48 protein-coding genes (1 of these 48 running past the window's edge) are annotated in these 57,671 nt (G+C 55.3%); 27 read left to right on the top strand and 21 right to left on the bottom strand.

Features of this window, described 5'->3' with window-relative positions; translation table 11 throughout:
* From LAO76_23560 to LAO76_23545, 4 genes are all read right to left on the bottom strand, one after another.
* A protein-coding gene (locus tag LAO76_23560; GenBank protein ID MBZ5493909.1) for a D-glycerate dehydrogenase crosses the window boundary here: on the bottom strand, nucleotides 1–1,054 show its 5' portion. Its footprint begins 77 nt before the window's first position; only the first 1,054 of its 1,131 coding nucleotides appear in the window; its start codon is at nucleotides 1,052–1,054; the stop codon falls past the left edge of the window.
* A gap of 207 nt (nucleotides 1,055–1,261) precedes the next feature.
* Nucleotides 1,262–2,455 carry a pyridoxal phosphate-dependent aminotransferase gene (locus LAO76_23555; protein ID MBZ5493908.1) on the bottom strand — a complete coding sequence of 398 codons (1,194 nt, stop codon included), beginning with the start codon at nucleotides 2,453–2,455 and terminating at the stop codon, nucleotides 1,262–1,264.
* 29 nt (nucleotides 2,456–2,484) lie between these two features.
* Nucleotides 2,485–3,462 carry a glycosyltransferase family 2 protein gene (locus LAO76_23550; protein ID MBZ5493907.1) on the bottom strand — a complete coding sequence of 326 codons (978 nt, stop codon included), beginning with the start codon at nucleotides 3,460–3,462 and terminating at the stop codon, nucleotides 2,485–2,487.
* 91 nt (nucleotides 3,463–3,553) lie between these two features.
* Nucleotides 3,554–6,202 (bottom strand): ERAP1-like C-terminal domain-containing protein, encoded by a 2,649-nt coding sequence (locus LAO76_23545; GenBank protein MBZ5493906.1) that lies wholly within the window; start codon nucleotides 6,200–6,202, stop codon nucleotides 3,554–3,556.
* Nucleotides 6,203–6,297: 95 nt separating this feature from the next.
* Between LAO76_23545 and LAO76_23540 the strand changes: the two genes are divergently transcribed.
* The 6 genes from LAO76_23540 to LAO76_23515 all read left to right on the top strand — a co-directional run bounded on the left by LAO76_23540 (nucleotide 6,298) and on the right by LAO76_23515 (nucleotide 10,365).
* Nucleotides 6,298–6,927 carry an acyloxyacyl hydrolase gene (locus tag LAO76_23540; protein ID MBZ5493905.1) on the top strand — a complete coding sequence of 210 codons (630 nt, stop codon included), beginning with the start codon at nucleotides 6,298–6,300 and terminating at the stop codon, nucleotides 6,925–6,927.
* Between the two features lie 216 nt (nucleotides 6,928–7,143).
* Nucleotides 7,144–7,821, top strand: a complete 678-nt coding sequence (locus LAO76_23535; GenBank protein ID MBZ5493904.1) for a phosphoribosyltransferase — start codon at nucleotides 7,144–7,146, stop codon at nucleotides 7,819–7,821.
* Nucleotides 7,818–8,528 (top strand): dienelactone hydrolase family protein, encoded by a 711-nt coding sequence (locus LAO76_23530; protein ID MBZ5493903.1) that lies wholly within the window; start codon nucleotides 7,818–7,820, stop codon nucleotides 8,526–8,528. The genes LAO76_23535 and LAO76_23530 overlap by 4 nt, the downstream gene beginning before the upstream one ends.
* A gap of 89 nt (nucleotides 8,529–8,617) precedes the next feature.
* Nucleotides 8,618–9,082 (top strand): universal stress protein, encoded by a 465-nt coding sequence (locus LAO76_23525; GenBank protein ID MBZ5493902.1) that lies wholly within the window; start codon nucleotides 8,618–8,620, stop codon nucleotides 9,080–9,082.
* 104 nt (nucleotides 9,083–9,186) lie between these two features.
* Nucleotides 9,187–10,059 (top strand): hypothetical protein, encoded by an 873-nt coding sequence (locus LAO76_23520; protein MBZ5493901.1) that lies wholly within the window; start codon nucleotides 9,187–9,189, stop codon nucleotides 10,057–10,059.
* Nucleotides 10,060–10,167: 108 nt separating this feature from the next.
* On the top strand, nucleotides 10,168–10,365 hold the full coding sequence (locus LAO76_23515; protein MBZ5493900.1) for a hypothetical protein: 198 nt from the start codon (nucleotides 10,168–10,170) through the stop codon (nucleotides 10,363–10,365).
* Nucleotides 10,366–10,376: 11 nt separating this feature from the next.
* On the opposite strand, the gene LAO76_23510 is transcribed toward LAO76_23515, so the two are convergent.
* The gene (locus tag LAO76_23510; GenBank protein ID MBZ5493899.1) at nucleotides 10,377–11,333 is read right to left on the bottom strand and encodes a hypothetical protein; all 957 of its coding nucleotides are present in this window, start codon (nucleotides 11,331–11,333) and stop codon (nucleotides 10,377–10,379) included.
* Between the two features lie 154 nt (nucleotides 11,334–11,487).
* Here LAO76_23510 and LAO76_23505 point away from each other — a divergent pair, with 154 nt between their 5' ends.
* Both LAO76_23505 and LAO76_23500 read left to right on the top strand, forming a co-directional pair.
* Nucleotides 11,488–12,741 carry a saccharopine dehydrogenase NADP-binding domain-containing protein gene (locus LAO76_23505; protein MBZ5493898.1) on the top strand — a complete coding sequence of 418 codons (1,254 nt, stop codon included), beginning with the start codon at nucleotides 11,488–11,490 and terminating at the stop codon, nucleotides 12,739–12,741.
* A gap of 28 nt (nucleotides 12,742–12,769) precedes the next feature.
* A complete protein-coding gene (locus tag LAO76_23500) occupies nucleotides 12,770–14,242 on the top strand; it encodes a CoA-acylating methylmalonate-semialdehyde dehydrogenase (GenBank protein ID MBZ5493897.1) in 1,473 nt (490 codons plus the stop codon).
* 37 nt (nucleotides 14,243–14,279) lie between these two features.
* Here the strand turns inward: LAO76_23500 and LAO76_23495 are convergent, their stop codons facing one another.
* The gene (locus tag LAO76_23495; GenBank protein ID MBZ5493896.1) at nucleotides 14,280–15,473 is read right to left on the bottom strand and encodes a hypothetical protein; all 1,194 of its coding nucleotides are present in this window, start codon (nucleotides 15,471–15,473) and stop codon (nucleotides 14,280–14,282) included.
* A gap of 254 nt (nucleotides 15,474–15,727) precedes the next feature.
* Between LAO76_23495 and LAO76_23490 the strand changes: the two genes are divergently transcribed.
* The 3 genes from LAO76_23490 (at nucleotide 15,728) to bshA (ending at nucleotide 18,835) form a co-directional block, all read left to right on the top strand.
* The gene (locus LAO76_23490; protein ID MBZ5493895.1) at nucleotides 15,728–16,738 is read left to right on the top strand and encodes a fumarylacetoacetate hydrolase family protein; all 1,011 of its coding nucleotides are present in this window, start codon (nucleotides 15,728–15,730) and stop codon (nucleotides 16,736–16,738) included.
* Between the two features lie 11 nt (nucleotides 16,739–16,749).
* The gene (locus LAO76_23485; GenBank protein MBZ5493894.1) at nucleotides 16,750–17,541 is read left to right on the top strand and encodes an alpha/beta hydrolase; all 792 of its coding nucleotides are present in this window, start codon (nucleotides 16,750–16,752) and stop codon (nucleotides 17,539–17,541) included.
* A gap of 145 nt (nucleotides 17,542–17,686) precedes the next feature.
* On the top strand, nucleotides 17,687–18,835 hold the full coding sequence (gene bshA / locus LAO76_23480; GenBank protein ID MBZ5493893.1) for an N-acetyl-alpha-D-glucosaminyl L-malate synthase BshA: 1,149 nt from the start codon (nucleotides 17,687–17,689) through the stop codon (nucleotides 18,833–18,835).
* On the opposite strand, the gene LAO76_23475 is transcribed toward bshA, so the two are convergent.
* The 3 genes from LAO76_23475 to LAO76_23465 are packed head-to-tail and all read right to left on the bottom strand — an operon-like array spanning nucleotide 18,805 to nucleotide 21,986.
* Nucleotides 18,805–20,163, bottom strand: a complete 1,359-nt coding sequence (locus LAO76_23475) for a histidine kinase (GenBank protein ID MBZ5493892.1) — start codon at nucleotides 20,161–20,163, stop codon at nucleotides 18,805–18,807. The genes bshA and LAO76_23475 overlap by 31 nt on opposite strands.
* Before the next feature lie 56 nt (nucleotides 20,164–20,219).
* Nucleotides 20,220–21,260 (bottom strand): glycine oxidase ThiO, encoded by a 1,041-nt coding sequence (gene thiO, locus LAO76_23470; GenBank protein ID MBZ5493891.1) that lies wholly within the window; start codon nucleotides 21,258–21,260, stop codon nucleotides 20,220–20,222.
* A gap of 24 nt (nucleotides 21,261–21,284) precedes the next feature.
* Nucleotides 21,285–21,986, bottom strand: a complete 702-nt coding sequence (locus LAO76_23465) for a class D sortase (GenBank protein MBZ5493890.1) — start codon at nucleotides 21,984–21,986, stop codon at nucleotides 21,285–21,287.
* A gap of 171 nt (nucleotides 21,987–22,157) precedes the next feature.
* Between LAO76_23465 and LAO76_23460 the strand changes: the two genes are divergently transcribed.
* The gene (locus LAO76_23460) at nucleotides 22,158–22,991 is read left to right on the top strand and encodes a hypothetical protein (GenBank protein ID MBZ5493889.1); all 834 of its coding nucleotides are present in this window, start codon (nucleotides 22,158–22,160) and stop codon (nucleotides 22,989–22,991) included.
* A gap of 187 nt (nucleotides 22,992–23,178) precedes the next feature.
* Here LAO76_23460 and LAO76_23455 read toward each other — a convergent pair whose 3' ends face one another.
* The gene (locus LAO76_23455) at nucleotides 23,179–23,517 is read right to left on the bottom strand and encodes a hypothetical protein (protein ID MBZ5493888.1); all 339 of its coding nucleotides are present in this window, start codon (nucleotides 23,515–23,517) and stop codon (nucleotides 23,179–23,181) included.
* Nucleotides 23,518–23,868: 351 nt separating this feature from the next.
* Between LAO76_23455 and LAO76_23450 the strand changes: the two genes are divergently transcribed.
* The 4 genes from LAO76_23450 to LAO76_23435 all read left to right on the top strand — a co-directional run bounded on the left by LAO76_23450 (nucleotide 23,869) and on the right by LAO76_23435 (nucleotide 26,985).
* Nucleotides 23,869–24,810, top strand: coding sequence for an EamA family transporter (locus tag LAO76_23450; protein ID MBZ5493887.1), 942 nt, complete (start codon nucleotides 23,869–23,871; stop codon nucleotides 24,808–24,810).
* A complete protein-coding gene (locus LAO76_23445; GenBank protein ID MBZ5493886.1) occupies nucleotides 24,807–25,595 on the top strand; it encodes a sulfite exporter TauE/SafE family protein in 789 nt (262 codons plus the stop codon). Before LAO76_23450 ends, LAO76_23445 begins: the two co-directional genes overlap by 4 nt.
* Nucleotides 25,592–25,879, top strand: coding sequence for a DUF1634 domain-containing protein (locus LAO76_23440; protein MBZ5493885.1), 288 nt, complete (start codon nucleotides 25,592–25,594; stop codon nucleotides 25,877–25,879). Before LAO76_23445 ends, LAO76_23440 begins: the two co-directional genes overlap by 4 nt.
* A 110-nt stretch (nucleotides 25,880–25,989) precedes the next feature.
* Complete coding sequence (locus LAO76_23435; GenBank protein ID MBZ5493884.1) at nucleotides 25,990–26,985, top strand: DUF1028 domain-containing protein; 996 nt, start codon at nucleotides 25,990–25,992, stop codon at nucleotides 26,983–26,985.
* Between the two features lie 29 nt (nucleotides 26,986–27,014).
* On the opposite strand, the gene LAO76_23430 is transcribed toward LAO76_23435, so the two are convergent.
* Nucleotides 27,015–28,523, bottom strand: a complete 1,509-nt coding sequence (locus tag LAO76_23430; protein MBZ5493883.1) for a hypothetical protein — start codon at nucleotides 28,521–28,523, stop codon at nucleotides 27,015–27,017.
* Nucleotides 28,524–28,781: 258 nt separating this feature from the next.
* Here LAO76_23430 and LAO76_23425 point away from each other — a divergent pair, with 258 nt between their 5' ends.
* From LAO76_23425 to LAO76_23410, 4 genes are all read left to right on the top strand, one after another.
* Nucleotides 28,782–29,336 carry a DinB family protein gene (locus LAO76_23425; protein MBZ5493882.1) on the top strand — a complete coding sequence of 185 codons (555 nt, stop codon included), beginning with the start codon at nucleotides 28,782–28,784 and terminating at the stop codon, nucleotides 29,334–29,336.
* A gap of 211 nt (nucleotides 29,337–29,547) precedes the next feature.
* Nucleotides 29,548–31,932: a phosphoketolase family protein gene (locus tag LAO76_23420; protein MBZ5493881.1), complete on the top strand. Its 2,385-nt coding sequence runs from the start codon at nucleotides 29,548–29,550 to the stop codon at nucleotides 31,930–31,932.
* Between the two features lie 29 nt (nucleotides 31,933–31,961).
* Complete coding sequence (locus tag LAO76_23415) at nucleotides 31,962–33,125, top strand: acetate/propionate family kinase (protein MBZ5493880.1); 1,164 nt, start codon at nucleotides 31,962–31,964, stop codon at nucleotides 33,123–33,125.
* Between the two features lie 297 nt (nucleotides 33,126–33,422).
* Nucleotides 33,423–34,118 (top strand): response regulator transcription factor, encoded by a 696-nt coding sequence (locus LAO76_23410; protein MBZ5493879.1) that lies wholly within the window; start codon nucleotides 33,423–33,425, stop codon nucleotides 34,116–34,118.
* Between the two features lie 130 nt (nucleotides 34,119–34,248).
* On the opposite strand, the gene LAO76_23405 is transcribed toward LAO76_23410, so the two are convergent.
* Both LAO76_23405 and LAO76_23400 read right to left on the bottom strand, forming a co-directional pair.
* The gene (locus LAO76_23405) at nucleotides 34,249–35,280 is read right to left on the bottom strand and encodes a rhomboid family intramembrane serine protease (GenBank protein MBZ5493878.1); all 1,032 of its coding nucleotides are present in this window, start codon (nucleotides 35,278–35,280) and stop codon (nucleotides 34,249–34,251) included.
* A 56-nt stretch (nucleotides 35,281–35,336) separates the two neighbouring features.
* Nucleotides 35,337–36,566: a rhomboid family intramembrane serine protease gene (locus LAO76_23400; GenBank protein MBZ5493877.1), complete on the bottom strand. Its 1,230-nt coding sequence runs from the start codon at nucleotides 36,564–36,566 to the stop codon at nucleotides 35,337–35,339.
* Between the two features lie 248 nt (nucleotides 36,567–36,814).
* Here LAO76_23400 and LAO76_23395 point away from each other — a divergent pair, with 248 nt between their 5' ends.
* Both LAO76_23395 and LAO76_23390 read left to right on the top strand, forming a co-directional pair.
* Nucleotides 36,815–38,848 (top strand): 3-isopropylmalate dehydratase, encoded by a 2,034-nt coding sequence (locus tag LAO76_23395; GenBank protein ID MBZ5493876.1) that lies wholly within the window; start codon nucleotides 36,815–36,817, stop codon nucleotides 38,846–38,848.
* An 80-nt stretch (nucleotides 38,849–38,928) separates the two neighbouring features.
* On the top strand, nucleotides 38,929–39,642 hold the full coding sequence (locus tag LAO76_23390; protein MBZ5493875.1) for an SOS response-associated peptidase: 714 nt from the start codon (nucleotides 38,929–38,931) through the stop codon (nucleotides 39,640–39,642).
* 130 nt (nucleotides 39,643–39,772) lie between these two features.
* On the opposite strand, the gene LAO76_23385 is transcribed toward LAO76_23390, so the two are convergent.
* Nucleotides 39,773–40,690: a TraB/GumN family protein gene (locus LAO76_23385; protein ID MBZ5493874.1), complete on the bottom strand. Its 918-nt coding sequence runs from the start codon at nucleotides 40,688–40,690 to the stop codon at nucleotides 39,773–39,775.
* A 159-nt stretch (nucleotides 40,691–40,849) separates the two neighbouring features.
* Here LAO76_23385 and LAO76_23380 point away from each other — a divergent pair, with 159 nt between their 5' ends.
* Nucleotides 40,850–42,241: a hypothetical protein gene (locus LAO76_23380; GenBank protein ID MBZ5493873.1), complete on the top strand. Its 1,392-nt coding sequence runs from the start codon at nucleotides 40,850–40,852 to the stop codon at nucleotides 42,239–42,241.
* Nucleotides 42,242–42,250: 9 nt separating this feature from the next.
* Here LAO76_23380 and LAO76_23375 read toward each other — a convergent pair whose 3' ends face one another.
* The 5 genes from LAO76_23375 to LAO76_23355 form a co-directional block, all read right to left on the bottom strand.
* Nucleotides 42,251–43,177, bottom strand: a complete 927-nt coding sequence (locus LAO76_23375) for an ABC transporter substrate-binding protein (GenBank protein ID MBZ5493872.1) — start codon at nucleotides 43,175–43,177, stop codon at nucleotides 42,251–42,253.
* Nucleotides 43,167–43,694, bottom strand: a complete 528-nt coding sequence (locus LAO76_23370) for a hypothetical protein (GenBank protein MBZ5493871.1) — start codon at nucleotides 43,692–43,694, stop codon at nucleotides 43,167–43,169. Before LAO76_23370 ends, LAO76_23375 begins: the two co-directional genes overlap by 11 nt.
* A 189-nt stretch (nucleotides 43,695–43,883) precedes the next feature.
* Entirely contained in the window at nucleotides 43,884–45,659 is a 1,776-nt protein-coding gene (locus tag LAO76_23365) for a copper oxidase (GenBank protein ID MBZ5493870.1), read from the bottom strand.
* A gap of 552 nt (nucleotides 45,660–46,211) precedes the next feature.
* Nucleotides 46,212–46,376, bottom strand: a complete 165-nt coding sequence (locus tag LAO76_23360) for a hypothetical protein (protein ID MBZ5493869.1) — start codon at nucleotides 46,374–46,376, stop codon at nucleotides 46,212–46,214.
* A gap of 7 nt (nucleotides 46,377–46,383) precedes the next feature.
* Nucleotides 46,384–46,890 carry a hypothetical protein gene (locus LAO76_23355; GenBank protein MBZ5493868.1) on the bottom strand — a complete coding sequence of 169 codons (507 nt, stop codon included), beginning with the start codon at nucleotides 46,888–46,890 and terminating at the stop codon, nucleotides 46,384–46,386.
* A 523-nt stretch (nucleotides 46,891–47,413) separates the two neighbouring features.
* Between LAO76_23355 and LAO76_23350 the strand changes: the two genes are divergently transcribed.
* Both LAO76_23350 and LAO76_23345 read left to right on the top strand, forming a co-directional pair.
* Nucleotides 47,414–48,727 (top strand): hypothetical protein, encoded by a 1,314-nt coding sequence (locus LAO76_23350; protein MBZ5493867.1) that lies wholly within the window; start codon nucleotides 47,414–47,416, stop codon nucleotides 48,725–48,727.
* Between the two features lie 18 nt (nucleotides 48,728–48,745).
* Nucleotides 48,746–48,886 (top strand): hypothetical protein, encoded by a 141-nt coding sequence (locus tag LAO76_23345; GenBank protein ID MBZ5493866.1) that lies wholly within the window; start codon nucleotides 48,746–48,748, stop codon nucleotides 48,884–48,886.
* Nucleotides 48,887–48,946: 60 nt separating this feature from the next.
* Here LAO76_23345 and LAO76_23340 read toward each other — a convergent pair whose 3' ends face one another.
* On the bottom strand, nucleotides 48,947–49,372 hold the full coding sequence (locus LAO76_23340; protein MBZ5493865.1) for a fibronectin type III domain-containing protein: 426 nt from the start codon (nucleotides 49,370–49,372) through the stop codon (nucleotides 48,947–48,949).
* A 423-nt stretch (nucleotides 49,373–49,795) separates the two neighbouring features.
* Between LAO76_23340 and rpsO the strand changes: the two genes are divergently transcribed.
* Together rpsO and pnp are read left to right on the top strand one after the other, a co-directional pair.
* Entirely contained in the window at nucleotides 49,796–50,062 is a 267-nt protein-coding gene (gene rpsO, locus LAO76_23335; GenBank protein ID MBZ5493864.1) for a 30S ribosomal protein S15, read from the top strand.
* A gap of 127 nt (nucleotides 50,063–50,189) precedes the next feature.
* Nucleotides 50,190–52,679 carry a polyribonucleotide nucleotidyltransferase gene (pnp, locus tag LAO76_23330; protein ID MBZ5493863.1) on the top strand — a complete coding sequence of 830 codons (2,490 nt, stop codon included), beginning with the start codon at nucleotides 50,190–50,192 and terminating at the stop codon, nucleotides 52,677–52,679.
* Between the two features lie 411 nt (nucleotides 52,680–53,090).
* Here the strand turns inward: pnp and secA are convergent, their stop codons facing one another.
* Nucleotides 53,091–56,102: a preprotein translocase subunit SecA gene (gene secA / locus LAO76_23325; protein ID MBZ5493862.1), complete on the bottom strand. Its 3,012-nt coding sequence runs from the start codon at nucleotides 56,100–56,102 to the stop codon at nucleotides 53,091–53,093.
* Nucleotides 56,103–57,671: the final 1,569 nt, after the last annotated feature.

Here is a 57,671-nt window from a genome sequence, read left to right as displayed (position 1 = left end):
CGCCGTAATTTCCTTCCAGCACGTCGAGCAGCCCTTGAATGCAGCGTCCAGCCATACCTTTTCCCGGATCGGTGGAGAGCCGCGTAATCCGACCGGCGCTGGCAAAGTGGTGAAACAGCCGGCAGCGATCTTCAATCTGGGGATCGAGCAGCGGCGAGTCTGCCGGCAGCGGCTCTTTTCCGAATACGTCCAGAGCAGCTCCGGCGATCCAGCGTTCTTTAAGCGCTTTGGCCAATGCTTTTTCGTCAACCACCGGGCCGCGCGCGGCATTGATCAGGTAGGCATCCTTGCGCATGAGCTTCAGCGTGCGCTCATTGATCAGGTGGTAGGTGGGTGACTTTCCGTCACGCACAAGAGGCACGTGCAGGCTCACATAATCAGCTTCTGACAGCGCTTCTTCCAGGTTTACGTATTTGATCCAATTCTTTTCCTTTACCATCCCGAGCTTTGCCCGCAGGTCCATCACCTGCTGCACGTGTGCAGCGAAAAGATGATTTTGATAAACCGGATCGTAGCAAAGCACGTTCATATCAAAGCCAATGCATTTTTTGATCAGCGCCAGGCCAATGCGTCCGGTGCCGATCACGGCAATCGTCTTGCCGGAAATTTCGTCTCCCAGGAAGGGAAGAAACGGGTGCCACGCGCCCCACTTCTGGTCGCGCACCATCTTCTCGCTGTCCCACATGCGGCGTGACAGTGTTCCCATCATTAAGAAGGTGAATTCAGCTGTCGCGTCATTGAGGACTTCCGCCGTATTGGTGAACGGGACCTTGTAGCGGTTGGCTTCAGCGCGATTGATATTGTCAAAGCCGACCGCGACCTGCGAAACCACTTTCAGCGTGCCTTTACCAGCTTCAAACACTTCTGCATCGATGGGATCGCGCAACGTGGTGATCAGCCCGTCGATGCCAGAGCCGACTTTTTCCAGGATCACGTTTTTGGGCGGTGCTTCCGGGCCGGGAAAAATCTCAAGGTCATAGCCACGCTCGCGTAGCAGGTTTTCCGCTGCGCCTCCGATATGACAGGTAGCATAGATGCGAAATGTTTTGGACATGAGAAAAGTATTCGCCGCTGATAACCGCTGATCAACTCTGGATGCTCAAAAGCAGTGATGCGAGTCTAGCGACCTTATAGATCACAACTTGTGGCTACAGAAACAAGTGCGGCAACCGTTGAAGTTGCCGCATTGAAAATGAATTTCAAGTTTAACTGTGATTCTGATCTGCGTTGCTCAGCGTAAATCTGCGGCGATAGGGTTTAGCTACAGGTTCTTCTTAGCCCAGCCATCAATACGCTTGAGCGCTTCGTCCAGGTTTTCCATGGAATTGGCGATGCTGAAGCGCAGATAGCCTTCGCCGAATTTGCCGAACGCCGTGCCGGCAAGACATGCCACGCCAGCTTCATTCAGCATTGCTTCCGCCAGCTTTTTAGATGTCCATCCTGTCTTCTGCACGTTGGGGAAAGCATAGAACGCGCCATGCGGCAATCGGCAGCTGAAGCCCTTGATGTTGTTGAGTCCGGTAATGAACTTATCGCGCCGCGCGTGAAACTGTTCACGCATGTTGTCCACGGACGCCTGGTCACCCTTGAGTGCTTCCATGCCTGCCATTTGAGTAAAGCTGGCGCTGCATGAGTTCACGTTGGTCATCAATCGGCCAAACTGCGCGGCCAGATCTTTGCGCATTACGCCATAGCCCAGGCGCCAACCGGTCATGGCATAGGTCTTGGACCAGCCATCCAGCATGATCACGCGATCTCTCCAGCCGGGAAGCGACATGAGCGAATGATGGCGGCCTTCAAAAATCAGGCGGCTGTAAATTTCATCGGAGAGCACCATGATGTCGCGATCGCCTATGGCCGCGGCAATGTCTTTCACATCCTGCTCTGTCACCACGCTGCCGGTGGGATTGTGCGGAGAGTTGAGCACAATCAGCTTGGTGCGGTCAGTGATCAGGTCAGCCAACTCGTTGGGGTCTAGCCGGAAATCCTTTTCTTCCCGCATCTGCAAGGGAACGGGCGTGGCGCCGGTGAAGTTGATCAGCGACTCATAAATAGGAAAGCCGGGGTTGGGATAAATGACCTCATCGCCTTCTTCCACCAGCGCGGTAAAAGTAAAGTAGATCGTCGGTTTGCCGCCCGGCACGATGACGACTTCGTCCGCGGCTACCGGCACGCCGTGTGTGCGCGTAACTTCCGCTGCCACGGTTTCACGCAGGGCCGGCATTCCGGCGGACGGCATGTAATGCGTGTATCCCTTGTGGATGGCGTCCACTCCGGCTTCAATTACATTTGCCGGTGTGTCAAAATCCGGCTCGCCGATCTCCAGATGGATAATGCTTCTGCCCTGCGCCTCAAGAGCGCGGGCCTTGGCAAGGGTTTCAAAAGCGGTTTCAGTTCCCAGGCGGGCCATACGTTTGGCCAGCCGCAATTCTGTTGGGGTAGTGACTGGGGTCATTATTTTTCTCTTTGTTTTAAAGAATCAGATTACTCGTTGACCGCTTGTTCCTGGCTCTGCGATCGCAATACGTGCGCCACGGTATAAGGCACGCGACGTTGAGGTTCCTGGAAATTCCTTACCTGTAAATCGCCCAGCAGTCCCAGCGCCAGCATCTGCCCGCCGAATACGATCAGGACTGCGGCGGAAATCAACAGCGGTCCGTGCTCTCCCATCACGCTTAGGTGCCAGATCAACTTGGAAAGCATCAGCCAGAAAGCGATGCCCATTCCACCCAGCAGTGAAAGCATGCCCACGGTGCCAAACAGGTGCAGCGGCCGGTACATATATTTCAGCAGAAAGCGGATTGTAATCAGGTCAAAGAAGACGCGGAACGTGCGGGAGATGCCGTAATGCGAATTGCCCTTAGGCCGCACAATGTTCTTGATGGGAATTTCGCAGATCGATGCGCCATACCACGAGGCCAGCGCGGGAATAAAACGATGCAGCTCGCCATACAAGGGAAGTTGCTGGATGATCTCGCGGCGGTAAGCCTTGTACGTGGTGCCGAAGTCGTGGATCTGCACGCCGCTCAACTTTGACATGGCCCAGTTGGCAATGCGCGATGGGATGCGGCGCATCACAAAGTTGTCCACACGCTCTTTGCGCCAGCCGCTCACCAGGTCATAGCCCTGTTCCAGCATTTCCAGGAATTTGGGGATATCTTCAGGATCGTGTTGCAGGTCGCCATCCATGGCGATTACAAATTCGCCCTGCGCGTGCGCAAATCCCGCCGCCAGTGCTGAAGTCTGCCCGAAGTTGCGGCGCAACTTGACCACCACAACGCGGCTGTCAATGGTCACGATCTCACGCAGCAGCTTGTACGTGCGATCTAGGCTGCCATCATCAACAAATACCAGTTCGAACGTGTCTCCCGTGGCTTCCATGACCGCTTTTAGCCGGTCATAAAGCGCGGTCACGCTTTCCTGCTCGTTATGGAATGGGACTACGATCGAAAACTTCGGCATATCTTTATTAAAATTATACATCCGTTGTTTGTGTGTTGAGTACCTGAAAATACTCGAAAAGATTATGGATTTCCCGGGTGATTACTTCCCATTATCTATATTTAGCCCTGATTTTTACGGTGCGGTCCAATTCATCCACAACCTCAAGTATTTTTAGCCTTAAATCCTTGTCCAGTTCAGCCTTGTCCAGAAGATCATGTACCTGCTTCTGGGCCGCCGCGGATTGCTGACCGCCGATGAAAGCATTGAGCCAGGCCAACATAAAAAAGATTTTTCGCTCCCGCTTTACCTGCGGCAGGGCATCCAGCGCCGGACCGAGGTAGGGAAGCGTTAGGTCAGATTGGTTCCACCAGTTGAAGCTGCCCAGGCTTATTTCAATCCAGTCTTCCGGACGCGACGTATCATGCAGGTATTCATCGAAATAATGTTTTTTGGTTTCCGCGTCTGGGCGCGCCGCAGCCGCCATGTAGGCATATTTCTTGCCGTCGCCTGAAGGATCGCGCTTTTCTTCTGCCGCCAGCACTGCTGGCGCGTCAGGATCATTCTGTGCGACTAAGGATTCCACAATGTTCCATCGGTCCAGCGTCCGCAACTCAACGCCCGGGACGGTAAGCTTGCCGTTCAGCATGTCTTTAAGCTGGGCGCGGGCTTTCTCAGTCTCCGCCACGCCGCGCAACGCGCGAAACCATGTAATCCGCATGTCCTGCGAAGGTGATTGGAGCATCTGGTCGGCGGCCAACGCTTCCATCTTCGGCGCCAACTGCTCGCGCGTCTCTGTCGAGACATAGCGATGTAGCGCGGTAATCGTGCGGCCGATAATGCTTTGTGCCAGAGACTCATCTTTCTCTGTTGGGAGATTGCGCAGTGCCAGATTGATGTAGTCTCGTGGATCCATCTCCGCTTCGCGGACGGAATCCCACAGCGACCCCCAGAACAGCGTGCGCTTGAAGACGTCATTCATGCTTCCCAGGTCAGCCATTACCGCTTTGCGGCTGACAGGATCGAGCAGGAATCGCCCGTAAGCTTCGTCCTGATAGTTGGCAAAGACATAACGCGGACACGCTCCGCCTTTTCCGGTAATAAATTCTGTCTTTGCCGTCTTCCATTCAATCCGCGTTTGCGTCTCGGTCTTCCCATAATTCACCAGGACCTTTGTTGCAATGGGCCACAAGCCGCCTTCGGCCAACACGTCTTTCTGCGACACGGTGACGCGCGTCGCAGTCAAATCGCCCTTTACTCCACATGCCCACTCCACATCTACCTGTGGCATGCCTCTGCGCCTGATCCACGCATCTGCCCACGGTCCCAGCGGTTTCTTTGAAGTTCGCTCAAGCGCCCGCACCAGATCGTTCCATTCCGCATTCGCATAGGCGTGTTCCTTCAGGTAGAGCCGAAGACCGTCGCGGAACTGGTCCTCGCCCACAACAAACGCCAGTTGCTTGATCACGCCGGGCGCTTTGGAATAGACGATTGCTCCATAGGCCGACTTGGCATCTTTCAGGTTAGGAATGTCCTGATAAATCGGCGTTGTGCCTTGAGTTGAATCAATGGCATAGGCCGCGGGCTTGATCGCCTGATAAAAACGCTTCCACACGTTTTCGTTCGGCTTGAGTGAATTCAATGCGTGATACGCCATGTACTGCGCGAAACCCTCTTTGAGCCAGAGATCGTCAAACCAGCGCATGGTCACCAGGTCGCCGAACCACTGGTGCGTAAGCTCGTGCAGCAGCAATATGTCGCGATTCAGGCGGTCGCTGTGCGTGGGAGCCGTGCGGAAGAGAATCGATTCTTCCCGCAGAAACGTTGCGCCGGCATGCTCCATGCCTCCGTAGGCAAAGCCGGGAATCATCACCATGTCGTACTTGGGGAAGGGAAACGGATGAGCAAAATAGTCAGAGAGATATTTGATTCCGTCCGCCGTGATCTGTTGAACAGCAGCGGCTTCAGCTTCAGCTTCAGCTTTCTGCAATTTCGATTTGCGCACGTAAAGCCCCGGCAGTCCCGGCGTGTCATGCACTTTCTGAAACGGCCCTGCGGCAAAGGCGAAGAGATAAGTGCTGATTGGCTGCGTCTCGGTGAACTCAGTGCGCGTAAAGCCGTGCCCTTGCGGCACACTCGGATCAGGTCCGACTGGTCCGTCCGTGACCTCCGTGACTGTCATCACTCCTGAGGTGTTCGAGATCACCACCCAGCCTGCCGGTGCGTCCACTTTTAGTTTGAACTTTGCCTTCAAGTCCGGCTGATCAAAGCACGGAAACGCCATCTCGGCGTCCATCGGGACAAAGAGCGTATAGATGTATTCGCTGCCGTCGTCCTTGTCTTCAAACCGTGTGATGGCCTTGCCCGCCGGCGCGACCGGCGCTTTGAAGTCGATTACGACAACGTTCTCATCCAGCTTGAGCAGCTTAGCCGGCAGCTCAACGTGACCATTTTGTATCTCAGTCGACGCCGGCTGGCCGTTTACGGTCAAGCTACTTACGGAGCCTTCGCGAAAATCCAGCCACTCCGGCAGAATGCCGCGGTCGTCCGCATTCTGTACAAACCGCAGTTCCTCATGCCCGCTCACAGAATCCGACTTCGGCGTAATGGTGAAGCTGAGCTGGTAGCGAACATCTTTGAGCTGTTGCGCCCGAAGCCTCGCCAGATCGCGGGGGATGCCCACGGGAGCCTGGGAAATAGCACCCGTAGTGAAAAGCAAAATGAACAGGACAATCCTTCGTAGTATGTGGCGGGTAGGCATTTGGACGGAGCTCCGGGATCTTGCTCGATTCGAGATGGCCATTTTACCCTCTACCTTCAACCTGATACTCTCTTTCCTGCTCCCAGGAGATTTCTATGCCTTCAACCGTCATCTGGCGATTGCTGTTCTCCGCGTCTCCGCGCCTCCGCGGTGCGATTTTGCTTTTTGGTTTTATTGCAACGTCGGTGATTGCTAGCGCACAAACCAAACCACTTGATGGCCAACCCTGGGACTTCGGCGTGTGGGCTGGCGGCGGCTTCAGCGTCCCGGGTGGAACAAAAGATACGCATGCCATCAACGCAGGCATCCGCCTAGGCAAGGTGTTGACTGATGATCATCTCGGCGGCTTCCTGCGCGGGAATTTTGAATGGTCCGCTGACCTTATTCCGCTTTACTACCTGTGGCAGCCAGCGCCAGCTCAAAATGTCTATGCTGCCGCGTTTAATCCGCTTAACTTAAAGTGGAACTTCACCAGTTCCGCGCGTACTGTCCCGTATCTTGAACTCGGCGGCGGAGTGCTTTTCAGCAATCACGCGGTACCGGTGAATACGTCGCATGTAAACTTTGTAACGCACGCGACTCTGGGCTTTCAGTTCTTCAATAATGATCGCCGCGCTTTCACTGCCGGTGTTCGCTATGAGCACATTTCCAACGCCGGTTTGACGGTCCCGAATCCGGGAATCAACACCGTTCAGTTTCAGTTGGGATTGAATTGGTTTAGATAACCAAATTCTGCTGTTCGCGATTCACAATAGATCGCGCATACAACGGGTGCTTGACATCCCAAAGTTGCATTCTCCTGCGACGAACAATATAAGGGGCACCCTGCAATACATTTGTCCGCTCTGAGAAATCAGCAATATTCTGCTTTGCCAAAGAATGTGACCTGCGTCATAGACAGCAAGACTGCTGAATGCCATGGTCTTAGAAGAGGCACATATATGTTTGTTAACAGAGTTGACGCAGGCCGGCAGTTGGCTACGAAGCTGGCTCGCTATGCAAATCGTGAAGACGTGCTGGTGTTGGGCATTCCAAGAGGTGGAGTACCGGTGGCATTCAAGGTCGCCGAGGCCATCCGTGCACCGCTGGACATTCTGCTCGTACGAAAGCTTGGCGTTCCGGGCGAACGAGAGCTCGCCATGGGAGCGATTGCCAGTGGCGGGGCCCGCATTCTCAATCGGCGCTTGATCTATCAACTGGGGGTTACTGAAGACCAGGTGGCAGAAACAATTGCGGATCAGGAAGCTGAGCTGCAACGGCGAGAGGAGCTGTACCGTGGCGTCAGGTCCGGTGTCCCTGTCCAGGGTAAGACCATCATTCTTGTTGACGACGGTATCGCCACGGGATCGAGCATGCTCGCGGGGATTGAAGCTTTGCGAACGCTGCGACCGAAAAAAATCGTGGTCGCAGTGCCGGTAGCGCCGACGCACGCTGATGCAGACTTCCGCGGTGTTGCCGATGAATTCATTTGCCTGGACCAGCCTGAGGAGTTCTACGGTATTGGCCAGTTCTACAAAGACTTCTCACAAGTAGACGACCTGGAAGTTCGAGCATTGCTTGAGACTTCAGCCAGAAATCCTTCAGGTGCAAGTAAGCCAAAAGAAAGAGGCGCCGCATGACAACCACGACTCGAGGACAACATGAGGCGGATACGCCAGTCTGTATCCCAATCGAAAACATGAATCTTCAGGGCGATCTTCACCTGCCATTGAATCCTCTGGGAGTAGTCATTTTTGTCCATGGCAGCGGCAGCAGCCGGTTCAGTCCGCGAAACCGTTTTGTGGCTGAGGAACTCAACAAACAAGGCTTTGCCACCTTGCTGCTGGACCTTTTAACAGAAGAAGAAAACAGAATCGATACCGAGACAATGGAGTTCCGGTTCAATATTCCGCTGCTGGCCAGCCGTTCAACTCTGGCAACTGCGTGGGTGCATGGCCAGCCCGGTCTGAGCCGCTTGCCGATCGGCTTGTTTGGGGCAAGTACCGGGGCTGCTGCAGCACTGATTACGGCTGCTGAGATGAAGCAGCAGGTAGCTGCCGTGGTATCTCGCGGCGGCCGCCCTGATCTGGCGGAAGATTTTTTGCCGCAAGTGGATGCTCCCACACTGCTGATCGTAGGCGGAGAGGACAATACTGTTCTTGCCCTGAATAAAAAGGCCATGGCGCAGATGCACTGCGTCGCAAAATTGCACGTCGTGCCTGGAGCGACGCACCTGTTTGAAGAGCCCGGAGCACTTGAGCAGGTTGTCACTGTGGTTTCTCAATGGTTCGCCCGCTACATGCGCGCCGGAGTTTCGAATAGAAGGCAACGCGCGGCAGGAGAATAGCCAGCTAAACCGCCCGGACCAATAGCTGTGACCCGCGTCACTGTGACGGCGCGGGCATCAGCGGAGACTTGTGAAAGCAGGAGGTTACTATGACGAATAAAGTTCTTGTTGCGATCGACGATACCGGGCTCTCTGAATTGGTGGTGGACTCGTTATCTACGAAGATGCAGCCTGACCAGACCAACGTGCTGGTCCTGCAGGTTGTAGAGCCTTTTATTTACACGGCCCCGCCGCAGATGGCTCCTGGATACCAGCCAGAGTTGGAGGCCCGACGGAAAGATCGCAAGGAACTGGCTAAACGCAGCGTTGATTCTGCAGTGGATGTCCTCCGCAAAGCGGGGTTCCAGGTGACCTCACAGGTGGTTGAGAGCGAAATCAAAGAGGGAATCCTCAATACGGCTTCAGAATGGGCGGCCGATCTGATCGTGGTGACCTCACACACTCGCAAGGGAGTGGCAAAGTTCTTTCATCGCAGCGTAGCTGAAGGAATCGTTCACAAAGCGCCCTGCTCTGTGCTGGTACTAAAAGAGTTATCCGGCAAGGCAGCAGCGTAAGCCGGCCAGCGGGTGAAAGTGCGAAGGCGGACGGCGAACCCTGTGCAACGCTGGAAGTAGGATTGAAAGACCGCGAGCATATACGAGCATGTATAAGAATGTAGATGTCCTCAACGCACAGCTTCTTGCTTCCGGTCCAACAGCCCTTTGACTGGGAATCCTTGCTCGCATTCTTGCGATTGCGCGCGACCCCCGGCGTGGAAGTTGTCACGGACTCTGCCTATACCAGGACAATCACCGACGGCGCTGCGGCGCAGACTTTTTCCGCGACGTACGACTCCAAAGCAGCGGCTTTGCAGGTTGCATATTCCGGCGAGGCCAGCGCGCAGATTCCGGTCGCTGACCGCGCAAAGCAGATATTCAAGCCGGATGTGGACGCCGTGCCGATCGAAAAATTCCTTAGTTGCGACGCGTGGCTCAGCGGCTTTGTAAAAAGGCAGGCCGGATTGCGAGTGCCCGGCGGATGGTCGGCTTTGGAAATTGCCATGCGCGCGATACTGGGCCAGCAGGTTTCAGTGCCTGCGGCAACCACGTTGATGGGGCGCTTGGTGCGCGCCGCCGGAACCCGTTTGGATGAATCGTCCTGGCTTTTTCCGACAGCGGAACAGATAGCGCAATCGAATCTTGGCGGTTTGGGAGTTCCCGGCAGCCGAATGGAAACGGTGAAAACGCTGGCTGCATTTTTTTCGGAATATGGCGAACAATGTCTTGAACACGCCGATATAAAAGATCGTTTGCTGGCGCTGAAAGGAATAGGGAAGTGGACAGCCGGTTATATTCTGATGCGAACCGCCAACGGTCATGACCATTGGCCTGAAGGCGACCTGATTTTGCGCAAAGCTTTAAGCAATGGCCAAGCCATGATCGCGCATGCGGCGCTGGAGCAGGCTTTTAGCCGCTGGAGTCCGTATCGCAGCTACGCAACCATCCACATCTGGAAAGGATATGCGCCTCGCGCGATGAGCGGCAAAGCATGAATCGCTCGGGCTTCGAATCAAAGCGCGTGGGGATCGATGCGCATGGGATAATGAAGGTAACAACCATAGTCAACTGGCAACGGCTCGTTCGTTAAGGAGGTACTTGCAATGGAACCTAAAAGCGATGCACCAAAGGGCGGCGACCAGCCTCTCTCAGAACCGATACAGCACATTACAGGCGCTCATCAACTGTTGACGTCGCTGAGTGAAAAGTTCGGCGCAATCCATCCGGAATTGAATGAGGCAATCACCAAACTGGAACTTGCGCTGAGTGCCCTGACGGTGAATACCGGCGGAATGTTTTAGCGGTCGGTGGGCTATTTACTTGAGCCCTTCCTTGCTGTGGTTTTCATCTTCAGCTTGTTGAAATCCACCATATAAACATTCAGCCCAAAAGACGGCGTGGTCTTGCTGTACCCGGCCACAAGCTGGTCCTTATAGCGGTCCAAGTAAAAGTCAAATGGGTCTTTGGGCGCAGGATCGATCAGCACAAGATCGGTATCTGACATCAGCAGCTTTCCAAATTGCAGCTTGTTGCCGCGATACGCCATATAGTTCTGCTGCGGGACCTTGATCCACGGATATTTTTTGGGCTCGCCAAAAATCTGGACGATGTTGTTGCCATCCAGATGAATGTCAGTGATCTTTCCGGAAATCTTTGGAGGAGGAAGAATCTCTCCGGGATCAAGAATCAGGTCGTCCTTTTCCACCTGCACGCCGCGCACCTTGCCGTTCTTGATCAAGTCGGCGATGTCAATTCCGAACAGATCCATCAATCCTTTCACCGGCAGATGCAGCGCTTTGATCTTTTCCGCGTGCAGACGGATCTTGCCGTCGGCGGTGGCGCTGAGCTGGCCTACCGTCTCAAAGCCGATATCGCCTTTCCTGTGTAGCTTGCCCTTCACCTTCAGGCGGCCATTTTCAACGGTGATAGCAATGTCTTTGAGCGGCGCGTCTTTGGCAGAGAAGACATGTGAGTTCAAGACATTCGCGAGTGATTGCGGGTCCATCGTCATTTCAGCGGCCGCAATCTGCAGTTCGAAAGAATTCTTGTCGTCGAAAACCGGTATGTGGCCGGCCGACGTGGGCACCAGCTTGCCGCCAACATTGATCAGGTGCACGGCTATCTGGTCAGTGAAGTGATACATCACGTTGTGCATCTGGACTTTTACGGCGCCGCCGTCCTGCGATTTATTCGGATTTTCCTGCCCATGGCCGATCCCGATGGAAACCGCACAGCCCAATATGAGTAGCACCCAAGCGACTTTCTTCATGATGAATAGGAGTCTGGAATTGGCTTTTGGGTTGGTAAGTAGCTGCTGAAGCCGGTGCATGAAGTGTGTCTGGCCGCAACCAGAATGGTGAACTCGCCGCCAGGATGATAGGCTGTTCCGCAAACCTTGCAGCTAACCATCAAGGACACTCACTATGCCTGAGCGGAAATACGACGTTGTGCTCTACGGGGCCAGCGGCTTTACCGGTCGCCAGACCGTGGAATACTTTGCCCGCAATGCCGGGTCTGATGTCCGCTGGGCCATCGCTGGACGCAACCGCCAGACGCTTGAGGCAGCGCGTACTCAGGCGGGCGAGAACGCCAAGTCGATCGACATCCTAGTGGCGGACGCGCAAGACCAGCAGGCCGTGGACGCCATTGTGTCGCAGACGCGCATCCTGCTAACCACCGCCGGGCCGTTCTCTCTTTATGGAAGCAAGATCGTGGATGCCTGCGTGCGCTTCAAGACGCACTATGTTGACATCACCGGAGAAACCTTCTGGGTACGCGACCTGATTGACCGCTATCACGCTCGCGCTGCTGCCGATGGAACGCGGATCATCCCGTGCTGCGGCTTCGATTCCATTCCTTCTGACATCGGGACATATCTGGTGGCGCGCCATATCAAAAGCAAGCTGCGTGTTGACTGCCGCGAAGTGAAGTCTTTTTACCAGATACGCGGCGGGCTCAATGGCGGAACGTTCGCTTCGGCCTCAAACGCGCAAGCTTCCGGACATTCAGCGCGGATGCAGGAGCCTTTTCTGCTCAATCCGCCGACAGCAAACGCCAAAGAAGCAAGCAAGCTTGATCAAGACCCGCGAGACGCCCGCTTCGACGCTGAGATGGGCGCATGGCACACGCCTTTCATCATGGGAGTGGCCAATACACGGGTTGTCCGCCGCAGCGCTGGGCTGTTTGAGCAATGGCGTGAACCCTACGGACGGGAATTTCATTATCAGGAATACCAGAAAATCACCGGCCCAATGCCGCGTCTCAAATCGTACGGCATGCTCATGGCTCTGGGCATGCTGCAAGCCACGCTGAAATCGTCTGTTGGGAGACGATTCTTAACGCGCCTGGCTCCCAAGCCCGGTCAGGGCCCATCGCAAAAAACAATGGACAACGGCTTCTTCCGTTGTGATCTAGTGGGAATCGCCGCTGATGGCCGAAAGGTTTTTGGAATCGTTTCCGATCAGGGCGACCCCGGCAATCGGGCGACCGTAAAATTTCTTTGTGAATCGGCGCTCTGCCTGGCGTTGAATGCAGACCAGCTTCCCGGCGGACAGCAACGCGGCGGAGTACTTACACCTGCCACGGGACTGGGCGATGTTCTGGTCGAACGCCTGCGCAAGGCGGGTATGCGGCTGGAAACATCGGAGCAAGGCCCGTTCAATGGCGCTGCGGTGTAAAATTTAGATACATCCAGTGAGGTTTCTAATGACGCCCAGCGCAACCGCCACCGAACTGAAATCCTGTCCGCTCTACATCAATGGAAAGGCCGTGATTTCTACCGGCCCAAAGGACATCCAGCACAATCCCGCAACGGGAGAAGCGGTGGCTGAGATTCCGCGCTGTACCCCGGAAGAAATCTCCGACGCCATTGACGCGGCGCACAAGGCGTTTCCCGCATGGAGCAAAACGCCGGTGGTGCAGCGCTGCAAGGTGCTGTTTAAGCTTCGCGAGCTGCTGGAGGCGAATGCGCAGGAACTGGTCGGATTGATCACGGAAGAAAATGGCAAGACGCGTGAAGAAGCGCAGGGATCGTTTGATCGCGGCATTGAATGCATTGAGTTTGCCTGCGGCGCGCCAACTCTCATGATGGGCGATACGGTGGATCGCGTTGGCACGTCCGTCGATAGCTGGTCAACTCGATATCCCATTGGCGTGTGCGTAGGCATTACGCCGTTTAACTTCCCCATCATGGTTCCGTTGTGGATGTTTCCGCTGGCCATTGCCTGCGGCAACACTTTTGTCCTGAAGCCCTCTGACAAAGTTCCGCGCACGGCCGCGCGCATGGTTGAACTGGCGCAGGAAGCCGGAATGCCGCCCGGCGTGCTGAATCTGGTGCACGGCGCAAAGAGCACGGTTGACCAGTTGCTGACTGATCCGCGCGTGCGGGCTGTGTCATTCGTCGGCTCCAGCGCGGTGGCTAAATACATTTATGAAACCGCGGCCAACAACGGCAAGCGCGTGCAGGCGCTGGGCGGAGCAAAAAACCATTCCGTCGTACTGCCGGATGCCGATATGAAATCAACCGTTGCGGCCGTGATGGGCTCAGGCTTTGGTTGCGCGGGCGAACGCTGCCTTGCGACGAGCGTTGTAGTTGCCGTAGGAGAAATCGGCGATCCACTGGTAAAAGAACTGGTTCGCGCCGCTGACAACCTGACCGTGGGCAACGGCTGCGACCTGAAGACCGGAATGGGGCCGGTGATCACCGACGAATCGAAGAAGCGCATTCTCAGTTATATCGAGCTGGGAGAAAAAGAAGGCGCGGTGCTGGCGCGCGATGGCCGCAAAGATCCCGTCGCCAATGGCAAAGGCTATTTCGTGGGACCGACCATTCTGGACAAAGTGAATCCCGAGTCGCGCCTGGCCAAAGAAGAAATTTTTGGTCCGGTGCTTTCAGTGATTCGTGCGAAGGACCTCAAAGAAGCGATCGATGTTGTGAGCCGGTCTGAGTACGGCAATGCCGCATCGGTCTTCACCCGCTCCGGCGGCGCAGCGCGGCATTTCACGCAGAACGTTACTGCCGGAATGGTGGGAATCAACGTGGGCGTGCCTGCGCCCGTGGCATTCTTTCCGTTCTCAGGATGGAAAGGCTCATTCTTCGGCGACCTGCATGCGCTGGGCAAAGACGGCGTGAATTTCTATACGGAAACCAAGGTCGTGACGTGCCGCTGGCCGGACTAAAACAGAGTGTGCCGGGCCTGCCCTGGGAACTCAGGGGTTATTTCTTGTCTTTGTGCTCGTCGGGTGCGACGGTAATCCATTCTGCATCGAGCTGCTTGGGACGCAAGCGGGTCTCATTGAAAAAGAAAGTACCGCCGACGAAGGAATAGTCACGTTCAAAAAATCTCGTTCGATAGGAATATCCAGGCAAATATATAGCGCGGGCAGGGTACAAAATCGCGCTGAGCGGGACCTTTCTTCCCCCAATTTCAATCGATTCAAATTGCACGCCGATTTGGATGGAATCGAAGGGGCCATTCCAGGATTTAACCGTCCGCAAGCGGCCATGCAGAAGGGCGCCTGCCGGCGCGATTATCTGTTTCTTCTCACGCATGGGACTTGTGAGTATTGCTTCGATCGGGTCGCCGGCCGCTGCTGTTTCAATTTCCAGGGGCGTCGTAACGTGGGCGTTGAAACGCAATCCTGCGGGAAGCGCCGTGGGAGCCTCCGGCGTCGGCGTGGTCGCGACCGAACCTGCAACAGTTGGTTCATTACCGAAAATCATCTTTATGGTACTGGCGTATTCGCGGCAATTTGCGTAGGTGGTCTGGCTCATTGACTCAGCACCGGTAGCGTTGATGGTAAAAAGCCGCGTTTCCTGCGGGACCAAGACCATGCGTTGGTGGATTGGGGTACGCTGGTAAGTGACCTCACTCGTCGCCTGGCAGGCGGAGCTCACTGAAGGTAACTCATCCGTGCGCACGACCAGCTGTACCAGATCATTGGCTTGAGGATCCAACAGAAGTGTGCCGCCATAACCGATGACCGCCCAGCCATCCGGAACCTTCACTCTGTAGCTGCTTTGGCCAATGGGCATTTCATATGAGTACTCAAACAGGAGACTGCCATTGACAACGCGCTCTCCCTGGAAAACCGGAACCGCATGGTTCAGGATCCCGTTTAGAAAAACGCCAAAGTCTCCGCTGCCCAGTGGTCCGGAGCCAGCCAGCTTGTCCAGCGTATCATCGGTAAACCGTGGCGCGCCGACCCATGAATAGACGCTGCTTCCCTCCACCAGAGCAACTTCCAGGCGCAAACGGTCCCAACCTTCTACTGGTAACTTCTTTTTACGCGCATTGTGCTCTGAAATCAGGGAGGAACAGGATGGCCGAACAAACTGGTGTTTCCCCTCATAGTAAGTCCGCGTAATAGTCTGCACACAGGTGTAGCGGGGCATCCGTTTAAGATCCATTAGCAACCGCTCCCTGGTACGCTGCAGAATTTCTACAGGATCAGGCTTTGACTGAGCTAAACCGCACAAGGTTACAGCTAACATTGCTGCAAGGACAAAACGTGAATGCCTCAAGAGGAATGGAACTCCTTACCAATCACCAATCGATTGCCATTATAGCGTCAGCCTGATGGCTCACGAACTTTCCTCACATGGTGGTCTCTGGGACGAACTGACATGTATTATTGTTTTCACCCCGAAGGGAGCGTTGAACTATGGAGCGCAGAAAAGTGTTGCAGGGAGCGGGTGCAATTGCGGCCGTGGCCGCCACAGGAGGCTTTACCATGGCGCATGCTGGCGTGAGCGCAGACGAAGGACACAGGCGCGGTATGGCGCAGAAGCTCACTGTATTAAACCTTCGTCGTAATGGCGCGTATGAGCTGGCGGTCAAGACCGATAAGGGCATTCTGGTCGTACCGGAAGCCGCGAAGCTGCTGAAGATGCATGCGCCTGCAACCGTTGATGATCTGCTCCAGCATGAAGATGGTCCCAGCCTGAATGCGCTGGTGGATGCTGCGCTGAAATCCAGTTCGGCGCATTCGGCGTTCGTCAAAGAGGATGGCATTGAGTATGGACCGGTGGTGGTGCATCCGGAAAAGATTGTTTGTGTGGGGCTGAATTACCGCAAGCATGCGCAGGAGATCGGGTCGCCGATTCCGAAAGCGCCTGTGCTGTTCAATAAGTTCAACGTCGCGCTGAATCATCACAAGGGCACGGTCAAGCTGCCGGTGGAGTACGCCAAAAAATTCGATTACGAGTGTGAGCTGGTGATGGTGATCGGCAAGGAAGCGAAAAACGTTAGCGAAGCCGACGCGCTTTCCTACGTAGCCGGATACTGCACCGGCAATGACTTTACGGCCCGCGACCTGCAACTTGAGACCGGCGGTCAATGGATGATCGGCAAGACGCCTGACCAGTTTGCGCCTATCGGGCCGTATATGGTCACGGCTGACCAGATCAATCCTGACAACTTGAAGCTGGAAACGCGGGTCAACGGTGAAACGCGGCAGTCGTCCAATACCAGCGACTTCATCTTTAACAGCAGACAGATGGTCAGCTATATCTCTCGCTATATCACGCTGCGCCCGGGCGACATTATTTTTACCGGAACACCGGAAGGCGTGATCCAGGGCAAGCCAAAAGACCAGCAGGTCTGGTTGAAGCCCGGAGATAAAATCGCATGCAGTCTGGAGAAGCTGGGCGAACTGACGTTTGATCTGATGTAACAGGAGACTTAATGGCGTTTCTTCAAAACCAGGGCGCGAAGATTTACTGGGACGAACAGGGAAGCGGCGATCCCATTTTGCTCATCATGGGGCTTGGCTATCCGTCCTACCTGTGGCATCGCACGCGGCCCACGCTGACGAAACGCTATCGGACGATCGCGCTCGACAATCGCGGTACCGGCCAGAGTGACGTGCCTCCGGGACCATACTCCATTGCGCTAATGGCTTCCGACGCTGCGGCCGCACTCGACGCGGCAGGAGTCGAGCGTGCACATGTCTTTGGCCTTTCGATGGGCGGGATGATTGCGCAGGAGTTCGTACTGCAGTATCCCGCGCGCGTTCGATCACTGATTCTGGGATGCACCGCGCCAGGTGGCCCTAACGCCGTACGGGCAGAGAAGCGCGTTAACGAGATTCTGATGGGCATCGGTCTGGGGCCAGAGGAACATGCCCGCGCCATGCGGCCTTATGTTTATGATTCTTCCACTCCGCTGGAGCGGATTGAAGAAGACCTGGCGATCCGCCGCCAATGGTTTCCCAAACCAGAGGCTTACAAGGCGCAGTTGCAGGGTATTTACGAATGGGAAGCATACAGCCGATTGCACAAAATCGTGGCGCCAACTCTGGTCATCCACGGTGAGACGGACCAACTGGTGCCGGTTGGCAATGCCGATCTGATTTCCGCGCGGATCAATGGATCGCAACTGGTGAAGCTGCCGCACGCCAGCCATATCTTTGTCACCGATCAGCCGGAAGCTTCGTTGAAGGCGATCATGGGATTTCTTGGCAGCCAATCTGCGTGAAACGCCCGGACAGCTTGAATAAGTGTCGTGGGACATTATTAATAGGCAGTGCGAGCCATCGTCTCAGCCTTGTTTCGTCCGTTCGATGAAACATTTGTGAATCCTGTTATCTTCAGCTGAATCAATTCATGGGCGATATAACTAAATGAAGATAGGAATAACTTGTTATCCCACCTACGGCGGCAGCGGAGTTGTGGGCACGGAACTCGGCATTGAGCTGGCGCAGCGTGGCCATGAAGTGCATTTCATCGCTTACCAGCAGCCCATCCGCCTGAATACCAAGCAGCCCCGCGTGTTCTTTCATGAAGTCACGGTGTCGCAGTATCCGCTGTTTGAATATCCGCCGTATGACTTGGCGCTGGCCACGCGGATGGCGGAAGTGGCGGAAATCTATAACCTCGATATTCTGCACGTGCACTATGCGATTCCGCATTCTGTCAGTGCATTGCTCGCGCGACAAATGCTGGCGGCCCAGACCAACGGCAAGGCGCGCAAGCTGCCGTTTGTGACCACCCTCCACGGCACCGATATCACGATTGTGGGCGCTGACCGTTCCTATCTTCCGGTGACGCGTTATTCGATTGAGCAGAGCGACGGCGTGACCGCCATCTCGCATTACCTGAAGCAGCGTACGGTGCAGGAATTCGAGATCAAGAATCCGATTGAAGTGATCTACAATTTTGTGAACTGTGACATCTATACGCGCGATCCCAAGGCGGCTGAGAATCGTGCTGAATTCGCGGGAAAAGACGAGCGCATTCTGGTGCACGTGTCGAATTTCAGGCCAGTCAAGCGGATTTGCGACGTGATTGAGATCTTTGATCGCGTGCACAAGAAAATTCCCTCGCGGCTGCTGCTGATGGGCGATGGACCGGAGCGCTCACGCGCGGAGTGGCTGGTAAACCAGAAAGGCCTGCGCAATCGCGTGGAGTTTCTGGGCAAGGTGGACCGCGTTTATGAAAAGCTCTCCATTGCCGACCTGATGCTGGTGCCCAGCGAGATGGAATCTTTTGGACTGGCTGCGCTGGAAGGCATGGCCTGCGAAGTTCCTGCTGTAGCGACCTCCGTTGGGGGCGTTGCGGAAGTGGTTGACCATGAGCGCAGCGGCTATCTGGCCGAGGTAGGCGATGTGGAAACGATGTCACGCTATGCGATTGATATTCTTTCTGACGAAAAACGCTTGCGCGAGATGGGAAAGATAGCGCGATGGGAAGCGCAGACAAGGTTCTGCTCCACCAAGATCATTCCGGAATATGAAAGGTTCTACGAGCGCGTGTTGGAGCGCGCGGCATAGATTGCGGCGGCAGCGCCCGGAGCGGACTGTTCCGTGTCGAGCACAGGCATTTCCAGCATCACGAGGGTTCCGTGGCCGTCGCGGCTTTGCACGGTGAGCTTGCCTTCATCGCCAAACAAAACATGCAATCGTTCCGCGACGTTGACCATGCCGATGCCGCGGCCTGAGCCCATTTGTTCTGCGGCCACCGCCGGCGGCGCGCTCATGCCCACACCGTCATCTTCCACCTGGATCATCAATTTGTTGTCCTGAATGCGGCTGCGGATGGTGATGCTTCCGCCATCGACCTTGGGAGCAAGGCCGTGCTTAATGCAGTTTTCCACCAGCGGCTGCAACAGGATTGCGGGGATCACAATGTCCAGCGTTTCAGGATCAAGATGCTTATAGACGCGAAGCTTGTCGCGGCCAAAGCGTACGACCTCAATATCAAGATAGTCGTCCACAAATTCAATCTCATCGCGGAGCTGCACAAATTCATCATGCTTGCCCAGCAGGCGGCGCAGTATTTTAGAAAGCTTCAAGATCAGTTCGCGCGCGCGGTCGGGATCAAAGCGCACCAGCGACGACACCGAGTTCAGCGTGTTGAAGAGAAAATGCGGATTGATCTGGCTTTGCAGCGCGTCAAGGCGTGCTTCAAGAAGCAGGCGCTCCTGCTCTTCCAGCTTCATCTCAATGCGCGTTAAATTCCAGATCTTGATCGGAATGGCGATGGTTGCCACCGTGGCGGCAACGACTGCCAGCAAAGCTACTGGACTATTAATGGAAAGAGCCCAAATCTCTTTGGGCAAGGCGTAATGCAACTCCAGGCGCGCAGCCTGAAGGGCGATGATCATCAGGAAAAATGCTGTCTGCCAGTCGATGCGCGGACGGCTCAGGTTGCGCTTTACCCATCGGTACACGCTTAGGTCGATGAATGGAGAGAACGTCCAAATCTCTTCTTCATTGCGGCAGAAGTGGCGCAACGATCCGGCCAGCATTCCTGCACCCGCATTTACGGGCAGCGTGAGCCATTCACCGTGAAAGAGCGCAGGGATTGCCATGATGGACCCGCCCAGAGTCCCGGCGACGCGACCGCCCAAAACGCCGACGAGAATCGCAGCTTCAAAGCCGAGATCGGCGCACTGGAAGTTTTTCACGCGAAAGCGAAAATAGACACCAAGCGCAAAGGGAATGCAGGTAAAGAGAACAAAGAGGATGTTGCGTTCGCGGGAGCGTCTGCGGGCAAACAGCAGCTTCTTGAACTCATGGGAGCGTCCCAGCGCGCTGGCCACAGCCGTGGCTACGCCCAGTTTGAGCAGAAGCTGTATAAGCAGATACTCAAGGTCCACAAAGCTATTCTTGCACAGATCAGGCGCGGTTAGAACGCGTGTTTGCAGCGTGGCCTTTACTTTTGTGTACTCCGAAAGCGGTGCGGCGAGAAGGCACGGATATCCAGAGGAGAGGGCCGGCCTTGAACCAGATCGGCCATGATTTTTGCGGTGATCGGCGCCAGGAGGATGCCGTTGCGAAAGTGGCCCGTGGCGGCAAAGACGCGCGGTATATCGGTCGGCCCGATGATGGGCAGATCGTCAGGCGTGCCCGGGCGCAAGCCTGCCCAGCTTTGGATGATTGGAGCGGAAGCCAGAGCCGGCAGATATTTTGCTGCGGCATTTAGCAGCTGTCGGATTGCGGAAGAATCTACAGACTTGTCAAAGCCCACATCCTCCACGGTTGCACCGATGAGGATTTTGCCAGAGCTGCGGGGGACAACGTATACCTCCGGCGCGCGTAACACATGTTGTAGCAACTTGCCTTCCGGCAGGACATAAAGCATCTGTCCCTTGCGTGGCCGCACGGGCGCTCCTGACCATGCGCCACGGCAATCGACGGCGGAGGCGGCGGAAAGAGTTTCTGTTCCAGTCAGGATTTCCACTGCGTCTCCGCCCGCGCGTATCTCTGTGACTGCCGTATGCCCGCGAACTTCAACGCCGTGCGTCTGAGCGGCTGCAAGAGCGGCCCGCGTGAGTAAATTGGGATCGACGCTATCTTCGCGCACGAAGTACGCAGAATGTTCAGAGCGGTGGATGGACGGTTCAAGGAGCTGAAGCTCCGCGGCTGAGAGGCCGCGATATTCTCGTGGCGCTGTGGGTTCGGACATAAGGGCAAGGGTCCCGACGCGGCGGAAATCCACCTGGATGCCCGCTGCGGACTCAACCCTTTGCACGAATGCAGCGAATATCCGCGCGCTTTCCATCGCCAGCTGGCGCAAAGCTTCAGGGGTTTCCGGGTCGGCTGGAGCCAACATGCCGGCGGCGGCGGAAGACGCTTCCGATCCGGGATCTGCGCGGTCGAGCACCAGCACACTAGCGCTCCGCTGGCGCAACTCCAGGGCCAGTGACACGCCGATGATGCCGGCGCCGGCGATGATGACGTCCCAGGACTTCACACTGACATTGTAATAAGGAGAGACTTACTGCACGTTGGAGTGGGCCTGTGCGGCTTGATTCGCGGGCTGGCCGTTACTATCGACCAGTTTGGAAAACACCACCAGCCGCTTGGGCGCGGGGCCAATGTAATACGTGGGATAACATGTGATGAGAGTAAGTTGCGGATCGTTGGTCGGCTTGATCACGCTGATATCTTCCGGCATCACGATTCTTTTTCCGGTGACTTGATAAGTAAAAACGCGGCCGCTGCGGCGGACCTGAATCTGGTCGCCCTTGTTGAGCTCATAGATGTGACGGAAAAAAGTATCGCGGTGGCCGGTGATCACTGCGTTTCCAGTTTCGCCGGGCTGGGCGGTCTGCTTCATATGTCCGGGACCTTCAGAAAGTTCGCGCCGGGAAGCGCCTTCCACCACAATTGCGTCCATCTGGATCTTGGGAATCTCCAGGCGCGTGAGCAGTTGGTCGGGCGAAACTGGCGCTTTTCCGGGAACGCTCACCGTGGCCGCCTGGCGTTGCCATTCAGCTTCAAGATTTTTCTGGCTGCGGTACATTCCCCAATATTGTCCCGCGACATAACCAAGCAGAACCACGCCGATGACCACGAGGGCCAGAGACATTACACGGCGATTGAGCAGAGGCCGAGCTTTATTAACAAATGGCTGCGCCTTGGCGTACAGAGCCCTGGAGTGCTGCATGATTTGGGGATATCGGTCGCGGATTGACATCAGTTTTATTAGATGCAGAATTCAGGAGCTCGCGCTGTAAGGCTTGCATTCACACGGATTTGCGCCAGTCCTGCCGAGTACAGTGGCCATTCGGAACGCCCTTTTTATTGACAGAGCAGCAGTTCTGCTCAACAATCGGCATAGCCCAAAACCCTTTCACTGGAGATAAATATGTCTGAAGTGCCGCACGATGGCGGAAGCCCGGTAGTGCGCAATATTTTGATGGCAGCTGGAGTGGTATATCTGATCGGCACGATGATCTTCATGGTCATGGCGCAGGGCCGCATGAACGATATGGAAAAAAAGCAGGCTGCGGCGCAGGCGGAACTGGCGAAGAAGATGACCGAATCCAACGCCCAGATGAAGGCCCAACTCAACGTGCTGGCGGACCGCGCGGGAATGAACCACAAAGAATTGAGCAAGAAGGCCCAGGAACTCCAGGCCAAGGAGCTTGAAACCGCGACGCGCCTGAAGGCCGACGAGGAAACCACCAAGCAGCAGATTGGCGCGGTGACGAGTGATGTGAATGGGGTCAAGGGTGAAGTGGTAAAGGTGAGCGCCGATGTGACCGATACCAAAAACGATCTGGCGGTGACGAAGGGAAAGCTGGACCATGCCATCGGCGATTTGAACAAGCACAGCGAATTGATGGCCACCTCGCATGACGAACTGGAGATGCTCAAGCATCGCGGCGACCGCGATTATTTTGAGTTCACGCTGCAAAAGGACAAGACGCCAACGCATCTCTCGATCGTGAGCCTGCAGCTCAAGAAGACTGATCCCAAGAAGAGCAAGTTCACGCTGTACGTGCTGGCGGAAGATAAGAAGATTGAGAAAAAGGACCGCACCATCAACGAGCCGCTGCAGTTTTATACCGGGCGCGACCGCGCATTGTTTGAAGTGGTGGTGAACAGCGTGGACAAGAACACTGTAACCGGCTATCTCTCAACGCCCAGGAATGTGGCCACCACGCAGATGCCGAGCCACGCGCCAAGCTCGCAGTAAAAGCAACGCTCACCACGGATAAAACGGATAACCACTGATTTACACGGATCAAAAAATTTCAAGCAGGACTGTTTTGAAGTTTATAAATCCGCGCGATCTGTGTTCATCCGTGGTGAGATTTTGCTTTTTGGGTAGTGGCCCAGTTTGAATTGAATCACTACTGCTTTTTGTGCAAAGCCCACGTGAATCAGCGCTTCTTGCGCTGTTTTGCAAGTTGCTTTTTGCGTTCTTCGGCTTGAATGAACACGTCATCTGGATCGCGGAGTTCCTTTTCCCATCGTTGCCTTACTTTTCCGTACCGGCCCCAATCGTCAAGCTCAAGCTGGTGCAGGTCTTCAAGAAATTCCTGGTTAAACTCTGCCTGGAGCTCCTGAGTGAAACTCGGAAAAAGTTTGGCTGTTTTGGATTTGAACAGCCCGGTTTGTTGGAGCGTTTGAAGGTGCTGGAGGATTCCAGCAAAGGCCATGTTGAGAGATGACAGAGTTTCATATATCTCTGCCTTTTGGGTACCATCAATTGCAGCCATAGGTTGCCTTTCACGGAAGGTGATTTGTGGTTAGGGCTGCGTTCGTGCTGATAACACGGGCGCGGCCTGTCTTTTCTTTATAGTCGCGCTGCGAAAGTGGATGCAACAAAAAAGCGAAGCGTTTTGAAGAAACGAATAAAGTTAAGCGGCGGATTTATTTTGTTAAGCGGAGAACGTGGTGAATTCTTGCAGGGTGGTTTTTCGCCTCAGGGGCTAAAGCCCAAGTTTTTCTAGCGGCATACCGCAGGCCTAAAAGGCCTGCTCCACCCCGTGAGGGATAGTGCAAGCGTATCGTCCTTGTTCCTGGCGATTCCAAAACAGGTCTAACGATCAGTTAGACTGATTCTTCTGATGACAGAACGCACGCAGCAGTCAAATTTCACACGCGCACAGTTAGCCGGTTACATTGCTCTTTGCCTGATCTGGGGAAGCACGTGGCTGGCGATCCGATGGGTGGTGCGCGATGTTCCGCCGCTTGAGGCGGCTGCGCTGCGCTTTCTTGCCGCAGGCGTGCTGTTGCTGGCAATGGCCGTGGCGGAGAGACGCCCGTGGCCCGCCGATGGAGCGCAGTGGAACGCCCTCATAGTTTTGAGCGTGTCCATTATGGCTGTGCCTTATGGGTTGCTGTTCTGGGCGGAACAGCATGTAACCTCTTCAATGAGCGCTGTCCTATACTCCGCAATGCCGCTGGCTGTTTCACTCTTCACGCCGATCATTACGCATCACAAGGTCCCGCGCCGGGCGATCTTTGCCATGGTGATCGCCTTTGGCGGATTGCTGGTGCTCTTCTATCAGGATTTAAGTAAGACCCGCCAGGCGCTGATGGGTGGCGTTGCAGTCCTCGTCGCAATGTTGCTGAGTTCATGGTCAGTGGTCTATGCGAAGCAGCGTCTGCACCACGTTGACGCAGTGGTCTCAACCGGACTGCAATTGTTCCTTGGATCAGTTGGATTGTTCTGGGGAACGTGGGCACTTGAAGCGCACCGGCATGCTGTATGGACCAGGACCGCGATATTTGCGCTGGCGTATCTTACGATCTTTGGGTCAGCGGCGGCGTTTGTTATTTACTATTGGTTATTGAAAAAGCTGCAACCGTACCAGCTTTCATCCATCAGCCTGATTATTCCGCTGGTGGCATTAATTGCGGGGTTGCTGGATGGCGAACCTGTGTCATGGGTGATGGTGGTGGCAATTATCGCGGTGCTGGGTTCGGTGCGCTCTGTGCTGATGGCGGAAAAAGAGAAGGAACCGGAAGGTGACGACATACTGATGCTGCGGAACAAGGCGCAATGACGCTGGAGGCAATGCTTCTGCTGGTCGCAATAGGTTTTTTCGCCGGCGGATTTGGCGCGCTGGCGGGAGTGGGCGGCGGCATTATTGTTACGCCGCTGCTGGCCATTTATTTTGGCTTGCCGATGCACCAGGCCATCGGCGTGACGCTGCTTTGTGTGATTGCCACTTCCACCGCAACGTCTTCTCTCTACGTTGAACGGCATGTCACTGACGTCCGCCTGGGCATGACGCTGGAACTGGCGACCACGGTGGGCGCCCTGATTGCCGCGCTGGTGGCGCACCACGTGAACCGGCGCACACTGGCATTGCTGTTCGTCTGCTTTCTGCTTTACAGTGCCGGCTCCATGATCAAGAAAGCCTGGGACTCACGCCACGCGAAGAGGCAAGAAGTTATTCCGGATTACACGCCGCAGAATTATCCAGTGGGGCTAGCGGCTTCACTGATTGCGGGCGGATTTTCCGGGCTATTGGGAATCGGCGGCGGGCCGATCAAAGTCCCGGTGATGCTGCTGTTCATGAAAGTCCCGTTGCGCGTGGCGGCGGCCACCAGCAACTTTATGATCGGTGTTACCGCCGGAACCAGCGCTTACATTTACTGGGGACGCGGAGACATACGCGTGGATATTGCCGCGCCGCTGGTGGCCGGAGTGTTTGCGGGATCGCTGCTGGGCGCGCGCATCTCCCCGAAGATACGCCCGGTTTATATCCTGATGCTGCTGGTCACGATTGCCGGATGGCTTGCGGCACAGATGATTTACAAGCTGTTGACAGGAGGGTTCCAATGAGCCGGCAGGATTTTGCCGTCGATCGGGTGCTGTCTCATACGCTGAAGTTTGGCGCGTACACGGCCTTTGTATTGGTCGTGGCGGGATTGCTGCTGCAACTCGTCGTACCGTGGGGGAACCGCGTGGCCGTTGCCGGACTGTTTGTATTGCTGGCCACTCCCGGGCTGCGTATTATTGCGGCCTGCGTGCAATTTCTGCACGAGCGCGATTTCAAGTATGCTCTTGTAGCTTTTGGAGTGCTGGCAATTGTGGTGCTTGCATATGTGCTGGGGGTGCAAACTTGAATTTCACCGCAAAGGTCGCAAAGGACGCAAAGGATCGAATGCCAAGCAGAGCAGAAGCAGGAGTTTGTCGAATTCTCAGGACTTATTGGAGTGGGTTGATGAAGAACTATTTGCTGCTTTTATTGATCATGGTTTTTGCTGTGAGCGGAGCTGCTGTTGCATCGCCGCTGCCGCCGGTCTCTACATTTTCCATCGTCGCCATTGATCCGCGAACGGGTGAGATGGGCGTGGCCGTGGCTTCAAGATATTTCTCTGTGGGATCGGTGGTGCCATGGGCCATGGCGGACGTGGGCGCAGTGGCCACGCAGGCGAATGTCAACGTCGGCTACGGGCAGCAGGCGCTGGATTTATTGCGTCAAGGACTGACGGCCCCGGAAGTCCTGAAGAAAATTCTGGCCGATGACAAGTTTCCAGGCAAGGACGGACGCCAGGTGGCGATCGTCGACGCGAAAGGAAATGTGGCGGCTTACACCGGACCGAACGCGCCCAAGTGGGCGGGCGATCGGCAAGGCAAGACGTGGTCGGCACAAGGAAATATCCTGGTGGGGCCGCAGGTGCCGGAAGCCATGGGCAAAGCTTTTGACGCTTCACAAGGTGAGCTGGCAGAAAAACTTTTTGCGGCGCTCAAGGCCGGTGATGCCGCCGGGGGCGATGCTCGTGGACGGCAGTCCGCGTCCATGCTGGTGGTGAGCAAGGGCCAGGGACGCAACATTAATAATGATCGCTACATTTATATCAATGTTGACGATAATCCTGATCCGTTTACGGAATTGCGGCGGCTGCTTGATTTGAATCTGGCGTACAACTATGGCGACCAGACGTTCAAAGCGCTGGACGCAGGCAACATTGAGAAGGCGCGCGCCGCGGCGCAACAGGCGCTGCGTTATGCGCCGAACAGCTTTGGCAGCCACATGCGGCTGGCGTTTCTGGACTACGTACTCGGCGACAAGACGGCATCGCTGGATGAATTTGCCAAGGCCAGGGCAATTGATTCCAAAAATTTCGACAAGCAATGGAAAGAAGACGTGGATTTTGATCGCTTCAAGCCCATGGCCTCTGACAAAGAATTTCTACAGAAGCTGTTTCCAAACGGCGTGCCGCAATAACTGCGGACACGCCGCATAGAAAAAACGCCTTACGGCTTTCCGGCTTTTCTCTCCCGCCGCAATACTCTGGGCGGATTGGCTGAAGTTGAAGGAGGCTGCGCATCGCCCAGCAGAAAACTAAAATCACTGAACAGCGTGGAACCTGTCGCGGCCACTTGTGCATTGCTGTGGCAGCCCATGCAGCTTCCCATGAAGGCCTGCTTATTTCCCGGCGTCTGCTGAAAATAGGTTTCGAGTGTAGTGTTGGCGAGCGTTGGAGGTACGGGCAATGGGCCTACGTCAATGCCGGGTCCGTTGCATTTGAAGTTGTAAGGATTGGCTGGGTTTTTGGGATCGTGAAAGCACTGTTGCGGGTTGGCAACGGTGCCGGGATGCTGCGACCATTGCGTATCCACCAGTTGGTAATACTGCCACACGGATTTTGGATACACGGCCCGCAGCAGCTTTTGAAAAACCGGATTGATGCCTGATGTTGGACTGTTCTTTGCAGCCGGAATCGGCGTGGCACGGATGACTTGTACAGGAGTGTTGGTCTTTGTGGGATCGCCATCCCAACCGCCTGACGGAGCTTTGGGTTCCAGGTTAGCGCAAGCCGGTGAGAATGTGCATTTGGGATTGTTGTAATAGCTGTAATGGCCGGCGAGAGGCGATGAGGGAGCATTATCGAGGTGCTCAAAAGTTGCCCAAAGCCATTGCGGCCCGCTGGCCGTCTTGTGGGCAATGTGCAGCCCGACCAATCCCATCAGGAGCGGTCCCGCACACTTGGTATTCAAGTGCGTCTTTGGATCTGGCGCATAAGTGATGTAGGCCCATGCGGTGTGGTATCGGCCCGCCTGGCTCGACGCGATCTGACGCCACGCGGCTTTTACTTCCACTGATCCGATCTGATTTGTGTTGTAAACACCGGCTGGGAAATTTATAGGAGCAACCTGGTTCGCGGGTATGTACCAGGGCTTGGCGGGCGCCGGCGGATTGGCTGAGCCTTGCAGAATCTTATTGAACTCAACTTCGTTGATCCGGACTTCATAGCGAGTATATTTCCCGGCGACATCAATCAGGGGCGAGAGCGTGAACGCCTCAGTAAATTCATCCTGTACGTCACCCTTGGCGATAAGGGGCAGCACCTTGGCGACTTTTCCTTGCAGCGCGGCGGGAGCGGCAGGACAGTAAGAAGGAATGGGCTGCGTTGTTCCCCACGGCGCAGGAGTGGCGGCGCCCGGTTGAAACACTTGCGAAGCGGCCATGTAGCTTTCCCATACGGTAGAGTTGTCACCGCTTGCGGATTTGCCAATAGTGCCTGGGCCGGGCTGACCTGGCTTGCCCGGAGGCCAGTTGAGCGCAACAAATTCCTGCCAGGCAAAGATATCGAACTTCCGTTGGATAACGGCAAAATTTCCTGTGGTGGATAAATTCGGTTTGGGAGGGGCATCCGCGGGCAGCGCAGAACTCAGCGTAGTTGGGTTGGGAGGCATTTGGGCAAGCCCGGACAAACTTATCAACAGAACCGCAGCAAACAAACCAGCGTTCCTTACTTTCATCAAAACTCGCTCCTTGCAGACCAATACAAGCCAGATTGGTCCCTGTTGTGAATCGTAAACAGATGAAATGGCGACCAAAGGGCGGATTCCCTCTGGTTGCACGGTTGAAATAACCAGCGGAAGTAACACTATATCGAGCGTTGCTGAAAATCCTACTGTTTGGTTTTTTCAAAAACGTTACAAGAGTAATGGTTGCGACTGAGGGTGCGCGCGCTCTGCTGATTGAGTCGAAAGCGCGGGGCATGCATCTATTTGCACATGCCGACCTCAAACAAATTCAGCATGGCGGAAGCGATTGCGCTTCTCACACGAACTCCAGCAACACTGAACGCGCTTTTGCGCGGACTGCCCGACATCTGGGCGCATAGCAACGAAGGGCAAGATACGTGGAGCGCCTTTGATATTGTGGGCCACCTGATTGTTGCGGACCGCACTGACTGGATGCCGCGCGTCAGGATGATCATGGAGCATGGAGAGGCAAGGCCATTCGAGCCATTTGACCGCTTTGCGCAGATGAGAGAGAGCGAAGGCAAATCCCTGGAGCAGCTTCTGGATGCTTTCACGCGGTTGAGAAGCGAGAACTTGGCCGCGCTGGAAGCGCTGGACCTGCAATCATCTGACCTGGCGCGGCGCGGTAAACATCCGGCGCTGGGACCGGTAACGCTATCTGAACTGCTGGCAACATGGGCAGTGCACGATCTTACGCATCTGCATCAGCTTTCGCGGGTGATGGCCTACCAGTATCGTGAAGCCGTGGGGCCGTGGAGCGCGTTTCTGGGCGTGCTGAAGTGTAGTGGGCATAGCGCGCCTTAGTCGGATCGAGCCGATTTTCACCGCGGAGCGGGGAGAAAGATCAAAACCTTTACCACGGATGAACACGGATTGAACGGATCTGAAAGCTGCGAAGGCTCATTTACCACAGAGGACACAGAGAGACGGAGGTTTGTGGCTGGGGTGTGAAACCAGTGCTGCGGCAAAAGACTACAATTTATAGATACTTTGTAATGACGGATGGAGCTGTGCAATGCCCAAGACCCTTACCCACGAAGATTTAATTACTAATGCCGGTCCCCTGAGCCAGGACGAGTTGCGCAAGATTGATCGTTACTGGCGGGCGGCGAATTATCTATCGGTTGGACAGATCTATCTTCGCGATAATGCGCTGCTGCGCGAGCCCCTGAAGCTCCAGCACACCAAGCCTCGGCTGCTGGGGCATTTTGGAACAACGCCGGGGCTGAATTTTATTTATGCGCACATGAATCGGGTGATCCGGAAGAATGACCTTAACGCGATTTATGTGACTGGGCCGGGGCATGGCGGGCCAGGCATTGTGGCCAATACTTATCTGGAAGGTTCGTATACGGAGCTGTATCCGAAGATCACGCAGGATGAGGCGGGCATGCAGAGGTTGTTCCAGCAATTCTCATGGCCCGGAGGGATTCCCAGCCATGCGTCGCCGGACACGCCAGGATCAATCAACGAAGGTGGAGAGCTGGGATATTCATTGCTGCATGCTTACGGAGCGGCGTTTGATAATCCTGACCTGCTGGTGTGCTGCGTGGTGGGCGATGGCGAAGCAGAGACCGGCGCGCTGGCTACAAGCTGGCACTCGAACAAGTTTTTAAATCCAGCACACGACGGTGCAGTGCTGCCGGTGCTGCACCTGAATGGATACAAAATCGCCGGGCCAACGGTGCTGGCGCGCATACCGAAAGAAGAATTGATTGATCTGTTTGTCGGCTACGGTTACAAGCCCTATTTTGTGGAAGGCGATGATCCGCCGCTGATGCATCAGTTGATGGCGTCAACACTGGATAAAGTGAGTGCCGAGATCAAAGACATTCAGAGTGAAGCACGCAGGAATGCGGATGCGCCGCGCCCGCAGTGGCCGATGATTATTTTGCGCAGTCCCAAAGGGTGGACCGGGCCGAAGACCGTCGATGGCGTACAGATTGAAGGAACGTTTCGCTCGCATCAGGTCCCGGTGACGGACCTGGACAAGCCGGGACATCTCAGGATCCTTGAGCAATGGATGCAGAGCTACAAGCCGGAAGAACTATTCGATAAAAATGGGAAGTTAATACCGGAACTGGCGGCGCTGGCGCCCAGCGGAAATCGGCGTATGGGAGCGAACCCGCACGCGAATGGCGGCCTGCTGCTGAAAGACCTGAAGATGCCTGACTTCCGGCAATATGCAGTGAAGGTAACGCAGCCGGGCAGTGAATTTGACGAGTCGACACGGATACTCGGAAAATTCCTGCGCGACGTGATGAAGCTGAATCTGGAAAGCGCGAATTTCCGCGTGATGGGGCCGGATGAAACGGATTCAAATCGGCTGTCGGCAATTTTTGAAGTCACGGACCGCGTTTCTATGGCCGAAATTCTTCCCAATGACGTGCATGTGGGCCGTGACGGGCGGGTGATGGAAGTGCTGAGCGAGCACATGTGCCAGGGGTGGCTGGAAGGTTATTTGCTCACGGGACGACATGGATTTTTCTCGTGCTATGAAGCGTTCATCCATATTGTGACGTCGATGTACAACCAGCACTCAAAGTGGCTGGAAGCGGTGCGTCATATTCCCTGGCGTAAGCCGATTGCGTCACTCAACTATTTGCTTACGTCCCATGTGTGGCGGCAGGACCATAACGGCTTTAGCCATCAGGACCCGGGATTTCTGGACAATGCGGTCAACAAGAAGCCGGAAGTTGTGCGCGCGTACTTTCCGCCGGACGCGAACACGCTGCTCTCTGTGGCGGACCACTGCCTGCGTAGCAGAAATTACGTGAACATTATTGTTGCCGGGAAGCAGCCGGAATTGCAGTGGCTGGATATGGACGCGGCGGTCAAGCACTGCACGGCGGGAATCGGCAAGTGGAATTGGGCGAGCAATGATGATGGCGACGAGCCCGACGCCGTGCTGGCGTGCGCGGGCGACGTCCCGACTTTGGAAGTTTTGGCTGCGGTTTCACTGCTGCGGAAGCATGTGCCCAGCTTGAAGATCAGGGTGGTGAACGTAGTTGATCTCATGACGTTGCAGGCACCCGGCGAGCATCCGCATAGCCTGACGGACGAGGCTTTTGACGCGCTGTTTACCACGAACAAGCCGGTGATCTTTGCATACCACGGCTATCCCTGGCTGATTCACCGGCTGTGCTATCGCCGGCGAAACCACGACAACATGCACGTCCGCGGCTATAAAGAAGAGGGAACTACCACGACTCCTTTTGATATGGTGGTGCGGAACAACATGGACCGCTTTCAGCTTGCCATTGACACCATTCACCGAATCCCGGGCCTAAAAGCCGATGAGGCAGTTGCGTTTTTCCAAAGCAAGCTGGCAGAGCACAAGAAATATGTTGCGTCGCACGGCGAAGACATGCCTGAAGTGCAGAATTGGCGCTGGAGCTGAGATCATTGCCAAAGCTGGGAAGCTAATCCATGGAACAGACTTTTCTGTGCCTGAACGGCGGCTCTTCGTCGCTGAAGTTTGCGGTGTATCGCCTGGGCGATGCGGCGGAAGAGAGAGTTTTTTCCGGCGCTGTTGAAGCCATCGGGCAGCCCGGAGGCAAGGTATGGCTGCGCAGCGGAGACAAAACGCTGCAAGAAGAGAGCGGTAAATTTCCCGATCACACAGCAGCCATGAAGAGAATGTTTGCCGTGCTGCGCGAGCAAGGAGTTGAGAAGCTGGCGGCGGCAGGGCATCGGATTGTGCATGGCGGGCCAAAGTTCACCGCGCCACAGCTGATTGATGCCCAGCTCACGCAGGCGCTGAAGGAGCTAATTCCTTTTGCGCCGCTGCATCTACCGAGCCAGGTGGCGATGATCGAAGCGGTGGCGGCGCATTTTCCCGATCTGCCGCAGGTGGCTTGCTTTGATACGGCGTTTCACAGCCGAATGCCGGAAGTGGCGCAGCGGTTTGCGTTGCCGCAGAAGCTCTGGGAACAGGGAATCAGGCGCTATGGTTTTCACGGCCTCTCTTATGAATACGTTGTTGGCAAGCTAGGACGGGAATTGGGACGGCGCGCCATCATTGCGCATCTGGGAAACGGTGCCAGCATGGTGGCGCTGAAAGACGGCTTGCCCGTGGATACCAGCATGGGCATGACCCCTTCCGGCGGATTCATGATGGGAACGCGGAGCGGCGACCTTGATCCCGGAGTACTTATACACCTGCTGAAAGAAGGTTACCCCGCTGACCGGCTGGAAGCACTAGTGGACCAAGAGGCTGGATTGCTTGGCGTATCCGGGCAGACCAGCGACATGAAGACCCTTTTGCAGGAAAGCCAGACAGATAGCGCCGCTCGCATGGCTGTGCAAATGTTTGCCTATCAAGTGCGTAAGTTCATCGGCGCTTATGCGGCTGTGCTGAATGGACTGGACACGCTGGTGTTTACCGGCGGCATCGGCGAGCGGGCCGCAGAAATTCGGATTAAGATATGTTTTGGCCTAGAATATCTAGGGGTCGCGCTGGATACGCAGGCCAATGCCAGAAACGCGGAAGTAATAAGCCCGCCAAACAGCCAGTGCGCCGTGCGGGTAGTCCAAACCGATGAAGACTTGATGATCGCGCGCCATACCCGCGCTGTAAGCCTCAACAGTTGAGAAAATTTGTTTTAACTGGGCGGCGATTTCCCTTTAGAAGGCCTAAGTCGCAAAGAGGAGCATGTTCTTTAGGGCGCCAAGAGAAGTTCTATTGCTTATCTAGTGCGGGCTAGTCCATCTAAATATAAGGTGCAGCACACCCAGAAAGGATGGGGCGAGGCAGCGCAACCTACTATAAGACATTTCTTATGGTTTTTGATTGAGTATACAGTTGTAATTGTTACCAGCTGATTTAGAATGGCCTCACTGTGATGAGGCACATCGTCGCCCCCTTAGATCGTTGGAGAAGAATTCCGGATGCGCATCCTGATCGCAGAAGATGATGCTCCGCTTGCGACGGTCATCGCCCAGGCATTTAAGTCTGAAGACCATGTGACCGAGGTCGCCCCTGCAGGCGATGATGCGCTGCAGCGCATGCAAAACGAAGAATTTGATTTTCTCATTCTTGATTTAAACCTTCCTGTCATTTCAGGCAGTGAAGTGCTTCACAAAGTCAGAAGCGAGAACCGGGACATTCCTATCCTGATTCTGACGGCAACGGACGAGGTGGCGGAACGGGTAGCTTGCCTGGACGCCGGCGCCGACGATTACCTGACGAAGCCGTTCTCATTCTCAGAGCTTTCTGCACGCATACGCGCGGTGCTGCGGCGCAAGAACCATCCGGGACAGGCATATCTTAAAGTGGCCGACCTGGAATTGGATTACATGCAGAGGACGGTGCAGCGCGGGGAACGTGTAATTGAATTGACGCCCAAGGAATTTGGCCTGCTGGAATATTTTATGCGCAATCCTGGCCAGCATATAACCCGCAACATGATCATTGAGCATGTCTGGAAGCTTTCACCAGACACCATGACCAATGTGGTTGACGTTTACGTAAATTACCTGCGCAAAAAGATTGACGAGGGCGAAAAAGTAAAATTGATCCGTACGGTACGGGGCGTAGGGTATGAGTTTGGACCTAATGAAGACGATGACGAACCGGAAGACTAAGGGAAAAGGCTGCGTAAATATCGCGCCCTAAGCACTTAATGTTTAATGGCGGTCCGGGATGCAGTCCGGAGTTCGCGATATCCCATCAGGACAAGACTCTTGCATGGCCGGGCCGTAATGCCCAGGCCGGTTATTTCTTTTCCTCAGGAGCAAGGCGGCTGCGGAGTTCTTCAAGATCCTGTTTTGCATCTTCAGAGTTTGGGTTGACGCGGAGAGCCTGTTCGAAAGCCCCGATCGCCTTTTCCGGTTCATTGTTATTCCAATAAGCGGTACCCAGAAAGACGAGCCCATCATCATCCTGAGGCCTTGCTACTGTGTACTGTTCCAGCAAATGTACAGCTTTTGGGTAATTTCTCTGGTGCCATGCAATTGCGGCGGCGGTTTTCTTGGCTGGCGGTCCTTCCTGCTGGACCAGCTCACTTGCTCCGGCGGCAACGACCATGGAAGTGACGACCAGAGTTCCCACTTGCAATAATTTGTTGTGCCGGGCAAAAGCGCTCAACGGCAATCCCACCAGCAATCCGGTGACAAAGCCGCCCAGGTGGCAGATGTTGTCAGTGTTGCCGTACATGCCAAACATGAAGTTGAAAATGGCAAAAAAGACAACACTGCTAAAAATGGCTTTCTTCTCACCGGCGGAGATGGTAAGATCGTCAAATTTCACTCCGGCCATTACGGCGCCAACAATACCGAAGATGGCGCCGGACGCCCCAAGTTCAGAGCGTTGGTGATTGGACGCGATACTAAGAAGCGCGCCGCCAACGCCGGTGATCATATAGATTGCGAATGTCTGCCATTTACCAAAGAGACGCTCTGAGAGCCGGCCCAGGCTCCAGAGGCACCACATGTTGAAGCCGATGTGGAAGATGTTCGCATGCAGAAAACCCGCAGTAAATAGACGCCAGTATTCACCACTGAGTGTAAGCGGGCCAATATTTGCGCCCAAGGACTTGAGATCGACGCCGGGAACGAAGTCTGCAATGTAAGCAATGATGCTGATGGCCATCAGCAGGGTAGTCGCGGGGTAAGTGCCCAGACCGCCCATGGCCATGGAGCGACGTGCGCGGCCCGTGGCCACACCGGCGCAACGGTCACACAGAACGGGCGCGACTCCTTCTTCATTTACCGCCAGGGCGGTACCGCATTTCAGGCAGCTAGGCATGGTGCTAACAGGATAACAAGGAAGTCAAAATCAGGTATTGGGCGTGATATTACGGCTCACTTCAAAGGATGAACCACGGCATCTGCGCCGAGATCCTGAATGCGTTTCTCTTCGGCAACGGCCTCATCTTTCTTACCTTCCATAGTCAGGATTTCCGCCAGCAGTTTGTGCGCATCAACGTCCTTTGGATCGAGTTGAATGGCGCGACGGACCTGGCTCTCCGCTTCAGGCAGCTTGCCGGCGTCCTTAAGCGCGACCGCGTACATGTAAAGGGTCGGGGCGTCTGGTTCGATGCGGGGCATTCCTTTTGCGAATAACTCCAGCGCCTTGTCAGTCTTTTTCTGGTAGGCATAAATCCTGGCAAGGCCCACCTGAGCGTACGGGTAATCCGGTTCAATCTCCAGACTGCGCTCGAATTCCTTTGCTGCCTCATTGAAGCGTTCAGCTTGCTGAAACGCGGAACCCAGTAGCGCGTGGCCAATAGCATCATCGGGACGGGCGGCAACGTACTTTTGAAGATGGGAGATAGCGGCATTGAGATCGTTATGGTCAAGAGCAGCCTCGCCCTGGGCAAATTCCACGGCGTATTGCTTGGCCCGGATCACCGGGACAAAAAGCAATATGACCAGGACAGCGCTGATCGCCAACACGACTCTTCGCCGGGCCGATTGTTCTTCAGGAGCGGCGTTAAAGGTCCGGGCGAGGAAAAGTCCCGCCACCAATCCAGTGACGAGGCCGCCTAGATGCGCCATATTATCAATGTGGCCTTGCAATCCAAAAATAAGATTCAGGAAAGCGAACCGGACAACATAGCCGAGCAGCTTTCGCACGCTCGCGGGCTGTAGGCCAAGCCTGCCAAAGTACAGCACGCTGATCAACGCGCCGGCGATGCCGAATATTGCGCCGGACGCGCCAGCGCTTACGCGCATGGGGTCCCAGCTCAAACTTAACAGGGCAGCGCCGATTCCCGTTACCAGGTACAGCCCTAATAAAGAGACAGAGTCAATCAACTTTTCTGTTAACTGTCCCAGCGACCACAAGCACCACATATTGCCAAAAATATGGATGATGCCAAAGTGCAGAAACATTGATGTAATCAGCCGCCAATATTGTCCAGAGAGAGTATAGGGACCGTAATCGGCGCCCCAGCGCAGGACCTGATCTGTCTGCGGGGTTATCCATGAGATTCCGGAAGCCACCATAATGACAAAAATGCCAATGTTGATGGCGAGCAGCGCAATTGTTGCTATCGGTGGTCTGGATCTAACGACCGGTTGGGCCGGCAAGCCCGGCTCTTGAACCGACAAGGGCTCGGGTTGAGCAGGGATGTGGGAGCGGCAGGTCTTGCAGTAAGGCGACGGCTCGCCAAAAGAAAACGACGGTAATTCCGCGCCACACTGGCGACAGTTTGCCAATTTGGAGTCCTTCAGCTTTCCGGGGTGAATTGTTGCCTATTCTAACCGCAATGCGCCCTGCAAAGAGCCGCTAATCTTGTTAGAATTTTAGCGTGGAACCTTCTTTACTTACCCGCACCATCCAGAAGCGCCCTGATACATGCAAATTTGAGGGACGCATCCTGTTTCTGACCGAAGATCCTGAGCTGATTCGCCGCCAATTGGCCGGGGAAGACCTGCCGTGGGACACGAAGAACCCGCAGAACAATCCCAAGCTGCGCGACGACATCTCCACGGACGAGATTACGCCTGCGCATATCTGCTTCTTTTTTGATGAGAAGCTGGGCGAATGGCCTTATACCGGCCTGAAGTGCGGTAGTGAAGTCCCGATCAAGCGCGGCGACGTGAAGAAGGGCGGCTTTGTGGCGGCCGTGAGTGGGAAGCGCCGCGGCAAGGGATCGAGCCGCGAACAGTCACCGTATGCGGAGCTGTGCGCAGGAATCAAGCTGGTGATCGCGGAAAACATTGAGCGCATTTACAAACAGAATTGCCAGAACCTGGGCGTGCTTACGTCCACGGATTTCAGTTTGATTGATAAGGTGCGCGCCGGAGAAGTGATTCCTCTGAACAGATTCACTGAAGGCGAAGACGACATTACGCGCCAGATCATTGAGTACGGCGGACTGTTCCCATTTAACGTGGCTCGCATGCAGAAGAAGGTCTTCCTGCCGCCGATTACGACCGCGAAGCGGCCGATGACGATTGCAGAAAAGATTTTTGCGCGGCACATGCTGAATGCCGAAAATGAGCAGGGCGTGGGATCTGTGAAGCCGGGCGATTCAGGCTTTGCCCGCACTGATCTGCGCTTCAGCCATGAGTATGTGACGCCTATGTCGGCGATTTTCTTTGAGCATTTTGTGGGCAAGGATGCGAAGGTCAACGATCCGGCGACGATCCTGTTTTTCCGCGACCATCTGACTTTTCTGGACGAAGTAATTTCTGAAGAAAAGAAAAAGATGGGTTTGCTTGATCTGGCAGGGCAGCTCAAATACAAGCAGGAAGATTTTGCCGCCAAGCAGGGCATCCGGCTGCACGGCGAGTTGAAAGACCGCAAGGGTTCAGAGGGAATCTGCCATTCGATTGTGGCGGAGACTTATGCGCTGCCGGGCCAGTTGAACGTCGGGTCCGACTCGCACACGCCGCATGTGGGCGCGGTGGGCTGCATTGCGTTCGGCATCGGTACCACGGACGTTTTTAATTCATGGATCACGAAAGACGTTCGCGTGAAAGTTCCGGAGTCGGTGAAGGTCATTGTTCGCGGCAAGCGCAAGCCCAACGTGACCGCGAAGGATTACATTTTGCTGCTGCTGAGCATGGAGTACATACGCAGCGGCAAGGCGCTGGCCAAGGTTATGGAATATTCCGGCGAGGCCATTGAAGCGCTGAGCGTGGACGAACGCGCTACTATGACGAACATGGCGGCGGAAATTGGCGGCTTTACCGGCATTGTTGCGCCCGACCAGAAGACCGTGGAGTTCCTGATGGAACGGCGCGGCATGTCGCGTGCGGAAGCGGAGAAGTATTGCGAAGGTCTCTTCAGCGATACTGATGCGCAGTACGCGCATGTGATTGAACTGAACGCCGACGACATTACGCCGATGGTCGCCACGCCTGGTGATCCGGGCAACGGCAAGTTTATTCGCGACCTGAATACGCCTGTTCCAGTGGAGATCGCCTACGGCGGAACGTGCACAGCGGGCAAGAACGCCGACATGGATATGTATGCTCAGGTACTTTCTGACGCGCTGCAACAAGGCAAGCGCGTGGCGGAGAGCTGCAAGTTCTATATCCAGTTTGGCTCGCAGGAGACGCGCGAGTATTGCGTGCGCAAAGGCTATCTCGATATTTTCAAGCGCGTGGGCGCCATTGTGATTGAGCCGAGTTGTGGCGCGTGCATCAATGCCGGGCCGGGAGTTTCCACGCGGCCGGACCAAGTGGTGATCAGCGCGCAGAACCGCAATTTCCCCGGCCGCAGCGGCCCAGGACTGATGTATCTAGCCAGTCCATATACGGTGGCCGCGAGCGCCGTGGCGGGATACATTGTTGAGTACGAGCCCAACGGCAGGGAATCGATGCCGTCTGGAGTTGGGATGGAAAAGCAGAGACGCAAGTAAATCGGTACGTCGGTCTTCAATCTTCGATCTTCTGTGGGCGGAATGATTGTAGATGTTGTTCCGTCCGAAGCTAATTCTGTATGTGTGGACGCTACCGCCTCACCTCAAAAGAACGATACATTGCTGAGCACTTTGATCTGGAAGAGAGCGAAGTGCATTGGACTCCGCGTTACAACATTGCGCCGACGCAGGAGGCCGCGATTGTCCGCCAGGACAGGAAGCAGCCGAAGCGGAAGTTTTCACTGATGCGCTGGGGACTGGTTCCGTCATGGGCCAAAGATATTTCCATTGGATTCAAAACGATCAATGCGATGTGCGAAACGGCAGCGGAGAAAGCTGCTTTCCGCGAAGCCATGCGCAAGCGCCGCTGCCTGGTTCCAGCCGACGGCTTTTATGAGTGGCAGAAGCTTAGTAAGAAAGAGAAGCAACCGTATAACATCGGCATGGCGGACGATTCACTGTTTGCGTTTGCCGGACTGTGGGAGCGCTGGAGCGATCCGGCGGGCACTCCGCTGAATAGCTTTACTATTCTCACGACCGATGCGAACTCACTGGTCTCAGGCATCCATGACCGCATGCCGGTGATTGTGAAGCCTGAAGAGTACGACCTGTGGCTTGATCCTGGGATGAATGATCCTGCAGGTGTGGCTGATCTGCTCAAGCCCTTTGATGCGCGATTGATGAGGAAGTATCCGGTGAGCACGCGCGTGGGCAATGCGGATAATGATGATCCGGAGATCATCAAAGAAATTGTGCCCGCTGCCCAGCAACCGGAAACGGGAATGTTGTTTTAGAAGGGTGCTGATTTTTGCATCCCAGCAGGAATTATCTCAGCGGCTGAAGCCGGTTTTTTAATTGCTCTTATCGCAGGCACAAATGCTTGCTCCACCCAGCGAGGGTTGCGGCGATCGGAGGAAGCAGATTTTACTTCGCTTCCAGCACTACTTGATCAACTTTGTAGCCCTTGTCGCGCAGTTGTTTGGCAATGCCTTTCTGGCCGATGATGTGCGCCGCGCCCACGACCACAAAAATCTGCTCTTTGCCTTTGAGGTATTCCTCCATCTTGCCAGTCATGGCCACGTTACGATCGTCCAGAAGTTTTTTCTCCAAGCTCTTTGATCCCAGGTCGTCCTGCTCGTCCATCACTTTTTGCAAGGCATCGGGATCGCCCGCAACATATGCTGCCTGCGTGCGCTTAATGATGTCTTTGGTCTTGTCGCCCTGTTTCAGGGTGGCGGCCAGCATGCTTTGCTGCTCTTCTTCTGTGGCTTCAGCAAAGATTGCAAGCTGCGATTCCATGGTTTCCAGTTCGTCAATCCGCTGCGGCGGCTTGCTTTCGTCGAGGAAGTGCATATCTATCCCAAAGGACGGATCTTCACCTGCCTGCTGCCATGCCATTGCAGCGATGGTGACGGCAACTACCCACGGTTTCAGCTGTTCCATTCCCTGGCGAGGCACGTTGTGGCGAGTGCAGAAATCGTCCAGCGCGGCCTGGGTCTCTTTGGGGAGATGCTTGGTCAGCGAATCGTCAGGGGTATAGAGACCGTATTTCTGAATCAGGCCGATCATTTTGGCCTGGTCAGCGTTCTTGATATTGATCTCCACAGCCAAGGCCTTCGCGGCGGCAAAGGCAGACTCAACTTCTTTGGGCAGCGGGTACATGCTGCTGTCGCCCAGGTGAATAGACCCGACGAGATACACCGTTGCAGTGGGCGACGCGGCCTTCCACATCAGGAAACGGCGTGGTTTTGGTTGCGCCGGCGCGGCTTGCTGTGCGTGGGCTGCACCCAAAAAAGCCAGAAGCAAAAGTAAAACCGCATGGATGTCGCGCCGCTTTAGCATTAAAAATCTCCTTCAAAGAAACGAGCCTGCTGGTGGGGGAGTCGATAGCAAATTATACCTTTGGATGCAGCCAGCCACTCACTCAGCCGTTCACTTAGACGCACTGGACTTGCGTAAGGCGGGATAACGTTTTGCCATTCTGTCAGTCAGAATAAATAGATGCCAAGGTTCCTCCCGATATTGATTCTTGCTGGCGCCCTGAGCCTTGTTGCTCAAGCGCAAACGCCAGCGCCCGGCACGGTACACGCGTCTGTTGCTACACTTGCCGACGCCACGAACAGCTACGCTCTCTATCTCCCCTCGGCTTATTCGCCGGCAAAGAGATGGCCGCTGCTGCTGGTGTTTGATCCGTTTGCGCGCGGAGAAGTTTCCGTCAAGCTGTTCCATGAGGCGGCGGAGAAGTATGGATTCATTGTTGTGGGCAGCAATAACTCCAGAAATTTTGAAGATCCCTCGGCCGCCATCCGCGTGCTGTGGGCTGACGTGAAGGAGCGCTACGCCATCGATCCACGACGCATTTATACGGCGGGCCTCTCTGGCGGCGCGCGCGTAGCGTCCACCGTGGCGCTGGCGTGCCGGAACTGCATTGCAGGAGTGATCGCCAATTCCGCGGGCTTGCCCAACGGCGCTACGCTGCCCGGACCCGATGTGAGCGACTGGTTTCTGGTGGCGGGCACAACCGACTTTAATTATCCCGAGCAGTTGCACCTGAAAGAGTCGTTCGATGCGCGCAAGGTGGTGAGCCGGTTTGTGGTTTACGATGGCCCGCACAACTGGATGCCCAAGGGATTTGCCGAGCGCGCCTTGGCGTGGCTCCAGTTGCGCGCGATGGTGAAAGGCATCGCGCCGCTCGATAAAGAATTTGTCACGCAGCAGTTTGAGAGCCGTATGGCGGAAGCGCTGGCAGAGCAGAAATCCGGTGACGTTCTGGCCGCTGAGCGAGCTTATCGTGAGATTGCGCAGGACTTCAGCACGTTTCGCGACGTGAAGCCGCAACTGGCGTTGGCAAAGTCTCTGGCTGAATCTGCGGAGTTCCACAAAGCCAAGAAGAATGAGAAAGCGGCGCTTGAGCTGCAGGATGAAGTCACCAAAAAGATCGGCAATCTGGTTGCGGGGATCAACCAGGGGGCAGATCAGCGGAATGATTTTTTCTCTCAACTTGAATCGGCAGTCAATGATGCTTATCGCGACAAACAAGAAAGCTCCAATCCTGCGCGGCGGCAGGCCATTGAGCGCGGTCTGGCTTCAGCCTTTGCTTATGCCGCTGAGACTGGCCAGCAGGCCATGCTGAAGAAAGATTTCATCTCAGCTAAAAGCATGTTTCAGGCCGGTGAAATCATCCAGCCGGAGAGCGCATGGGCCAGCTATCTCTCAGCCACGGCATGCGCTCAATTGGGCGAGAAAAAGCCGGCGCTCCAGGAGCTGAAGAAAGCCCTGGAGAAGGGAATGACAAGCGCCAAAGCGCTGGATGATGCCGCATTCGACCGGATACGCGAGGAACAAGGGTTTAAAGAGATAGTTGCGAGCCTGTCCAAATCGCAACCAAAGTAATTCATGTTCTTACGCCCGGGCCGTCTCCAGCCGCCGCCAATGCGTGTTGCTCGTCCCACCAAATGAGATGCCGTGAAGAATTTCCGCGATGATCTCTGCCGTTTGCGAGATCGTCATTCCAGAGCGATTGAAGAAGAGATTGCCATCCGCAAACACCAGGTTTCCCTTGCGTACCGCTTGCAGCTCCGGCCACCACGGATACCGCTCTAGTACAGCTTGTTCCTGCAGGCTCCGCTCCAGGTTGAATCCGCAGGGCGCGACAATCAAGTACTCCGGATCAGCATCGCGAAGCTGCTCAGCAGGAATGGCGGCAGAGTACTCGCCTTTTTTTCCCAGCAGCAGCTCCCCGTTTGCGATTTCCACCAGCTCCGGACCCCAGTTTCCCATGGCGAATAATGGGTCTGTCCATTCCAACATCACCACGGTTGGCCTGCGGAAACGCGCAGCTTTTTCCCGTACCACATCCAGGCGTTGTTGTTCACGACGGACAAGCTCCTCACCCTGCTCCTGCAGGCCCAGCGCTTGTGATATCTCCCGGATGCTTTTGAATATGTCATCCAAAGTTGAAGCGGACAGCGCAATTTGCCGCGCCGTGAGTGTACAGGCGCTGCTTCGTTCTATGTCGCCGGGAGTTACGGCGCACACTTCACAATGCGCTTGTGTGATCAGCAAATCAGGGCGCATATCGCGGATCAAGTCACCGTCAACGTGATACAGCGGTTCGCCCGCGCGGATTCGCCGTCGAACTTCCGCATCGATTTCCATACTTGAGGTGGACACATCAAAAGCAGGTTCAGTACAGGATGGGAGTTGCCGCACCCAGTCCGGGTTATCGCACTCATGGGAGCGCCCTACCAGCATTTTGCCGGCGCCCAGGGCACAGACGATTTCCGTGGCGCTGGCCAGCAGAGAAACAATGCGCTTTTCAGGCTGCATTCCGCACCGGCTGCCAAACCTTGCTCAGGGAAACCTGGCTCAGGGCAGCATAGCCGCCGAATATCGCCACGGTGTAAAACGCGTCTCCCAGGAACTGGTTCTGGTAGAACGGTATTCCCGCCACATAACTTGCCGCAAGGCCCGCCATCGTGTGCGGATACCATCCGCTGGCAGCCCAGAACATGAAATTCGTGATCAGGAAGAACGACACACTGGAAGCAAGCGCCGCCACAGCAATTGCACTCGCGCCACTTCGGTTACGAATCAGCCAGCCGAGCATCACCGGAACCAGCGTTGCCGCGTAAACGTACCAGAAGCCGGGATAAAAGCCCATCACGGCGTCACTTAGGGCGAGCGCAAGCAGAGTGGCCAAAATACCCGTGGTGGCCTTTCGCGCCTGATATCCCGCAAACAACCCAATCGCCATCATCGGAGTGAAATTCCACGGATGCGGCAGTAACCGCGCCAACGCACCCATGAACACCATCGCTATCCACAGCCGTTTCTGATTTTCCATCGCTCTTTCCCTCGCGGCTATTGTAGTTCCTCTGGCAGTCTATGAAGCGCGGTGCCGCGGACAAAAAAATTGATGATGTTTCAAATTGGAAATCGGGAGATGCCGGCTACGATAGCAAAAACAAAGTGGCCGGCCAACTTAGGCCAGCCACTTTGCTTGAGTGATCGATGAACTTGCCATGGGCAAGGGCTAGGGTTTCGGCGGAAAAGGATTCAGCTGAGCAGGCGTGAGCTGCTGCTTGAACGCGGCAGGCAGGTTCTGCACCCAGCCGTTGTAGACCAAGGGAATCGGAAGCACGCCTTGCCCACCCATTCCGTCGAGGCCGACGTTTTTGTCATCGACCGCGGTGGTTGGCAAGGTCTTCAACAGGATCCTGCCCACCACGCGGGCGTGCGTCAGGTCGCCGCTACCGTCGGGATTTGGATCGACTACTTCCAGCGTGTTGGAGAACTGGCTGCTGACGTAGGCGTAGTATCCTCCGCCTTGCTTGGCGCCCCATTGCACGCCGTGGCAGCCGGCATCGCACAGCAGCATTGCCACCAGAGTGTCAGACTGTGTGTCGATGAGCGTGATTGTGTCTGTGAGAATATTGGCTGTGACCATGACTTTTCCATCGGGGCTTACGGGCGTCTGAATGGGCAACGCTCCAACCGGGCCGCTGATGGCCCCCGAGATCGGATCATAGTTCGCCAGGAGATTGATCGTCTTGCTGATTGCTCCCGTGCTGGTGTTGACTACATCAATCGTGCTGTCGAGGAAATTATCGACGTAGTATTTGCTGTCGTCAGGCATCATGCCCGTGGCGATGGGAAGAGCTCCGGTGGTATGGACCAGGGCCCGCACTGAATCGGTATTGAAATCAAAGATGGTCGAGGTATCACTGAACGTATTGGGCGTGACCATGGTCTTGCCGTCATGGCCCATCCAATGGGCGTGAGGATGGCCTTCATCAATGTTGATGAGCCGCTCAATGCTGCCGCCGCCGGGCATCAGTTGGACCACGGCAAACGCGCTGTCTTCGCCATCCAGCGCCACATGCAGATGGTCCGTATCCGTGCGCGTCATCACGTGAGAAGGATCCGGCCCCACCTCGACGTCATGCAGCAGCTTTCCCGTGGTGCGGTTGAACGTGGTCATGCGGAAATCAAACCACTGCGTCTGATAGATGAATTTCTGGTCTTTGTCCGTCCACATGTTGTGTGGATTGTTCATGTCGATTTGCGGCAACGCCACTTTGCGCACCGGCTTCCATGAAGTTGCGTTCACGTTGGTCGCGGTCCCGGGCTTGTCTTTTTGCCGCGTCAGTTCAAATTGCGTGTCCACCCAGACTTCGCCCACGCCGGGCGTCGCGGGGTTGAAAGGCGCCGCCATCGGTGTGTCATTGCCATAACGCGCGTTCAGCACCGCGGGCAGATTCACCACCGCGCCGCCGGTGATTCTTACGTCAACGTTGGGATAAGTGATATGCCACGCGCTCAGGCTGTGGTCCTGCCAGTTGGCTGGGTTGGTGGCGATGAAGAAAGTCCGCAGCAGGCGCGTGGCCAGGTCGCTGCTCGTCGGGACTGTAATCCCATTCACCAGGCTGATGCTGTCACCCAGATCAAGTCCCTGTGTCGCCGGATCATCAACGATGACTGCCGCAAACATATAGGGGTGAATTTTGCAGGTAAAAACATACAGGCCGGGAGTCTTAAGCGTGACTCTTACCTGGTCATCGTTCTGCAAGGTCCCGGAATCAAAGGGCATGCCCTGCGCGCCCGTGGGAAAAATCAAGCTGGTAACGGTATGGACGGCGTTCGACTTGCCTTTGAATCTGACTTGAACGCCAGGCGCCGCCACGGCCAGCGATTGCGTGCCGGCGATAGGACCGGCAACGTTCTGAAACCAGCTTCCCGGCTGGTCGGTGCGCAGGAACGTGACGGTATTGTCATCGGCTGCGGCAGTTATGGGCAGCAGGGTAATCATGATCGCCAGCGCCAATATCGCTGTCAGCGTCGGCGGCAAACCACGGTGCAGTTTCTTGCTGTGCATTGCTTGGCCTCCAAAGATTTGCGGAAACGGATTGAGATTCTGCCGAGGATCCGAACTGGAGCACTATAGTTTCTGGGGTCTACAAGAATCATGGTTCCGATTCTGTGTTTCGTTTCCGGAAATGGAGCATGCCAGGACGTGTACTAAAAAGTTGTAACCTTTTGGCCCGTGGAGACTCGTGGGTTGGACGCCGTACGCACGCGCCAGATAGATAAGGATCAGGGACAAGCACTTGGATTATCGGCGCGAGTACCGATGCCTATCCCCGGCAAGCCGCGGCGCGGATTTTTTGCGCGCTCCGCTGCATTGCGTCCCAGCAGCCAAAAGCGGGCTTGCTGGGAGCAGCTGCGCGCGGGCCTGCGGCGCAAGGACAGTAAATCCCCAACCGCATCTCCTAAATGATTATTCAATTTGTCAAAGATCTTTTGCTGACGTATAACAGCCAGCAGCTTCCAGCGCGGAAGCATTCAAACTCGTAAACTTCACTCATGCTGCTTTCAATTCCGGCGGCCTATGCGCGGGGCTTCCATCTCCAAGAGCCATCGCTGCAAACTGCAAAACCTCCGCGCCTCCGCGCTCAGCTACACGTCCCAGAGAAACATCATTTGACACAGCGACGGGCACAGGCATCATTTCTTCTGGTTTGCTCATTCTGCGCTCATCTGCGCTCATCTGCGCAAATCTGCGGCAACCCTTCGTGCTTCTTCGTGTCCTTCGTGGTTAAAGCTTTTTCTCTCTGTGCTCCTCTGTGAGCTCTGTGGTAAACCCACAGCAGTTTTGACATCGCCTGCAAATGCACCACCATCTGTCCCGCAGTCTTGCAGTCAATCCTGCCGGAGATCACTGCTCGTGCCATCACTGCTGTCGTCACTTGAATGCCTTTGAAGCTAGTAAACAGGTCGGCCATTTCGCATTCCGGCCGGCCCCGTTTGCGCATCTCCGCTACCGCCTCCGCCAGCACCGCCCTGCGTTCCCGTTCGCGACGCACCGCCATCGCCAGTTGTCCAGCATGCGCGTGGCAAATCTGCGAGCCAGTTTCCGCCGGTGCCTTGCACTGCACGCCATTCCGCCGGAACACCTGGCACCGCCGGTAATACGCGTAGCGCGCCTCTGGCGCTTTTCGGCTCTCCTTCGGGCGTTCCTGACTGTATCGATCATCCATCATCACGTTTTCCAATTCCGGCGATTACAAATTATGGCAATTTTGGCAATCTTGTTTTTTTGAACAGCCCACCCCCCTTGGCCTCGACTATGATTCCAAAGGGTTTATTCCGTTCCACCCGAGAAATTTCGCGTTCAATCGATCCCGAATCCCGTCAAACTGACCTGAAAAACGCGTTAAACCTGCGTGTTTTCATCGATCCCGCCCCGTCTTCGGCCCTTGGTTCTTGCGGTTTGGCAATTGCCAATTGCTAGCTGCTAAATGCTGCTATTCTACCTTTTGTTCGCCTACGGATCAATATGAAATAAGACAATATCTCATCCTAAAATCGCGTGGCACGTCTCGCCATCATTTGGCTTGGTTCCCGAAGCCGTTCCAGAGGAAACAAGGAGGCTGAGTCCTCCGCCCGGCCTGAGCAGAGAGGCTAAAGCGGTCCTCGAGGCTAGGAATGGGTTCGGTTCGAATGAACATCCTGCTATAGTCCTATCAGAGTTGCAGTTAGAGAGCTAGAGTAGGAATTTAAGCGATGGCAGGAGTAGAGGAAAGTGCTGGAACAACGGCGAAGATACTAGAGATACTTAAGGATCTGCCGCTCTGGTTGCTCTTTGGTTTGGCGATATCTGCAGGCGCACTGCTCCTTTTTCCCGGCATTGCAGCGTCGGTGCCAGCAACCGCTCGCCCGTGGATTATTGTGGGTGGAGTGGTGTTCGCCGCGCTCGCGGTGGCTCGGGGGATCGGAATCTTGATCCATGAGATACCCGCATGGAAGGCTTCCGCTGAGGCACGTCGGAGATTTCATCTTATAGCAATTCCGCAACAGAGCCACTGGTCAAGTTCGAAACAGGCCGATGACTCGATCGTAACGCAGGTAGCTATACGTTTTCTCGTAAAAAATCGCACTGCGAATCCCCTCGCTTTGGTGAATACGAGACTAATCAGCCCGCGCATTCGGGGGGAAATCTTGCACGACGATGTTTCTCTTCGGGCTGTAGATCGGAATATCTACGGCAGTGCTGTCCATTCCGGGCATGTCATCCCGCCAAACACATCGTTGCCGGCCAGTGTAACTATCATGATCAGGGGGGTACCCCGGAAGAAAGTTGGTAAAGAAGTCCGCGTTACCATCGGTGTGAGGGACGACGAAGGCCACGAGCAACGTGCAAACGTTAATGTGCGTGTGATATCTGCTTCTCAAGCCACAGCGGCAGTCCCATCTCTTGAAGTCGTTTCTTCAATCCCAAATCCCATCGAAAGAGAGATTGCTGCTGTTCTGCAATCGGAGCTAGCGCGCTACGACAAATGCGGGCGCATCGCCGGGGGCTTGGGAAGTATTCACTTGATTGTCAATGGGCGCGAGATGACGGGTGTCGGGAACGATTCATGGAATCCCAATTCTCCCAAAAACCAGAGTATCTCCAACGATCCTAATGCTTCCCAGCTTCGGTCGGACAATTTGGAAGCATTGTTGGTTTTCTATGATCGGCTGGTGACTCCTCATGAACAGGATCAGTTCGTGAAGGCGCTGATCGCGCGCCTAGATGGAAAGGACTATCTGCGCGTGAGCTACTTCATTGTCTGCGTTTTATGGAAGGTTGGACACTTGCAAGAAGCACTTGAAAGGGCTAAAGCCGAGCTCCCACAAGGAGAAATAAAGGTGTTCGGATTGAGCAATACGCTCATGTTGCTCAATGGCTTGCTTCGCTATCGCTACCCTGATTTCACCAATAGTATGTTGGATGATATCGAAAAATTTGTACATGGATTGAGCGAGCACCCGTTTCAGATTCCGGAGAAGATTGCTGCAATCCGCACTGCGCGATTGATGGGACCTAAAACGTAGAGGCACCGGGTCATAATAATGATCGAAAAAATCGCCATTTTTGGGGCGATCTTTGGCATTATTGGCAATAAATCCTTACCGTCGGCAGCAGCCGATCACCTGATCACGCGCGACCACCCGCAATCTCACTGGCATTATCGGTATTTACAAGAAGGCTAACTGAAACCCCTCCTCCACCCTGCCATTGGCTGGCAGGGTGAAAGCAGGTAAACGGCCCAGTTACTTTGCTTGCAAAGGCTGCTCGCGGAGCGGTGGCTGGCCGTGGGCCGGGGTCTTGAATGTGAAGACCGAACCAACCGGCTGTCCTGATTTGTCTACCATCCGTATGTAATAGGTGGTGTTAGGTTGCAGGCTAGTGAGAGTCGCGCGGTGATTGTCGCCGCCCGTGTGCTCGATGGCATCCACCGCCTGGGGGTTGGACCCAAAGTCGGGAGTGGTGCTGAACTGCAGAACCAAGTCTTGGCCGGCTTTTGAGGTCCAGGCGACTTTGGCGGAGTTGGCGTTGGCAAATTCCAGCATAGGCTTTTCAACCTGAGTGCCGGCTTGCTGGGCAGCGGTTGGGGTCTGAGCGGTTGCGGGAGTCTGCATTGCAACAAAGCAGACGCAGAGCAGCATAAACGCGGCGATTTTTAAAACTTTCATCATAGGTTCCCTCCAGTACGACAGGTGGCTTGATAATTCCGAAGCGGTTACGGGACAGGAGGTTGTCTTACCCCCCGGAAAGATCGGGTGATCGCCGTGATCGGGTGATCGCGCGTGACCGGAAAAGCAAAACCTTACCGCTGATTTCACGGATAACACGGATTAACACGGATAAGAACGAGATACGAGTGATCGCACGTGATCTGAACTGGTCCTACCGCAGCATATTTCCAGAGGGGAGCCAACAGAGACAGAGAAAAATCGTGAGCTGCAGTCCCTTTTGAATCAGCGTCATCTGCGTTATCAGCGGTAAGGTCTGCTTTCTGCTGGCGGCGGGCTGCGGCTTTACAGTTTTCGCCCCCGCGTGTTACTCTGTTTAAGTCACTTACAGGACAAGATTTAGATATAGGAGTCGACCAGAATTCAGTGTTAGCGAGAGAGCGCAAGGCCGACGTCATCAACCGCTTCCGTACGCATCAATCTGATACGGGCAGCCCGGAAGTCCAGATTGCCATTCTCAGTGAGCGTATCGGCGAGCTGACGGAGCACTTCAAGAGCCATAAAAAGGACCACGCCTCCCGGCGAGGTCTCTTGATGATGGTCAGCAAGCGCCGCCGCCTGCTGGACTATCTGAAAACGTACGATACTGAGCGTTACAAAGACGTCATTCAGAAACTTGGAATCCGTAAATAATCGATCGAGATCGAACGGAAAAACGGTCGTCTAGCGCCGGTGGGAAACGTGTGTTCTCCCGCCTCCGCTGCTCAGATTGCTCTCTTTTTGAATTCAGACTGCTGGTCCTCCTGGAAAAGAGGAACTGATGAAGCAGACAGCCACTGTTGAACTTGCAGGCGGCAAAACCCTCCAGATTGAAACCGGACATCTAGCAAAACAGGCGCAAGGCTCCGCCATTGTGCGCCAGGGAGATAACGTTGTACTGGGCACGGCATGCGCCTCGCCCGACCCCCGCGAAGGCATAGATTTCTTCCCCCTTACGGTTGATTACCGCGAATACACATACGCCGGAGGACGCATCCCCGGCGGCTTTATCAAGCGTGAAGGCCGTCCGCAGGAACGCGAGACGCTGACCGCCCGCCAGATTGATCGCCCCATCCGCCCGCTGTTTCCGGAGGGCTTCCGCAATGAGACACAGGTGATTGCCCTGGTGCTTTCCGCCGATACGGAAAACGATCCTGACGTGCTGGCCATTAACGCTGCTTCCGCGGCGCTGACGCTTTCTGAGATCCCGTTCCACGGTCCCGTGGGCGCGGTGCGCATTGGCCTTGTGAACGACCAGATGATCGTGAATCCTACGTACGAAGAAATGCGCGACAGCCTGCTCAACATTATGGTGGTGGGAACGGCTGAAGGCATTGTGATGGTGGAATCCGGCGCCAAGGAAGTTTCTGAAGAGCAGGTGCTGAACGCCATTGAGTTTGCGCATGAGCAGATCAAGAAAATCTGCGCCGCGCTGACTGATCTGGCCGCGAAGAACGGCAAGAAAAAGCTGGAAGTTACTGCGCCTGAGTTTGATCAGAAATATTACGACCAGCTCATGAAAAAGGTCGGCAAAGAACTGACGGACGCACTGGATACTGCGAAACACCCGAAGCATGAGAGCTACGAAAAAGTCCGCGAGATCAAGAAGGCGCTGAAAGCCGAGCTGCCGGAAGACGATAAAGAAGCCGCAGCAAAACTTTCAAAATATTATGAAGCGCTGCGCGAGCGCATTTTCCGCGAGCAGGTCACGAAAGACCGCAAGCGTCCGGATTCACGCGCGTTTGATCAGATCCGCGACATCTGGATTGAAGTTGGCGTGCTGCCACGCACACACGGTTCAGCCGTGTTTACCCGCGGTGAAACGCAGGCGCTGGTGACGACCACGCTGGGCACGCCGGACGACGCACAACGCATTGAGCGCTTTGAAGGCGAGACCAAAAAGCGCTTTATGCTGCATTACAACTTCCCGCCTTTTTCAGTGGGTGAAGTGGGCCGCATGACGGGTGTTGGCCGTCGTGAAATTGGCCACGGAGCGCTGGCAGAGCGCGCGCTTCTTGCCGTGCTGCCTGACGTCGAAAACTGGCCTTACACGATGCGCGTGGTTTCAGACATTCTGGAATCGAACGGATCATCGTCAATGGCGACGGTTTGCGGCGCTTCGCTCTCATTGATGGATGCTGGAGTGCCGCTATCGTCGGCTGTGGCGGGCGTGGCCATGGGATTGGTGAAGGAAGAAGACTCCTATGCCATCCTGACGGACATTGCCGGCGCAGAAGACCATTACGGCGATATGGATTTCAAAGTCGCCGGAACACGCAAGGGAATTACTGCGCTGCAGATGGACATTAAGGTCATGGGCATTACGTCCAAGATCATGCATGAGGCGCTGGAGCAGGCAAAGCGCGGGCGCTTGTACATCCTGGACAAGATGGAAGGCACCATCACCACTGGACGCGAAAATATTTCCAGCTTTGCGCCGCGCATTTACACGCTGCAGATTCCAGTGGACAAGATTCGCGACCTGATTGGGCCGGGCGGAAAGATGATCCGCAGCATTATTGAAGAGACCGGCGTGAAGATTGACGTTGACGATAGCGGCAGAGTGAATGTCGCGTCGAATGACGGACCGAGTGCGCAGCGCGCGATCCAGCGCATCAACGATCTCACGGCAGTGCCGGAAGTCGGCAAGACGTACCTGGGCAAAGTCGTGCGGCTCGCCGAGTTTGGCGCGTTCGTCGAAATCATTCCCGGAACCGATGGTCTGCTGCATATCAGCGAAATTGCTGAACATCGAGTAAAGGAAGTGAAAGACGAACTCAAGGAAGGTGACCAGGTGCTGGTCAAAGTCCTAGGGATTGAAGGCAATCGCATCAAGCTGAGCCGCAAGGCGATCCTTCGCGAGCAGCGCGCAAAGATGGGCGGCGGTGAGGGCGGAGCATCAGGTGAAGGTTCGGGCGGAGAAGGCGGGCCGTCAGGTGAGGGTTCGGGCGGAGAAGGTGGGAGACGCAGTGAGCGTCCGCCTGCTCAGCCACGCGGCGAAGGTGAAGAGACTATTACCTTCGAAGGCGGCGGCGACTTCAACGACGATGAAGGCGGCGAGCCGAACTTTAATCGCGAAGACGCAAACCGTGAAACCGTTGCTGCGGGAAGGCCGGAACGTCCAAGAGGCGATCGTCCGCACGGTGGAGGCGGGGATCGTGGAGGGCGTGGTGGCCGGCACCGTAGGGGAGGTTCTGGCGGTGGCCGGGGGCCGAGAGGCGGGGGCGATCGCGGTCCCCGTGGCGGCGGTGGAGATCGCGGCAATCGCTAAAGAGTTCAAATCTAGAAAGAGGTGCAAGCATGGGCTTGCACTTCTTTTTTTGTGAAGAAGTCTGCCGCTGGCTGTGAGCAGCGCACCAGCAGCTTTCTCATTTCTCCTGTGCCGCATCTAATAATGCATGAAAGAGCGTAGTGATTCAGAACAAACCGGTCAATTCAATCGAAATTTTTTTGTAGCCATTTCTTTGACCGCATTTCTTGCTCTGGTAATCGTCGGCCTGTTATACGGATGCGCCAAGTCTAGCCGCCCGGAGCGTCCAAGCGCTCCGCCTCGGCCTTCAGGGATGTCGGCACAGCTCAACAATTTTCCGCCGATAACACTACTCGCGCAGCTCAACAATTTTCCGCCGATAGCAAAAGTTGCGCCGCTAACACAATTCGCACAGCTAATCTAAATCTCAACTTACGCCGTCGTTCCTGCTCCGTGACACTTCTTGTATTTCTTGCCTGACCCACACGGGCAAGGATCATTCCTGCCGACCTTCGCTTGCCCGCGCACGACTTGCTGCGGCGCGGTTGATCCGTTTGATCCTGCCATGCGTGCCTGCTCCAGCTCTTTCTTCTTGCGACGTTGGAACTGTGCTTCCAGATCATCCATCGATGTCGACGCGCGTTTCCTCGGCGGCGGAGGCAATTGCTGCTGCGGCTGATCGCCGTTCGACTCATCCACCGCCACCGCTGCCTGCGTCGTGGGCGCATCCATGATCTGCATGTGGAAGAGGTACCGCACCGCGTCCTGCTGCGACTTCTGCATCATCTCTTCAAACATGTCGAACGATTCGCGCTTGTACTCCACCAGCGGATCGTGCTGTCCATAACCTCGCAGCCCGATTCCTTCTTTCAAATGGTCCATGTTGAGCAAATGGTCTTTCCACAGCGTGTCCAGCACGCTCAGCATGATCATGCGTTCGTGATATCGCATCGCGTCGGCGCCAATTGTTTTTTCCTTGGCGTCGTACAGTTCTTTCAGCTTCTCAAAAATCTGGTCGCCCAGTTCCTGACGATTCAGCTGCCCGGCGTCAATGCCTTGTTTCTCCATCTCCAGGCCAAACTGCTCGATCAAATATTTGTTCAGCCCTTCCACGTCCCACTGATCGGCATGAACATTGCGCGGCGCAAACTTATCCAGCGCTTCGCCCACCATCGCGGCAACGTAATCTTCCAGAATCAGGTCTTTCTGGTCGATGCCGGACAGCAATTCCTTGCGCAGGCCATACACGGCCACGCGCTGTTTGTTCATCACGTCGTCATATTCCAGCACGTGTTTGCGCGACTCAAAATTCTGCGCTTCCACCGCTTTTTGCGCCGCTTCAATGCGCTTGGAAATCATCTTCGATTCAATCGGCACACCTTCTTCCATGCCCAGGCGCTGCAGCAGCGTTGAGACCCACTGCTTGGCAAAGATGCGCATCAGATCGTCTTCCAGTGACAGGTAAAATCGCGACGACCCCGGATCGCCCTGGCGTCCCGCGCGCCCGCGCAGCTGGTTATCAATGCGCCGCGCCTCGTGGCGTTCCGTGCCCAGAATATGCAACCCGCCAACGCTCACTACTTTGTCATGCTCCGCGTCAGTTTCTTTTTTGTACTTGTTAAAAGTTTCGTTCCACTTGTCCGCCGGACACTTATATTCCTGCCCGTTGTAATAGAAGACAATATTTTCAGCCGTGTCCTGCTCCAGCACAACTTCGCCGCCGGCGGTGCGCAGTTGCTGCGCAATGCCTTTTTTCACCATCTCCTGGCGCGCCATAAATTCGGCATTGCCGCCCAGCAGAATATCGGTGCCGCGGCCCGCCATGTTCGTGGCAATCGTTACCTGGTTCATGCGGCCCGCTTGCGCCACAATCTCAGCTTCTTTCTCGTGAAACTTGGCATTCAACACCACATGCTTCACGTTTTTCTTTTTCAGCAGGTCAGAGATGCGCTCAGACTTTTCAATCGACGTAGTTCCCACCAGCACCGGTCTGCCTTCCACCGCAATCTTCTGGATCTCGTCTGCCACGGCGTAATATTTTTCTTTCTCCGTGCGATAGACAACATCCGGATTCTCTTTGCGCAGCAAAGCGCGGTTGGTGGGAATCACCACCACCTGCAGCTTGTAAATGTTGTCGAACTCTGAAGCTTCCGTCTCGGCTGTTCCGGTCATGCCGGCCAGCTTTTTGTACATGCGAAAATAATTCTGGAAGGTGATTGTGGCCAGCGTCTGCGATTCTCGCTCAACCTTCACGCCTTCTTTGGCTTCAATCGCCTGATGCAGACCATCAGACCAGCGCCGTCCCGGCATCAATCGGCCGGTGAACTCGTCCACAATCAAGACTTCGCCCTCTTTCACCACGTACTCAACGTCCTTGCGATACATGGCGTGGGCCTTCACCGCTGTTTCCACGTGGTGCTTCATCGCCCAGTTTTCCGGATCGGAAATGTTATCGATCCCCAGCAGGCGTTCCACCTTGTCCCAGCCCTCATCGGTGATCATCGTGTTCTTGTGCTTTTCATCCACAACGAAGTCACCGGTATATTCCTTGGGCTCTCCCGGCGGTTTTTCTATTTCCTCACCCTTCACCAGGTTAGGCACAACGCGGTTCGCCTTCTCATATTTATCGGTCGACTCATCACTCTGGCCGCTGATGATCAATGGCGTTCTGGCTTCATCAATCAGGATTGAGTCAACTTCATCCACAATGCCAAAGTTGTGTCCACGCTGCACACACTCGGCCAGGTCAAATTTCATGTTGTCGCGCAGGTAATCAAAACCAAATTCGTTGTTTGTGCCGTAGGTCACGTCGGCGGCATAAGCTTCTCGGCGCTCGTCATCGTCCAGGTCATGCACAATCACGCCAACGCTCAGCCCCAGGAAGCGGTAAAGCTTTCCCATCCACTCAGAGTCGCGCTTGGCTAGGTAATCGTTCACAGTGACCACGTGAACGCCGTCGCCGCTCAAGGCATTCAGGTAAACCGGCAGCGTCGCCACCAGCGTTTTGCCTTCACCGGTTTTCATCTCGGCAATCTTGCCCTGGTGCAGCACCATGCCGCCAATCAACTGAACGTCAAAGTGGCGCATGTTCAGCACGCGCCGGCCGCCTTCGCGGGCCACCGCAAATGCTTCCGGCAATATCTCGTCCAGCGCCTGGTTCCGCGCCTCAATCCGCCGCTTGGTCCATTCTTCAATCTGGCCGCGGATGTCCTGGTCGGGAGCAGTCTTCATCTCCGCGCTCAGCCGGGCAATCTCGGTGTCCGCTTCCTGCGTCCGCTCTTTTATGCGCGCCTGGAACTCCGCCGTCTTGGCGCGAAGCTGCTCGTCGGTGAGTTGCTTCATCTGCGCCTCAAGCGCATTGATCTGGTCAATCTGCGGACGCATCCGCTTGATCTCGCGTTCGTTACTGGTGCCAAAAACCTTGGCTAATGTTTTTCCTATCAAGTGTGGTGTTCCCTTAGAAGTTACTCGGTTGTGAGGACAAAGTTACTCAAATTCAAGCCTAACATATTGGATGAGGCTGGCCCCTGTGGCGGTTCTGGCGATGTCCGGATCCTGCGGCCCCTCTAATCCCCTCTGCTTCCTTTGTTCCTCAGTGCTTCGAAGGCTTGGTCTTTCGATCACCCGATCACGCGCGATCACAAGATTTCGGCCCGTACTTATCAGTGGTAAGTTTCGGGGTTTCTCGATCCTTTATGCCAGTCGCTCGCTATGTCTGATAAAGGTGTAAAATGCTGTAAATAAACAACTTATACTAGCATTTGTGGTCTTAAAAAGCAAGAGTATTCTTGCTTGAGATTCAATGAAATTCCCTCGACACGTTCGTCTTCACCGATTCCGCCCAAACCCTGTCATCCTGACTGAGTCCGACCGACCCGGAGCGAAGGCGAGTAGAAGTTGAGTCGTTCTGAGGACGTTCGAGTCCGCAGGCGAAATCCCGAGCGAAGCCGAGGGAGCCTCCGCAGGATCCCGACGCTTCTCTCCTCTCCCATGGAGCGGCACGGCGTTCTAACGACAAACCCACGAAAAGCTGTGGACCGCAGGCGCCCTCGCCTGCGCACTAAAATTGTGCTTCAACGACACCAACGCATTCCGCTCCGCTCGACAAAAAATCCAAACCCACAAGAAAAACCATCCCCATCGACATGCCATCCCGAGCCGCAGCACAGGAAAAACGCCTTGCAGTCCACGAGCTAGAGTGCGTAGGCGAGGGAACTGCTCCGCTGCTCTGAAGGGTTACCGAAATCGTTTACTGCCAAACCGTTGGAACTGAATTTTTCGGCCTCTACCTCAGAACCCAGAGAATGAAAACGGCCTCGGTTCTGCGTAGGGATTTTTGAAAACCCTCAAACCCTGTCATCCTGACCGAGTCCGAGCGACCTTGAGCGAAGCGAAGAGGAGTTAGGGCGAGTGGAAGGACCCCGATGGTCTGTCCTATACCAGGCCGCATCAAGGCGTTCTCCCTACAAATCGTCAAATCGACAAACTGTGGATCGCAGGCGCCCTCGCCTGCGCAGAACAATCTACTGCAGCACACCAACGCATTCCGCGTCCCCGAGCTACAAAGAATCCAATGCAAAAAATGCGTCCCTGGCGACATGCTATCCCGAGCCGCAGCACAGGAAAAACGCCTTGCAGTATCCACGAGCTAGAGTGCGTAGGCGAGGGAACTGCTCCGCTGCTCTGAAGGAAACCAAAACCATCGGGCGGCGGCTAATCATTCGCTCTCTTGGTTTTGTGAAGGAGGGAACTCGAAACTCTAACCCTTTATTCTTTCGAACTACGAGACGGCCATGACCACCCAACTTGCCCCCAAAGGCAAACGACAATACTGTTGCTGGGACAATGAAGCGCCGTTAGGCGCGACGACAGGTTAGCTGTGACATTTCAAGAGGTTGTCCATTCGAGCAAAACCAGAGAAGCTGATTGTGATGAGCAGTCAACTCAAATCTGGAGGCCCGAATGGACATTCATAAGAATGCACGACTTACCTTTATCCGTCGAGAGCAGTTA

Source organism: Terriglobia bacterium (assembly GCA_020072645.1).
Taxonomy (GTDB): Bacteria; Acidobacteriota; Terriglobia; order Terriglobales; family Acidobacteriaceae; genus Angelobacter.
The sequence above is the reverse complement of the archived record's forward strand: the minus strand, read 5'-3'. Positions and strand labels throughout refer to the sequence as shown.

What these genes read in the sequence shown, in the direction of transcription:
- LAO76_23360 (MBZ5493869.1), bottom strand. Translation starts at nt 46,376, where the DNA reads ATGAGCAAACCAGAAGAAATGATGCCTGTGCCCGTCGCTGTGTCAAAT.
- LAO76_23485 (MBZ5493894.1), top strand. Translation starts at nt 16,750, where the DNA reads ATGGCGTTTCTTCAAAACCAGGGCGCGAAGATTTACTGGGACGAACAG.
- LAO76_23515 (MBZ5493900.1), top strand. Translation starts at nt 10,168, where the DNA reads ATGGAACCTAAAAGCGATGCACCAAAGGGCGGCGACCAGCCTCTCTCA.
- LAO76_23345 (MBZ5493866.1), top strand. Translation starts at nt 48,746, where the DNA reads ATGATCGAAAAAATCGCCATTTTTGGGGCGATCTTTGGCATTATTGGC.
- LAO76_23490 (MBZ5493895.1), top strand. Translation starts at nt 15,728, where the DNA reads ATGGAGCGCAGAAAAGTGTTGCAGGGAGCGGGTGCAATTGCGGCCGTG.
- LAO76_23450 (MBZ5493887.1), top strand. Translation starts at nt 23,869, where the DNA reads ATGACAGAACGCACGCAGCAGTCAAATTTCACACGCGCACAGTTAGCC.
- LAO76_23405 (MBZ5493878.1), bottom strand. Translation starts at nt 35,280, where the DNA reads ATGCCTAGCTGCCTGAAATGCGGTACCGCCCTGGCGGTAAATGAAGAA.
- LAO76_23440 (MBZ5493885.1), top strand. Translation starts at nt 25,592, where the DNA reads ATGAGCCGGCAGGATTTTGCCGTCGATCGGGTGCTGTCTCATACGCTG.
- LAO76_23375 (MBZ5493872.1), bottom strand. Translation starts at nt 43,177, where the DNA reads ATGCAGCCTGAAAAGCGCATTGTTTCTCTGCTGGCCAGCGCCACGGAA.
- LAO76_23420 (MBZ5493881.1), top strand. Translation starts at nt 29,548, where the DNA reads ATGCCCAAGACCCTTACCCACGAAGATTTAATTACTAATGCCGGTCCC.
- LAO76_23370 (MBZ5493871.1), bottom strand. Translation starts at nt 43,694, where the DNA reads ATGGAAAATCAGAAACGGCTGTGGATAGCGATGGTGTTCATGGGTGCG.
- LAO76_23385 (MBZ5493874.1), bottom strand. Translation starts at nt 40,690, where the DNA reads ATGCTAAAGCGGCGCGACATCCATGCGGTTTTACTTTTGCTTCTGGCT.
- LAO76_23520 (MBZ5493901.1), top strand. Translation starts at nt 9,187, where the DNA reads ATGTCCTCAACGCACAGCTTCTTGCTTCCGGTCCAACAGCCCTTTGAC.
- LAO76_23545 (MBZ5493906.1), bottom strand. Translation starts at nt 6,202, where the DNA reads ATGCCTACCCGCCACATACTACGAAGGATTGTCCTGTTCATTTTGCTT.
- LAO76_23540 (MBZ5493905.1), top strand. Translation starts at nt 6,298, where the DNA reads ATGCCTTCAACCGTCATCTGGCGATTGCTGTTCTCCGCGTCTCCGCGC.
- LAO76_23465 (MBZ5493890.1), bottom strand. Translation starts at nt 21,986, where the DNA reads ATGTCAATCCGCGACCGATATCCCCAAATCATGCAGCACTCCAGGGCT.
- LAO76_23460 (MBZ5493889.1), top strand. Translation starts at nt 22,158, where the DNA reads ATGTCTGAAGTGCCGCACGATGGCGGAAGCCCGGTAGTGCGCAATATT.
- LAO76_23380 (MBZ5493873.1), top strand. Translation starts at nt 40,850, where the DNA reads ATGCCAAGGTTCCTCCCGATATTGATTCTTGCTGGCGCCCTGAGCCTT.
- LAO76_23425 (MBZ5493882.1), top strand. Translation starts at nt 28,782, where the DNA reads ATGCCGACCTCAAACAAATTCAGCATGGCGGAAGCGATTGCGCTTCTC.
- LAO76_23505 (MBZ5493898.1), top strand. Translation starts at nt 11,488, where the DNA reads ATGCCTGAGCGGAAATACGACGTTGTGCTCTACGGGGCCAGCGGCTTT.
- LAO76_23535 (MBZ5493904.1), top strand. Translation starts at nt 7,144, where the DNA reads ATGTTTGTTAACAGAGTTGACGCAGGCCGGCAGTTGGCTACGAAGCTG.
- LAO76_23510 (MBZ5493899.1), bottom strand. Translation starts at nt 11,333, where the DNA reads ATGAAGAAAGTCGCTTGGGTGCTACTCATATTGGGCTGTGCGGTTTCC.
- LAO76_23410 (MBZ5493879.1), top strand. Translation starts at nt 33,423, where the DNA reads ATGCGCATCCTGATCGCAGAAGATGATGCTCCGCTTGCGACGGTCATC.
- LAO76_23455 (MBZ5493888.1), bottom strand. Translation starts at nt 23,517, where the DNA reads ATGGCTGCAATTGATGGTACCCAAAAGGCAGAGATATATGAAACTCTG.
- LAO76_23525 (MBZ5493902.1), top strand. Translation starts at nt 8,618, where the DNA reads ATGACGAATAAAGTTCTTGTTGCGATCGACGATACCGGGCTCTCTGAA.
- LAO76_23350 (MBZ5493867.1), top strand. Translation starts at nt 47,414, where the DNA reads ATGGCAGGAGTAGAGGAAAGTGCTGGAACAACGGCGAAGATACTAGAG.
- LAO76_23495 (MBZ5493896.1), bottom strand. Translation starts at nt 15,473, where the DNA reads ATGGATCTTAAACGGATGCCCCGCTACACCTGTGTGCAGACTATTACG.
- LAO76_23365 (MBZ5493870.1), bottom strand. Translation starts at nt 45,659, where the DNA reads ATGATTACCCTGCTGCCCATAACTGCCGCAGCCGATGACAATACCGTC.
- LAO76_23445 (MBZ5493886.1), top strand. Translation starts at nt 24,807, where the DNA reads ATGACGCTGGAGGCAATGCTTCTGCTGGTCGCAATAGGTTTTTTCGCC.
- LAO76_23340 (MBZ5493865.1), bottom strand. Translation starts at nt 49,372, where the DNA reads ATGATGAAAGTTTTAAAAATCGCCGCGTTTATGCTGCTCTGCGTCTGC.
- LAO76_23430 (MBZ5493883.1), bottom strand. Translation starts at nt 28,523, where the DNA reads ATGAAAGTAAGGAACGCTGGTTTGTTTGCTGCGGTTCTGTTGATAAGT.
- LAO76_23530 (MBZ5493903.1), top strand. Translation starts at nt 7,818, where the DNA reads ATGACAACCACGACTCGAGGACAACATGAGGCGGATACGCCAGTCTGT.
- pnp (MBZ5493863.1), top strand. Translation starts at nt 50,190, where the DNA reads ATGAAGCAGACAGCCACTGTTGAACTTGCAGGCGGCAAAACCCTCCAG.
- LAO76_23550 (MBZ5493907.1), bottom strand. Translation starts at nt 3,462, where the DNA reads ATGCCGAAGTTTTCGATCGTAGTCCCATTCCATAACGAGCAGGAAAGC.
- LAO76_23555 (MBZ5493908.1), bottom strand. Translation starts at nt 2,455, where the DNA reads ATGACCCCAGTCACTACCCCAACAGAATTGCGGCTGGCCAAACGTATG.
- LAO76_23390 (MBZ5493875.1), top strand. Translation starts at nt 38,929, where the DNA reads ATGTGTGGACGCTACCGCCTCACCTCAAAAGAACGATACATTGCTGAG.
- LAO76_23500 (MBZ5493897.1), top strand. Translation starts at nt 12,770, where the DNA reads ATGACGCCCAGCGCAACCGCCACCGAACTGAAATCCTGTCCGCTCTAC.
- LAO76_23355 (MBZ5493868.1), bottom strand. Translation starts at nt 46,890, where the DNA reads ATGATGGATGATCGATACAGTCAGGAACGCCCGAAGGAGAGCCGAAAA.
- bshA (MBZ5493893.1), top strand. Translation starts at nt 17,687, where the DNA reads ATGAAGATAGGAATAACTTGTTATCCCACCTACGGCGGCAGCGGAGTT.
- LAO76_23415 (MBZ5493880.1), top strand. Translation starts at nt 31,962, where the DNA reads ATGGAACAGACTTTTCTGTGCCTGAACGGCGGCTCTTCGTCGCTGAAG.